Origin of the sequence: Phocaeicola faecalis, assembly GCF_021730445.1 — a bacterium.
In the GTDB taxonomy this organism is placed as follows: Bacteria; Bacteroidota; Bacteroidia; order Bacteroidales; family Bacteroidaceae; genus Phocaeicola; species Phocaeicola faecalis.
The window spans coordinates 1-57,671 of the sequence record NZ_JADNRM010000003.1; the positions used below are offsets into that span (position 1 = coordinate 1).

Sequence of the window (57,671 nt, forward strand, 5' to 3'; positions counted from 1 at the left end):
GGCTTGTCATACGATGGCTGAACCCACTAAAGCCGGCTGTGTTTTTTCACCTTACAAACGGAAAACCGGTCTCTTCCTTCCTCCTTTCATTAGTCGTTGAAACGCCCTGTAGATGGGGGTTCCGGTAGTGAAGGGGCATCCCCTCACCGCCCCTTCAGCCTCCTTTCATTTATAATACTTCTTCCGGCTTTTGAACTTTTTCGATAACGCTTTACGGTAGGGGCGGACCCATGTGTCCGCCCAATGGCTTAAAGTGAACTGTTCTCGGGCAGACACATGGGTCTGCCCCTACAGAAAACGGCAGGCTGAAAAGAGGTGTAAAAAGTACACAAGGGAATTGCTGAAGGCAGATTGTGAAGGGACTCGGAAAGCGCGGCTGAAGGGAGGATGAGGGGATGTGCTGTCATTCTTAACCGACTGATTATCCGTATGTTTCGGCTAAAATGTAAGGATGAACGGAAAAGGAGAAATGACCGACTTGGTGAGGGTGGTTCCATCTTCCCCTACATGAAAAACATACCGAGCTTTTTAAAAAAGGTGCCGAGGTTTTTTTAAAACACCAAGGTCTTTTTGGAAAACACCAAGGTCTTTTTTGCAGCATGGGAGTGTGTCAAAGCGAAACCGGGCTATCCCATCGTCAGTTGTAGGGGCAGGGTTCGCCTGCCCGAAGACACAAAACAAACTGTTTTCGGGCGAGCAACCCTCGCCCCTACGCACGAAACGACAGCATTATCCACATTTTGACCCCCTGTTTGTAAAGTGTGTAGTGTGTACGTACGCATCGGTCTACACATACGGTGGCATAAGCCCACATGTATATATGTCATTGTGTCAGGCTCCGTCATATTCTGTGCCGGGATTGGATTAGTTTGTCTTCCCTCTTGACAAACGCTTTTTTATGTTGTATATTTGTAATTCGTCAAACCTAAAAAAGAAGTGCTCATGAATGTATTCGCCACTCTCAAAACAGTCTTCTTCGGAAGCAAATTCCTGTCCAGTCCTATTCCCTCCGACGGAACACCACGCCGTGACCTCGTATCCGCCCTCAACGGACTGATGCCGCTTTGTCGGACCATGCCCGGTGTGCACCTGGCAGTGGATATCTGTGAAGGCCGGGTGGCTCTGGTGCTGGACTGGACTCCGCGCACCGACGGGAATGCGCTGGCGGGCAGTTACCACTACATCGTTTCCGGTGAGGATGGGGTGAAAGAAGTCACCAAGTCACAGGTTCTTCTTGCTGAAAACGGCGAGGGAAATTTGTTGGAAAGCAGAAACGTCTTTTCCGGATGTCCGGAAGTTTTAACAGAAGAACCGGAGGAGGAGTCTGTACAATCGGGAAGCGTTCGAAAGGTTATGAATTCCGTACACTCAAAAGACATTAAAAAGGAAGTCGAACCAACATCTTTGGAAGATATCCGAAAGGAACTCGGAGTGAAGTCCTCGAAAGATATTGAAAATAAAGTCGGAGTGATATCTTTGGAAGACATCCGAAAGGAGGCCGAACTGAAATCCTTGAAAGACACTGAAAAGGAGGCCGCGCCAATATCTCCGGAAAAAACTGTTAGGAAGGCGAAATCACGCTCCTTGATGCAGGAAGTGACCGCTTTCCTTACCTCCCGCTACCACTTCCGGTTCAACGTGCTGACCGAGGAAACCGAGGTGGCGGGCGTGGAAAACGGCATTCCCGATGACCACTTGCGCTACGCCAAAGTGGACGAACGCTGGATGAACTCGCTCAGTCTGGAAGCCATCGAAGCGGGCATAGACTGCTGGGACAGGGATATCCAACGCTTTGTGCGCTCGCGCCGCATCAGCGAATACCATCCCTTTACCGCCTACTTTGAGCGGCTTCCCGAATGGGACGGCACCGACCGGGTATCGGCACTCGCCCGCAGGGTGTCTGACGCCCCGGTATGGGTGAACGGTTTCCACCGCTGGATGCTGGGACTCTCCGCCCAATGGATGCAGTTCCGGCCGGATACCAACCGAGCCAACAGCGTGGCACCCCTGCTGGTGAGCAGTCGTCAGGGACTGGGGAAAAGTACGTTCTGCCGCCTGTTGATGCCCGATGCGCTGAAAGCTTACTATACAGAGAGTTACGACCTCAGCTCACCGGCATCCGCCGAAGCCAGGTTAGCTGCCTACGGCCTGATTAATCTGGATGAATTCGACAAGTTGGGTGCGTCCAAAATGCCCCTGCTGAAGAATCTGATGCAGGCTTCCGCGCTGAATATTCGCAAGGCCTACAAACGCAGTGCTTCGGCACTTCCCCGCATCGCCTCGTTCATCGGCACCAGCAACCGGGAAGACCTGCTGGTGGACCGTACCGGTTCACGCCGTTTTCTCTGTGTCAGTCTGGAGCACGCCATAGACTGCACCACTCCCATAGAGCATGAGCAACTGTACGCCCAACTCAAGGCGGAGCTTCTGTCCGGCGAACGCGGCTGGTTCAACAAGGAAGAGGAACAGGCCATACAGCAACACAACGCCCTGTTCTACAAGCATGTACCCGAAGAGGAGGTGTTCCGCCTCTGCTTCCGCTTTGCCACGGAAGAGGACGAACCGCAGGAGGTGCTGACCCTTTCCGCCACCCAGTTGTTCGAGCGGATGAAGTCCGCCCATCCCTCAGCCATGAGGGGCATGACGGCCTACAGCCTGAGCCGCATCCTGCCCCAGTTGGGCGAGCGGGTACATACTGCCAAGGGGAATGTGTATCGGGTGGTGGAATGCTAGGCATTAATACTTGGGTACAGACAGTTCCTGGATGGTCTGTATCATCTTAAATTTGGCATTGGACCTTTGGAAGAATTCCCTGATTTTTCCCGGGTATTCCATATTTCCCGGGGTGACATCCGAATATCCAAAATCTTTTTGTTCAGAGACAAGCGGATACGATGCCGAAACAGTCAAACAGAGTAAGGGCAATCAGGAAATGGGATTGGCGGAGTATCTGCTCAAAAAGTTTTTGCCCTTCGGATGATGACTTGTCGATATAAGGATAGACAATGATATCCGTATCCTCCGGCATTTGTGCAGGGGTGCTTCCGATAATGGTCAATGTGCATGGAATGGCTTTCTCTTTTACAGAATGGAAGACTTCAATAGCTTTATTCCCGCCTTTCATTTCCCAATTTTTACCTATAAAGAGCAGGTTACAGACAGATGTACAGTCATGCCCGGCATACTCGGGAATATTGTCTATGTTGGCTCCGAACTCTATAACGCTGATTTTTTCGGGGGCTGCATGGTAGTGGTTGACGGCACTGTTTTGGGCCCATTCGGAAGCATATACAATATGTGTTGCCTTTTGGATGGCTCTTTCTTCCAGCCCTTCGGCTAAATCGAGTTTTTGTGAGTCTGTGATTCCCAGGTATCGGTTGAAGAGCCTGCAAGTGGTGTCACCTATATATATAACAGGAATATCCGTTGTCAGATAGGCTAAAAAGAAATAGTCCCGGCAGATAATCAGGTCATAGCATTCATAATGGAACAAGTCGGTCAGCATCTTTCCGGATACTTACAGGAGGCATGGAAGGAGTGTCTTTCATAATATGGTTGTCATCGTTTGATTATCGGTTCTTTAAATGGGCGGCTGTTATGTCCTTGTCGCACCATGCCAGCAGATTTTCTATTTTGGCATTCATTATATTCAGTGTGTGCAATAAGACCAGAATGAAATAGACTTCATAATAATCCTTGCCGGTAGTATTATCCTGTAAGGCTTCAGCTATCCAGTCAGTGAGACAGACGGTTTATTCTTTCAGGCCCAGCACGACCGGTTCTTCAGAATCCTTCCTGTAGCAAAGCCGATGGTATAAAAACAGGCCAGCCCTGATATCCCCTGTCCATGTGCAGCAATATCCAGCTCCGTATGAACTCCACGGATAGTTGGGAAACGGAAACGATGAGTTGGGCTGTCAGAATCAGCGTAATAAAGCCCGGGGTCCCGTCCCGAATCCCGACATCCACCAATGATTGCGCAAGGAAAGGGAATATCAGCTGCAAGAGGCTCACAGCCAACATTCCCAGGAGTAAGTGAGCGATTTGTCTTTTATAGGGAAACAGGTACTTGAAAAAGAAAGTCAGGCTATAAGGTAAAAGCGCATTTCATTAAGAACTGTATTTTCGGGAAGTCGTTTAAGGTACTTAGGATTGATAAAAGCAAGGTTGATTATTACATCCAACTCTCCCAACTGTTTTGACAATTCAGGAGCATAGGCATACTGTATAACCAAACGGTGAAAGAACTTCATTCCAATTTTGCGGAAAAGAAAGCAGTTGCTTTACAAACTGGAACAATGTACTATCGAACTGATGAAAACGAATCAGCAGATTATTGCACTTACCAAACAGTTTGAAGCATCTTATAAGGAGGAGGGAATAATATCAGTAGAAAAATAGATGTACTTGCCAAAGGAAAAACATCCCGAAACTGCCATGTGTACAGCTTCGGGATGAATTTCATACTTACTTATCCGTTCCGTGTTCTTTTTCAAACTTTCGGAGCGTACCCACCTCGAACCGTTCCTTTATGAACTCACGCACACCCGAAGCCCGGTAATAGGCTTTTCCGCTAATCATCATAAATGATTGCATCTTTTCACTTCGCAATCTCTGTAATGTTCGGGTACTAACTTTGAATAACAGACACAAATCCTGATTATCCAAAAGTTTATCGCCTGGCATCACTTCGGGGTTGGTCTGCAAACTCTTTACGTCTTTGCCTACTTCTTCCAGTTTATCGAGAAGTTTTTGCATCCAGTCTTTGAACTCGTAATTATCTACATACATATTGCTTCATTTTTCAGGTTATACATTAAGATTGTCAATCGATTGATGAAGCAAAGTTCAGAAAAGGACGAACAACAAATTACAGGGTAGCATACGCTACCCTGTATAAATTGATGCTAAACACCTGATTATCTATACCCTTTATTTCGTGTTCTTTTCGGATAAGGTTTGCCAGTTCATCAAGGAACTCGCTTAACTTGGCAGGCTTTCGCTTGATGACATCCATGTATTTTTGGAAATAATCTCCCAATTTTATATTAAAGCGCCATTCAAAGGCTTTGCCTAAGTCCGTCAGATGAACAGGTTTTCCATTCTGATATGTTACACGTTTGGAAAGAAACAGGCTGCTGACTATTTCCATGACATTGATAAGGCTTGTTTTGTCAGCTAAATGGAGAGAGGAAAGGAACAGTTTATTTGTATGTTGCTGAAACTGTTCAGGATATTTTATGCGCAATTTGACGATACGCATTTCATTGTTCAATAATCCCATTGCTTCATCAATTAAAGCAAAAAGAGTATTTTTTCCTTGCTTAAATCGTACACGATACGATTTAAAACGGTGTAAACCAAAGGATAAATAACGTAGTAAAACGCTATAATATTCTTCGTTAATACTGAAATCGGCTAAATGTGCAGCCAATTCTTCAATAGCTTCTGTGAACTCTAAGACAGAAACTTTACGCTGTGAGTATTCCGACATTAACCGGAAAAATCTCTGTTGTAGCAAACTGTTCATCTTTTGTCGGATTACCGATAAAGGATTGTTCTAATTCCTTTTTAAAGGCATTACTAATATGTACAGATATTTCGCCGTCAGCATTTTAGACGATTTGACAGAATAATTCTTCGTCCATTCTCTTTGTTTTTGTGCATAGATAGGACGAAAAATAAGAAAAATGACAAAAAACATAATAATCTTTCATCTTGTTGCATATATCATATTATTTGTATTCATTGCTTTGGAAAACTTTATGTTCTTTTTATTGTCTACCGTTAAAAATACAATTTGTATCTCAAATTCGGGACAAGAGTTACACTATGTTTCTTTTCTACTTGATTAGTTAATATGTTATATTGATAATAAGAATTTTTAAAGCCATTCAGGTTTAGGAATTGCAGAGAAAATTCATGCGATACTTTTTTCTTATTTATTCTATAATTGATTGTTAAATCTGAAATAAAAGATGGGGCTAATTGGAGAGAATAAGCTTTCGTTTCATCTTCTTTGATAAGATGTGTATTCTCGGATTTTATATAATCAATGGGAGTATAACGTTCTCCACCTTGATATGTAATCTTTGCATTAATTCCTATTATTTTATTTCCCTTTTTACCCAATATCCATTCCTTCCCTGCCAATGCTTTTATAATAAAGCGACGATCCATACGTGAACTTCTCCAAATTCTGTCTCCACCCATATACTTTGATTTGAACAAAGAACCGTTTATCATCCAATACCAGCCGCTTTTCAAGTAGTGCTCCAATGTTATGTCGATGCCATAGTTTTTGCCCTTTCCTACGCCTACTAATTGTCTGTCCAAAATAAACGCATTAAAATTTATAATGGAAAAAGAAGAGTTTTCTTCCACAGGAATATCATATAAATATTGGAAATAGGGTTCAATCCGCAAATTCAAGTTATTTGTAATCATCCAATCGTAAGTCAGATTAAGTTGGTGTGTTTTCGCCAAACCTAATGGGGTGTTGTCTATATTCCTCTGATTAGGAATATGGGTATAATAGTATTCGATTCTTTCTCTTCTGCTTGAAAGCCCATATCCGAATGACAGATATTGTTTAGGGTGAAAGTTCCATTTAAGACTTAACCGTGGCTCAATTGTCCATGCTTTATTCAAATCGAAATATTGAGTTCCGACACCCACATTCAGTTTCAATTGCTTGCTTAACTGAAAAAGCGAATTTGAATATATATATAATACGTTATTTTGTCCGCTTCCATAAGCATAACGTTCCATTGGATGAAATAATCCGGCATCAGGGCTTGTGTTAAAGTTCAAGTGATAAAATATTCCGGTGTAACTAATACCTGTACGGTTCGTATGCCAAGCATTGAAACGCTTGTTTATGAACGTGTTGATTTGCAGGTCCGTTTCATGTTTCGTTGCGAAAGCAATTGGCATTCTATTCAACTCGTTATCATAAATATGGTTGTTTGCTTTTGTGCCCGAATAAGTTAAGCCCATATTGGTCTTCAAATAGGCGCTACTGCTCAAAGGTAAAATATGTATCATGCCAAATACGCCTTTTTGAAAATCAGCCTTTTGTTCTTGCCGTTCCGAAATTGTTTCCCATTTTTCCGCATTATCTTCCGGCTTTTGAGTTATTTTGTCCAAAAGTCCGATGCCCCAGAATGTGAAAGTTCCCATATTGAAGGTTGGCAAATTTATTTTGAAAGCCAAATCCTGATAATCAAGCCCTTCATCAGAACCACTGATTTTATCGGCTAAACCCGAATATGAATAGCGATAGTTAATAAATAAGAACTGCCTTTCTTTTTATTAATAGGTCCTTCTGATGAAACGTCCAGCCCCCATACACCAAACTGGAATGTGTGTTCAAATTGGTTTGGATTTCCATTGCGCATTTTCATATCAAAAATGCCAGATAGAGAATTCGTAAATTCAGCGGGGTAAGCACTATAGTAAAAGTCCGAGTTACCAATGATTTGCGTGCTGAGTCCTGTCAACATTCCCCCTCCAAGTCCTGTCATATCTGCATAGTGCGTGAGGTTAGGAGTTTCAATCCCCTCCATCCTCCATTGGGCAAATTGGGGTGAATTCCCCCTTATTTCCATTGCATTTGAGTTTACGCTGCTTGATGCGATACCGGTAAACGCAGCAGCCAAACGAGTAGGGTCATCAAAATTTCCGGCAAATCGTGAGGTTTCTTCCACGTTTAGCATCCTTCCTCCGGACAATGCCATCATATTCTGCATGTTATTACGAGGGATGGATGCTACGACTGTTATTTCATTGAGCCTTTCAGGGCTTTCATCCAAATAGAAATCAAAGTTCCTTTCCCGTAAAGATGTAACGAGCAAATAATCGGATAATGAAGGAGAGAAACCTATCATACTCGTTTTCATTCGATAACGTCCGACTTTCAAGTCCGGAAATCTAAAGAAGCCACAACTGTCGGTTGATACGCCACATATCTGATTATCATTGGCATCCAACAGTATAACATTCGCATAGCATAAGGGCTTCAATGTTACTTTATCTTTTACCGTTCCTCTGATTCCACCACCGGATTCAACTGCTTCTTTTTTTATAATTATCAAACCATTGTTTATAACAAATGACAAGCCATACTTTTTCAATACGTTTTCCAGTATTGTATTCAGAGGTTTTCTCTCATATTTTATTTTGATTTTTCTATTATTTTGTGCATCTGATTGCTTGTACGCCATCCTATATCCGGTTTTTTCTTTAACTGCTTCCAAAAAATCAGTAATAGTAAAATCGCCCTCTACCGAGTATCTGACATTCAAATTCTGTGCAAATAAAGGGCTTTTCAATAAGAGCATCAAAAAGCAAATAAAGATGAATGGATTAGTTTTCATTGTGTGATTGTTTTGTGCGAATTATGAATGATTGATTATTTTTCTCCCATGATAAATCTTCATCTAAAGTGCATAAAGCATCAAGAATATCCTTAATGGATGCTTTAGAATTAAATTCTATCGTGTACTTTTCAGATGTATTTCCTTGCAATGCTATCTGAATATTAAACCGCCGTTCAAGCATATTCATTATATCATGAATTGAAGCATTGTGAAAGGATAAATCTGCTTGTTCTTTATTCCGGTTAAATAATAATTCCGTTTGTTTTGACAATTTGTCATATATAATCTTTTCTTTTGGCTTTAAGATGAAGACCTGCGAATTCTGTTGAATAGAAACTTGGATAGAGCCGTTTTCCAGATAAGCCGAAGCCTGTATGTCTTCCTGATAATTCTTGATATTGAATTTTGTTCCTAAGACTTTTGCAGTCAAATTTTTGCAGTCAACGATGAAAGGCTTCTCTTGAATAGGTTTCACATTAAAATAGGCTTCACCTTGCAGGCTGACATAACGAATTGTATCATCAAAATCTTTTTTATAACTGATTTGAGAACTTGGGTTTAAATAAACGGTAGAACCGTCCGGCAAGATGATATTCTTGTATTCTCTATTTGCTGTTGCAATTACTTGCACCGTTTGGTTGAATATTTCATTTCTCCATAGCCCAACACTCCCTATTAACACACATAAAAGAACTGATGCCGCCACATACCAATATGAATATTTTTTTTTAATGACTTTGATATTCTTGAAATTTAGCTGATTCGCTATTTTGTTCCAAGAATTTTCCATATTGTAACTCTGTGAGTTGACTTTTATCTCATTCCATAAATCTGACAGAGCCGCATTTTTCAATTCTGTTTTCTCATCATTGCATAACCAACATTGGATTTTCAATTCCAAATCTTTAGGATATGTACGAATGAAGTATCGTTCGATGATTTCCTGAATGTAGTTCATAATTCTTATCTTTTTTATATGTACAATCAATAAGCATTATACTCCCATCCACGAAACCGATATTTAACCTATGATAACATATATAGCATAAAGATAAGATACATTGAAATAGCCCTTCTTATATCCTTTAGGGCTGTACTGATTTGGTTTTCAACCGTTTTTTGACTTATCCTCAAGATGTGGGCTATTTCTTCATTGTTTAATCCTTGTTCTCTGCTCAACCGATAAATCCGTTGTCGTTGTGCAGGCATTTCAGAAACGACCATTTCTATTAACAGACTTATTTCTTTGGCGAACAGATTGTTTTCCCCTGTATTGCCGATGCTTATATTTAATTGTTCTGCCTCTATCGGAGAATGTGGAAAAATTGCTTCTTTTTTCAAGTAGTTTATTGCTGTATTACGAGATGATACAAAAATATAATTACTTAAATTTGAGGTGGCATCTAATTTGCTTCTGTTAACCCATATATTGACAAATACATCTTGTGCCAAATCTTTAGCTGCATTATGGTTTTTTATTATTCCCATAATGAAAAATACGACTTTTGAATAGTACATTTGATAAAGTTGCTTAAATGCATATTCATTGTCTTGCTGAACTTGAGAAATTAAATCCTCTACTGCTATTGCCATCATTAATTTCTTTGATTACGATTCAAAGATAGAAATAAGCAGTAAACACACAATGGCTCATTTTACTTTTATAGGAATATATAAGCTTACTTGTATTTTATAAATTTCACATTACTCTGCGAATAAATTGCTCTTTTATTTTATTTCTCTATATAAACACCTATCGTTGCACCAACTCAAACAACCACCGCAACACTAAGCAATCTAAAGAATTGCACACGTGGGGTTATTAGTAGGAGAGAGAACTAAGAGCTTGCTAAGATATTGAATACGTGAAGAATAGAAGAAAGGTTCATCTTCCTTTCAGTCTTGTTACTTTTCGATGTGCTTCAGCACTACCCCTATTCTTTTCCAAGGTTTCTCCCAGTTTTTCTTTTTATAAACGTCTTTTATTTCATGGATGAGAGGAGAAAGGAAGATACGACACCAAGCAATTTGTGTAAGAATTACTAAGAGTGATTAATAATGACACACTAATCTGCTGGTAAGAGTTTTATTGAAATAGCTACTTCGGGGTTCCATCGCATTAGAGAAAACAATGAAACCTGAAATAGCTACAGAAAATATCAAAAGGCTGATTGCACAGTTATGCACCCTACAGGCCTAACTGCGACTAACCTGCAATCCCTTGTCGGACAATGTCATATCGACAAAACGAGCACAACTGTTTGGCGGATTCTGGGTCAATATTGTTCTTATTTTGACAGCAGCTTCGGGGTCTTTAGCCACCATATAAAGATAGCCTCCCCCGCCTGCTCCGGGCAACTTATAACCCAAGCAATAATCATCAATCCGACGAATGATAGCCTCAACCGATGTAGGATTAGTCCCCGAATCAAGAGCCTGATTCTGCTTCCAGCTTTTACCTACCAAACGACCCATTTCATCAAAATTACCACGTTGGACAGCTTCATATAAATCAAGTGCATGGCTTTTCATGCTCCCCAACAGTGCAAGATGTTCTGTAGAATTGAGGAACATACTACGGACAATCTCAGCCAAAATTCCTTTGGCAGTGCGAGTGATACCGGTATAATACAACAAATGACACTTCTGATACTCACTGCCAGTAAACAAATAATCGGGCAACCAACGAACTAACGGACTTTGCTCTATACCGGCATGGGTCTGAAGAAGCTTAACCCCACGAAGCACGCCTCCATACTGGTCTTGCCATCCCCCACCGGTAGTGAGCAATTGCTCCAAAATCAGAGTACGATTGCATATTTCATTCTTATCCCACTTCAAGCCACAGAAATCAGAAACCGCACCAAGCACCGTGGAAGCCAGAATAGAACTTGTGCCCAAGCCTGAACCTGCAGGAATAGCCGACAACAAGGTGATTTCAATACCTGAACCAAATGCCTTGAGCTGCTCTTCCAACGTAGCATAAACGTCGACAGAGAATCCCGGCTGGAAACCGGCCAACACCAAGGCCGCCTTAGGAATAGAGAAAGGAGAACCAACCTGCATAAAATCATGCAGTTCTTCATAAGTAACAACAGTCTCCATTGCCCCCAAGTCAATAGAGCGTAAAATAATCTTATATTCTTTACAAGGCTTTACATAGACTTGCAAAGGAGGTTGGCCATTCAGTTCAATAGCGATATTCACCACATTTCCACCTTCATTCAGACAATAAGGAGGAGTATCTGTCCATCCGCCCGCCAAATCAATACGAACCGGACTTCTTCCCCACACAATCTGGTCAGAATAAACCGACAAATAAGGTTGCTGTTTTTTCGCCAATGCAGCAGCTGTCAAACCTTCGCGCATCAGCCCAAACGCCTTACTTTCATCATCTTCATAGGCTTCACCACTAAGTTGTCTGACTTTAGCCCGAAACATGTAATCACTTACCCGGGTCATCAATGGCGCAGACAGTGGCAATGAATCCGGCAACTCCAAATGATGAGTGGCAAATTCATAAGCGGCATCTTCCAAATTCAACTGATAAAAAACACTACGCTCATAATTACGTGCCAACACAGGCCAGTTCATAACCCGAAATGCATCACGCTGAGCAGCCAAACGACGCAGATTAGCATAAGCGGAAATCTCATCGGCCGACAACCGGCGAGAACGTTTCCATATCTCCTTACCTTCCTGAAGTTCGGGTTCGGAAATCATCCAACGCATTACCAGTCCCAAATCTTCCACTGTAGAGCAAACAGGGAATAAACGGGCGGCCTGCAAATCTTGGATACCTTCTATCTCTTCAACTGCTATTCCACGGCAAGAAAGCCATTCACACACCGGAGCGCCCTGATAAACAGTATTTTTATCCGTCAGTGCCCCCTTAAAAGCATCATTAAATCCATAGGGACGGGCTACATATTCAGTTTCTCCCAAAGGTACCACATCAACACATACCCCCGATGGTACATTGAGTTTCCAGTTATTATCCGGAACTCCTGTTATAATCGTCTGTTGATGAAGGTTCCACTCCTTGCCTACACAACTGTTTTCTATCCAGATTTCAGAATTATCCGCAGTAAGATGATAAGCCACATCAGCATTCTGTACAAACATAGCCGGATGGGGCTTCACTTTGCGATGCATGATTTCACGTTGGTCGTTCACCAAATTCTGCACAGCCAAAGTGGAGGAGATTAATTCCCTGCTTGTTCCATAATGATAAAACTCACCTCCGGGCAACGGCAAGATAGCCACACTCAACCCATTCAACTCTTTATCTACAATACGCGGATGTTCGCCCAGTGTCAATCCAAATTCGGAATACATATCATAATATGAGAGCTCACCTTCTTTTTTAGAACGTTTTACCAACAAACCAACAGCCCGATCACTCAGTAACCAAATACCGATATCCATCAGGAACAAATGAGTTTGCATCAATTTACCTAATTTTTCGACCGAAGGTTTCTGAAGCATAAAGTCCAGTTTGTCGGGATTGCTGCGCGAAGAAACAAACACCCCATGATTCTTTGCCAAATTGGGATCTACCCAAAGCCCATAGCACACCACATCAGCATCAGGAATATCCTGAAGCGGCTGATCTGCACGGATATACACATCTCCGCTAGCTATCAATGTACGCAGAGAAGCCGGAGCCTTCTCCATTATTTGTTCATATAAGGGAAGTTGGAGTGACAGCAGATTTTGTTCCAAGCGCTGTCCCCTTGCCCATCTAAAGACAGGAACAGGTGTTAATATTTTACCCGACGGAGCATATCCGGGCAAACGCCGGCTCTGTCCGCCGGCGTGCAACAGTATTCTTTTTTCCTCCCCCAGCCATTCCATGAAGTCCTTATCAGGAGCAACATGCTGTTTACATGCTTCAAGCAGCCAGGCCGTTCCTCCTCCCGAGCCCAGTTTACTACCAATAGGATCAGAAGTACAAAACCATTCACCACGGTCGGCCTTTTCTATATCATGAAAACATTCCACCAAATTAGGGGGAAGCGATAAAAGTTTTTTCATAATGCATCTTTGTATTTATAATACGCAAAGATGCTTATTTTCCCCTAACGAGCCAAACGGAACAAGAAAAATTTAGTCGTTAAAAGCAAATACACGTTCATCCAAAGGCATCACTTCTTTCGGCCCGGGTTGTGCCACAGGAACTCCGAAAGGCATCTGTGCTATCAATTTCCAATGTAGCGGCAGACTCCATGCAGCACGCACTTCATCATCAATCAGCGGATTATAATGTTGCAGAGAAGCACCCATTCCGGCATCCTCCAACATCGTCCAAATGGCAAATTGATGCATCGCGTCAGTCTGCTCTGCCCAAACCGGGAAATTATCTTTATAAGTGGAGAACTGTTCCTGTAAAGCATGGACAATAGACATATCCTCGAAGTACAGAATCGTTCCGTATCCACAAGCAAAACTACCATCTATTTTCTGTTCCGTTTTAACAAAAGCCTCCGCAGGAATCTGCTTGCGCAACGTGTTTTTAACGATATTCCACAACTTTTGGTGAGCTTCACCTGTTAATAAAACAACGCGTGTGGTTTGCGAATTGAATGCTGAAGGAACATGTTCGACAGCAAAACGAATCAAATCCAACAATTCTTTTTCAGACAACGTGGATTTATTGTCTATCTGATAAAAAGTGCGGCGGTTCTTTATGGCCTCCTTAAAAGTTTTTGTCATATTCAGCAATTTATTTATGAGTTATTTACCTATATAAACAAGCAGACAGCAAAAGAAGTTCACTTTCTTTGCTTTTTTCAATACAATCAACTATTTTTGTTAGCTAATTATTAACATTATAAAGAACACATTCAATGAAAGATTTTCTTAAATTTACATTGGCTAGTTTAATAGGCGTCATTTTAGCCGGTGTGGTACTCACTGTGCTGGGCCTTATCACCGTAGTAGGCATGGTAGCTTCATCAGACTCTGAAACGATAGTGAAAGACAATTCTGTATTCGTCCTCGATTTGAAAGGCAACTTGTCCGAGCGTGTACAAGAAAACCCGTTCCAACAAATATTGGGAGAAGAAAATGCTTCTTATGGGCTGAACGACATTTTATCTTCCATCAAAAAAGCCAAAGAAAATGACAAGATTAAGGGTATCTATATCCAACCGTCTTATTTGGCCACTTCCTTTGCGTCATTGGAAGAAATACGCAATGCGCTTCAAGATTTCAAAGAAAGCGGTAAGTTTATTGTAGCCTACGCAGACCAATACACACAAGGCATGTATTATCTGGCAAGTGTGGCAGACAAAGTAGTAGTAAATCCTCACGGAAACATTTCATGGCACGGACTGGCATCACAACCTGTCTTCTTCAAAGATTTGCTGGACAAACTGGGCATTGATGTACAAGTCTTCAAAGTAGGCACTTACAAATCGGCAGTAGAACCGTTTATCGCTACCGAAATGAGCCCTGCCAACCGTGAACAAGTCACTGTATTCTTAAACTCTATATGGAACCAGCTACTGGATGGCGTTTCGGTGTCACGCAACATCTCCAAAGATTCCCTTAATGCTTATGCAGACCAATGCATGGATCTCTGTCAGGCAGAAGAGTATATCAAATGCGGACTAGCCGACTCACTGCTGTACAAGGATGGAATGCTCGCTTATCTGAAACAACTGACCGGACGGAAAGAAGACCAAAGTCTGAACAGTCTTTTCCTCGAAGATATGATAAACGTAAAAAAGAATGTCCCCAAAGATAAAAGTGGAAATGTAGTTGCCGTATATTATGCATCAGGAGAAATTTTAGATGCTGCTTCCTCCAACTCTACCGAAGAGGTCATTGACGGGCAAAAGATGACACGAGACTTGCGCAGACTGCGCGATGACGACAATGTAAAGGCAGTTGTCCTGCGCGTAAACTCTCCGGGCGGAAGTGCTTATGCTTCAGAACAAATATGGCGCGAAGTAGTACGCCTGAAAGAAAAGAAACCGGTTATCGTCTCTATGGGTGACTATGCTGCATCAGGCGGTTATTACATCTCTTGCGCCGCAGATTCTATCTTTGCCGACCCGACAACCCTAACTGGTTCTATCGGTATTTTTGGTATGATTCCTTCGGGAGAGAAGTTATTCAAAGACAAACTGGGACTGGATTTCGATGTAGTGAAAACCAATAAAATGGCCGATATGGGAGCAAGTTTCGGACCACTCGTAACACGCCCATTCAACAATGCCGAACAGGAAGCGCTTCAAAACTATATCAACAATGGATATAAACTATTCGTAAACCGTTGCGCCGAAGGAAGAAAAATGTCGGCAGCAGATATCGAAAAAATAGCCGAAGGACGAGTATGGACAGGTGAAATGGCTATCGGCTTAGGATTGGTAGATAAATTGGGTGGCATCAACGATGCTCTGGCAGCTGCCGCAAAACAGGCAGACGTAGAAAACTACACCGTTATCAGCTATCCAGAAAAAGAAAGTTTCTTTATGAACCTGCTGAACAGCCAACGTAAACACTATGTCAACAGTCAGATGAAAGAATATATGGGCGGTTTCTACAGCTATTTCGAAATTTTACAAAATCTGAAAGAAATCAATCCTGTACAGGCACGTATGCCATTCGAACTGAACATCAAATAACTTTTAATGGAGAATAACTTTATCAAAATACATAAGTGGCTATACCCGGTTTCGTGGCTTTACGGAACCAGCGTATGGATGCGCAACAAGCTATTCGACTGGGGAATATACAAAGAAAGAAGCTTTGATATTCCGGTTATCTCGGTGGGCAATATTACCGTCGGAGGTACCGGGAAAACACCTCATACCGAATATCTGATAAAGTTATTGCAACCAAACTATAAGGTAGCGGTACTAAGCCGGGGCTATAAACGAAAATCAAAAGGTTTCGTATTGGCCAAGCCGGATACTCCGGTAAATATGATAGGTGACGAACCATTCCAGATGAAGCAGAAATTTCCAGATATCTATATGGCAGTAGACCATGACCGCTGCCACGGCATCGAGGAATTATGCAACGGATACACCGCACCCGGAACGGAAGTTGTCATATTGGATGACGCTTTTCAGCACCGCTATGTGAAACCGGGAATGAACATTCTTCTGGTGGACTATCACCGGCCCATCTGCGAAGACGCTTTGTTGCCGGCAGGACGAATGCGCGAACCCGAAAAAGGCAAAAACCGTGCCCATATCGTGATAATCACAAAATGTCCAAAGGATATAACTCCTATGGACGTGCGAGTGCTGCGTAAACAGATGGGATTATATCCCTATCAACAGCTTTACTTCACAACTCTGAATTATGGAAAATTGTATCCTATCACCCGACAAGGGAAGGAGTATCCCATAACCAATATCCATAAAGACGCACATATATTGCTCGTTACCGGAATTGCATCCCCGGCTAAGTTAATCCATGACTTGGCCCCTTATAACGAACATATCAACCCATTGACATTTAGTGACCACCATGACTTCACCCCTCAAGACATGGAAATCATAAAAGGCCGCTTTGAACAACTGCCGGAAGGCAAACGAATGATTATCACCACAGAAAAGGATGCGGTGAGACTGTCATCCCATCCATTGTTGGACGAAACCATCAAACCATTTATCTATGTACTCCCGATAGAAGTGAGCTTTTTACATGACCAACAAGAATTATTCAACTTAAATATAACCGAATATGTTAGAAAAAATCCAAGAGACCGCAGCTTTTCTGAAAGAGAAGATGCATACTAACCCCGAAACAGCAATTATACTGGGCACAGGTTTAGGAAGTTTGGTACACGAAATTACCGATAAATATGAAATAAGTTACAAAGATATTCCTAATTTTCCCATATCGACAGTAGAAGGTCACAGTGGAAAACTCATCTTTGGCAAATTAGGCAACAAGGACATCATGGCCATGCAGGGACGGTTCCATTTTTACGAAGGATATTCAATGAAAGAAGTTACTTTCCCGGTACGTGTAATGCGCGAATTAGGCATCAAGACACTGTTTGTGTCTAATGCTGCCGGCGGAACTAATCCCAATTTTGAAATCGGTGACTTAATGATTATCAGAGACCATATCAACTTCTTCCCCGAACATCCGTTGCACGGAAAAAATATCGAATACGGCCCCCGTTTCCCAGACATGAGCGAAGCCTACTCTAAAGAACTTATCAACAAGGCATTAAAAATAGCCGAAGAAAAGGGCATCAAAGTACAGCAAGGCGTATATATCGGTACACAAGGACCGACTTTTGAAACTCCGGCAGAATATAAGATGTTCCACATCCTGGGAGCCGACGCCGTAGGTATGTCTACCGTCCCCGAAGTAATTGTTGCGAACCATTGCGGCATTAAAGTGTTTGGAGTATCAGTCATCACAGACCTCGGCGTGGAAGGCAAGATAGTGGAAGTTTCTCACGAAGAAGTTCAGAAAGCGGCAGATGAAGCGCAGCCACGGATGACAACCATTATGCGCGAACTTATTAATAGAGCTTAACAAGAATATGCAGGAAACAAATAGAACAGAAATTGCAGCTTTAGGCGAGTTTGGCCTCATCAAACACCTGACTCAGAATATCGAGTTGAAGAACCCCGAGACCAAATACGGTGTAGGTGACGATGCAGCCGTGCTTGAATTTAAAGAAAAGGAAGTATTGGTTACCACCGATCTTTTGATGGAAGGAGTACATTTCGACCTGATTTATACACCACTAAAACATCTTGGATACAAATCAGCCATTGTAAACTTCTCCGATATTTATGCCATGAATGGAACTCCCAAACAAATCACCATATCCTTGGCTGTATCCAAACGCTTCTGTATAGAAGATTTAGAGCAGTTTTATGATGGCTTGAAACTGGCTTGCCAGCTACACAATGTAGATATTGTAGGTGGAGACACCACATCTTCAGTCACAGGCCTGGCAATCAGCATCACTTGTATCGGCGAAGCCGACAAAGATAAAGTGGTTTACCGTAATGGAGCGCACGACACAGATTTGATTTGTGTCAGCGGTGACTTGGGGGCCGCCTATATGGGATTACAATTGCTGGAACGTGAAAAAGCTGTATTCCAAGACCAAAAAGAAGCAACCCCCGACTTCTCTGGCAAGGAATACATATTGGAACGCCAACTTAAACCGGAAGCGCGTAAAGATATCATTGAAGAACTTGCCCAAGCAGGAGTACAACCGACTGCCATGATGGATATTTCGGATGGACTTTCTTCCGAGCTGTTACATATTTGCTCACAAAGTAACACTGGCTGTCGTGTTTACGAGGAACGTATCCCTATTGATTATCAGACGGCTGTGATGGCAGAAGAGCTCAATATGAATGTCACCACTTGTGCATTAAATGGTGGCGAAGACTACGAACTCCTGTTCACAGTTCCCTTGACAGACCATGAAAAGGTTTCGGCTATGAAAGGCGTAAAAGTAATTGGTCACATCACTAAACCAGAGCTGGGCTGCGCCCTTGTCACTCGTGACGGACAAGAGTTTGAACTAAAAGCACAGGGTTGGAATCCATTGAAAGAAAAATAATTTCCATTTTAAAATGCTGATAATAAACATATTAATTATTATCAGCATTTTTTCTCTCTATAATATTTGCAAGATTAGAAAACTTTATCTACCTTTGCAACCGCAAACAAGAAACAATGGTGCCATAGCTCAGTTGGTAGAGCAAAGGACTGAAAATCCTTGTGTCCCCGGTTCGATTCCTGGTGGCACCACTTTGAAGAAAAGGCGAACGATGTAAATCCCTGAATTTCAAAGAAGTTCAGGGATTTTTCTTTTCCAAGAACAGGCAAAATCAGTGGGATTGGAGCAACTATGGCTCAGCGGATATTTCTATACGCCCTTATTCAAGGGACTGTTTTTAAAAGAGGGCAGTCATTATTCTTGGAGATTTAACATATCAATCAAGCACCTGTCGCCGAACGTTGTCTCCTCCGGCTTTCAAACGCTGCATACGTTTTTGAACTCCCTAAGTCATTTCATTAGCCAGACTAAGCGTTTTCGTCCTTTCGATTATGCCTGTCTGTCCGTCGGATTACTACAGACTCCGGCAATGGACTGTATAGTCCGTTGCAGTAGACCGTACAGTCTGCTACAGTGGACTGTACAGTCTGCTGCCGGAGACTGTAATAATCTTCCGTTCAAAAGGTCTTGGCTGAGCCTAAGAAACGGCTTATTCTTACCTTTATTTGTGATATGATTGTCGAATTTCCAAGAAAACAATGTGCCCCCTTGTTTGGGTGGCAGTTTCATCAAGGCATCCACTCCACAACACCTGTCACCGGATGTTGTCTCCTCCAGTTTTCAAACTCTGCATACGTCCGCACTCCGTCCCGGAGGACAGCCTGATAATATTCCACTCCCATGCAAAATTCCGTATCCGGCGTCTCATATTTCAAACGCAGAATCGCTTCCTTCGTTTCCTCAGTCAGAACCGCTTTAATGCGCTCCGCCATCTTCTCAAAATAGCCGTCGTAACGGGAATTCTTTAATATATGAATCATATCCATTTTCCAAGAACCGTTCTCCGAGTCTTCATACCAGGCATGCCACTCGATACATGCCTCCTCCGTATCCAAAAGATTATTATAAGTTATCCGTTTGACAGACTTGTTTTCCGCCAACTTTGCCATTGCCATGAAACTGATTGCCGGAGTCAAAGGAGAGGAATAAATATGAAAATCCACATCCCGGTTCTTCACCAACAATCCCATATTCAATGAGCCCACCAAATTAATCTCCGCCCCGACCGACTTCCAAATATTCATAACGTCGGTCTTTCGTATCACTTCCCATGCCTGCTGCCGATTCTTTTCGGCTAATTCTAATATATGCTCCATAACTATTTTGTTGTTTCTAATTTACTCTTGTTTCCATGTGGTCGGCCGGTTGAACCTACATATCTTTTAAGATATACATAGGACTGCACACCAAGCAAAATGACAAATACATATTCAGCCGTCAGATATACAGCCAACGGCATAGTAAAACAGCAACTCAGTACATACAAATATCCCAGGTATACAATAATCGTCACCACCTGAAAAATAAAGGCAAGTCTTGTATTTCCCGTTCCCGTCACCATACTGATATAGACATATCCCGGCAATCCGAAAACATAATTCACCAGCATGACGAAGAAAGGAATGTAAGTCACTTCCACCAGTATAGCACTATCGGTATAGAAACCGATTATCGGCCGGGCAAAAAGCATTGCCAGCACCACTAAGGGTAAGCCGACTCCATAACCCAGTTTCAGTACTTTATTTGAAACTGAAAATATCAGCTTTCCCTCCCCTGCTCCTATCAGATTACTCACCAGCGAACCTGTGGTTGCAGCAAACGAGCTGACCAAAACAAAGAAAACTGTCGACACGCTACGTGTTATATTCGAGGCTGCCAAAGAGGTTTCTCCCAAACGCTCAATGGCAACAAAAAATAAAAACCACGGAACCATACTGATAAAAGAATGCATCATGCTCCAAACAGACAACTGTAAAAGCTTCTTCAACAGCCGGCCATTATATTTAATCTTCAGGCCATATTTATTCTTGTCCATATAATATAAGGTATAGAAAAGCATCATTATAAACGAAGCCGCTTCAGATAAAGAAGATGCCAAAGCAGCCCCCGATATTCCCCATTCAAGGCTAAAGATGAAAAGATAATTGCACGGAATGTTAATAAGAACTGCTATTAGTGCTGCCCAAGACAAGACTTTGGTTCTTATTATGCCTACATAAAAAGCACGGAAAGCCAAAAAAGGAAATGAAAATAAGAGTCCCCAGCTCCGCCAATATATATAATCGACAGCTGAATGATAGATATCGGCAGATTGAATGAAGTATTTCAGTATGTGAGGGGAGGCCCACTGTGACAAGCCACATAAGCACATGGATAATATTACAAGGAAAAAAAGTCCCTGTATAAAAGTTCTTCCTGTATCTTCATAGTGAAGTTCCCCATTTCTACGGGCAACCATAACTTGCAATCCCAGACTGAAGCCGAAGCCCAACATATAGATTGCCAGATAATAGATACTGGCTAAAGCAGATGCTCCCAATTCTATTTCACCTACATGTCCCAAAAAGACAGCATCGGTTATATTAATAAGTTGCTCCATCAAAATGCTCATCATTACCGGAAGGTTGATGAGCCAAATTTGTTTATATGTATAATTCATTGTTCAACTGAAAATAGATGCTATTCCGTGCCCTTTGCAGACAAGCAGTGGGCCTCATAGCATTCTCATAAATAAAATGATAATAAAACTCTGTGGCGAACTATGTTCATAGTCCGTCAAATAGCCTAATTGGAAGTACTATTCATGGAGCGTAGCTATATACAGAGTTGGTGTTTCATAAGTTGAACAATTCTTTCTAATCTGTTTCGGGTACAAAGATAGAAAACAAATCAATATGTGGTGCATATTACTCCAAAAACCTATCTTTATCTTCTCACAGCAAACAATTCAGCTTCCATCGTCCAATGCTTGCCATCTTTGCGCACTAAGCGTTGCCAATGAAAGGAAGTCCGTGTTATTTCAGAGAATACCCAACGCAAATTCTTGTTGTTTACTGCCGTTTGAACAATTCTATCTTTTTCCCATCTTGCCTCCAGTTGAGTGGCTCCGCCCAGTTCCGCATATAGGATATCCCAAGCCAATGTATCCGGATTATACATCCTCACCGTTGTTCCGTAAGCGGCATCCGGCTGATAATTAGTCACACGCTCCTTACGTGAAGGACAGATAAAAACATCCTGAATAGCCGTACCCTCCAATATCCACTGAAAAATCCACTCCCCCTCGACGTGTCTTTCTTCTGCAGTTCCATGGCTATCAATCCATTCGAAATCCCATTCTCCTACGAAATGCCCGAAAAGATTACACCCGGCAGGCACAATATTACTTTTGGTTTTGCTGACCAAAGCCTTGATAAATTCTTTCATACTCTCTTCTATATATGAAAACAAATATAGAATAATTCCTCATCATTACCCATTAAAAAGTAAACTTTTCCCTTGTAATGCACAAATAATTTATATATTTGCTAGCATTACTAATTATGTATCATTTAAGTCACAAAACATGAAGAAACTATCTTTCATTATTACATTTGTATTTCTGTCCATCCTGTTTGTACAGGCTCAGCAGGCTAAATACGTTTTTTATTTCATCGGCGATGGAATGGGTGTTAACCAAGTATTGGGGACAGAAATGTATCGCTCCGAGCTAAAAGGAGAGATTGGCATTACCCCACTGCTTTTCACACAATTTCCATTTGCTACTGTTGCTACTACATTTTCCGCCACCAATGGCGTAACCGACTCGGCAGCTGCGGGAACGGCACTTGCCACCGGCAGCAAGACCAAGAACGGAGCATTGGGAATGAAAAAAGATTTGGAAACTAAAATAAACAGTGTGGCTTCATGGGCCAAGGACAAAGGCTGCCGGGTGGGTATCAGCACAAGTGTCAGTGTAGACCATGCTACTCCGGCTGCTTTCTATGCACACCAAGCACAAAGAAGCAGTTATTATAATGTAGGCCTTGATTTGATTGCGGCTAATTATGACTTCTATGCCGGTTCGGATTTCCTTGACCCCACTAACAAAAAAGGAGGAGACAGCAATTCGGAAAGCCTCTACACGCTGGCAGACAAAGCAGGATACAGCGTAGCACGCGGTTATAAAGACTATCAGAAGAAAGCCAAGAAATCAGACAAAATGATTCTGTTGCAACCGACTTCCGCCACCGATGCAAGTTCTATTCCTTATGCCATTGACCGCAAGAAAGGTGACATGACCTTAGCCGAAATAACCCGCGCCGGTATCAATTTCCTTTCTAAAGACCTTTCCAAAGGTTTCTTCCTGATGGTTGAGGGTGGTAAAATTGACTGGGCTTGCCATAGCAATGATGCGGCAACTGTATTCAATGAAGTGGTTGATTTGGATGATGCCATCAAAGTAGCTTACGAATTCTATGAACAACATCCCGACGAAACACTGATTGTAGTGACGGCCGACCATGAAACCGGTGGCATCGTATTGGGTAAAGGCCCTTACACACTCAATCTTCAGGCTTTGAAATCACAAAAAGTCAGCGAGAGCGGCTATACCCAAATCATCAATGGCTTAAGAAAAAAATACAAGAACCAAGTATCTTGGGAAGTAATCAAACAATCGCTGAAAGATAATTTCGGCTTTTGGGACAGCATCCAATTGAATGAAAAACAGGAAGCGCAATTAAAGAAAGTATATGATAAATCATTCGGCGAGCAAAATGTAGATTTACAGAAGAGTGAATATCAGCAAGACGAGCCTTTGGCTTCCGAAGCTAAAAAGATTTTGGATGACATTGCCTTTGTAGGCTGGACCAGCGGCGGACACTCCGGCGGATATGTTCCTGTATTTGCCATCGGCGCAGGTGCAGAGTTATTTCAAGGTCGGATAGACAATACTGAAATCCCGGTGAAAATAGCAGAGGCGGCAGGCTATCCTAATTAATCGAAAGTAAGATAGTGTGATAATCGCTCCAAGTCTTTCTCGGCAAACTCTTCATAAAGGGATAGCTGAGAAAGGCTTTTTAATTTATCCTTCTTTCTCCGGAACTCAACAATAACCCGTGCCTGATAATAATTAATGTAAGGATGTGCACGCAGTCTGTCCAAGCTCGCTTTATTGGCATTTATTCGATGAATAGGGCAATTTTCAACTTTAAACCAACGTTGTATATCAGAAGTTACCCATTTGAGTTCCTGTAATTGTGCAACATCATAGAATCCTCCCAACCGGTTCCGGTAGGCAACGATAGCCCGTGCAATTCCAATCCCTATCCCCGGAATTTTCTTCAGTTCCGTAGTATCTGCCCGGTTCAAATCAACCAAAGTTCCTTCGGGATATTTATAAAAAGCCAAAGTGTCGCGCTTCTCTACTTTTGCATAACGCAAAGTATCAGGCTTCTTCTGAAATGATTCGGATATATAAATATAGGGTTCTAAAGTATGAAACTGCTCTTCCGTTATTCCATAGATACGTGAGAAAGCTTCCGCAGTAGCAAACTTTCCGCCTGCCTGCCTATACCTTATTATATTATGAGCTATAAAAGAAGGCAACCCAAGTTGCAAAAACTCGATGGAATCGGCCAAATTTGGTTCAAAAGGTGCCAATACCACCTTTCTTTTTACAACCTCTTTCTTTTTAAATGAGGCATTTCTTTGCTGCTCTATTATCTTGATACTGGCCAAAAACCGTTCCATTTCTTCAAATGATTCCTGATTGGTATCTTTATCAGACTCTTCTATCAGATAAGGAGAAACCAGCCAGATTCCAATTATCGTAACAATCATCCCAAGCAGGAAAACTATCCCCCTGCGTTCTTTCTTAGAGAAATAAAAGAAGTCTTTCCACATATTGCACTAAATCAGGCCCAATTCATTGATGAAAATCAATGCAATGCCAATGGGTGCAATGAATCTCAGAATAAATATATAGACATTAAAGAAACCGGCTTTCAGAGTACCTTCATTGGTCAATTCGTTATAAGAAACTGACCGTTTCAAATACCAACCGACAAATATGCATACCAACATTCCACCCAACGGAAGCATAATTTTTGCAGTGACAAAGTCCAGCAAATCAAAGAAACCTTTGTCAAACAGCGTATACTTCTGCATCACACCCAACGACAGGGATGAAAGCACTCCTATCAGTATACATCCGAAGGTAACCATTTTAGCCGCACGCCCGCGAGTCAGAGCGAACTCCTCATGTAAAAAGGCTGTAACCACCTCATGCAAAGAAATAGTGGACGTCAGTGCTGCCAAAGCCAGCAACACATAGAACAATACAGAAAAGACGTACGCCAAGATAGGTATTCCGGCAAATGCCTGCTGGAAGACGTTAGGCAGAGTAATAAATATCAAAGAAGGTCCGGCATCGGGCTGAATGCCAACCGAAAATGCCGCAGGGAAAATAATGACACCTGCCAATACTGCAACAAATGTATCGATAACTCCTACGCTCAGTGCGGTGTTTCCTAACTTTGTCTCTTTTCCAAAATAAGAGGCATAAGTGGAAAGGCATCCCATTCCCAAACTCAAGGAGAAAAAAGCTTGCCCCATGGCTCCCAAAAACACATCACCGGTCACTTTACTAAAATCCGGTTTAAACAAGAACTCTAATCCCTTTTCCGCATTTGGTAAAGACAACGAACACACTGCAAGCACTATAATGAGAATAAAAAGTACTGGCATCAGAATCTTAGAGGACTTCTCAATGCCATCTTTCACCCCTTTTACAATAACAAAATGGGTAAGCAGGAGAAATACCACCAGCCAAATCAACGGACGAACCGGATTCTGAGAGAAGGACTCAAAAGCCAGAATAAAATCATCCGGCCTTTTATTGGCAAATTCATTCGCTCCTGCTTCCAAAATATATTCTAATGTCCATCCCGCCACAACAGAATAATATCCCAAGATTAGAAATCCCGCCAATACTCCTAAATAACCTAACCATTTCCAATGGGTATCCGGCGCTAAAACAGAATATGCTTTACCTGTACTCGCCTTTGAATGACGCCCTACTGTAAACTCGGCCATCATAATCGGCATACCCAATACAAGGACACATGCCAAATATATTAAAATGAACGCTGCACCACCGTGGTTACCCGTCTCATAAGGAAAACGCCATATATTGCCCAAGCCCACTGCCGAACCGGCAGCTGCCAGTATCGCTCCTATCTTACTCCCGAAATTTGCTCTTTCGCTTTTTTGCATAAAAAACTATCAATTTATTATAATTCGAAACCTATTGGGGTGCAAAAGTATAAAATTAATCGTACTTTTGCGACGAATAACTAATATTTTAAAGTATGCTATATTATTTTAGAAGATATCCGTTATCCTTGGTGATTATGGCAGTTATCTTTTACTTATCCTTTTTCACTCCACCAAAGACTGATTTGGAGGAGATTCCCAACATTGACAAATTAGTTCATGTCTGTATGTACGGAGGGCTTTGCTGCATTTTGTGGTTCGAATATTTAAGAACCCACAAAATGATAAACTGGACTCATATGATATGGGGAGGCATCATTGCACCGATAGCCATGAGTGGATGCATAGAACTGATGCAAGCTTACCTCACGACCAACAGAAGCGGAGATTGGCTTGATTTTCTAGCTAATAGCACAGGAGTACTGTTAGCCGTCTTGTTTGGATATTATGTGATTCGCCCGTTTTTGTGGCGCAAATTCTAAAAAGAAACGCCGGCGATTCTTCACGAACAGCCGGCGCAATGATAAAAGTCAAAGTTATATAATAAAGATAGAGAGTCAACTTAACGGAAATCCTTCAATTCATTCTGCAATCTTTGGCGTGTGAAGAAAATGCGACTCTTTACGGTTCCCAATGGTAACCCAAGTTTCTCTGCAATTTCTCTATATTTAAAGCCTGATACATACATAGCGAAAGGTATACGATAATCCTTTGGCAAAGCATTGACTATACGGTGGATTTCCTTCAAATCATAAGCACCTTCGGTAGAATCGAATCCACTTTCTTGCGAAAGGTTCAAGTGGAACAGATTATCTGTCTGGTCGACAAATGTCTGATCGCGCACGGTCTTACGATAATTATTAATAAATATATTGCGCATGATGGTATACATCCATCCTTTAAAGTTTGTATCGGGAGTAAATTTCTCCTCATTATCTAATGCCTTCAATGATGTTTCCTGCAACAGGTCATTTGCTTCTTCTCTGTCAGCTGTCAGTTTAAATGCAAAACGGAATAATTCCGATTGAACATTCAATAAATGCTGTGTAAAGTCGACTGTCTTCATAACGTTTTATTTTTAAGTTGTTATTTTCTGTTTTTAATTTCTGCTGCAATATTAACGACTTCTTGTAAAAGGGATGACAGAAAAACTAACAACAAAAGGGGCAAAAACTGCCAAGTAACAGTTTTTACCCCCTAATATAACAGTTAACAGGTGGTTGGAGATTAACTTTTATGCACCTCCTTGACCGCCGCCAGTCGTACCGGAGCCGCTTCCACCACCCTTCAAGTCATCATTATTAATACTACGAGCCGCCTTTTTCACCTGAGCTTTCAATTCACCAAATCTCCAACTGATATTGATTCCGTAATAACGGTTAGGAGATTTACTCTTGCTCCATGAAGTAAAAGTAGAAGTCGTAGTAGAATTATCATACGTATTATATTTGCTAAAGATATTAGACGCATTCATAGAAACCGTCAGGCGTTTCTCTTTCAAGAAAGAACGACTCAGACTAAATCCATAATAGGTAAAAGAGGAGCCCTTGCCTTGCAATGAAATATAGGGAGTACCTCCACCACCATACACGCTAAAACGAATATCCCACGGCAATGTCTGTTGTGCATTACCAAAGAAGTTACCTTGATAACCGTGATTACGGGCTGTGAATTCTTCATTATCGCTCTTATAATCGGAGTAAGAACCACTGGCATTGATAGAAATTCTTGTCTTCGAACCCGGATTCCAGTTCATCCACAACGAAAGGCGTGTGCGGTTGGTATGACCGATATTGCCATAAGTATTATTCTGTACGCCGTTCTCCATAAATGAATAGCGCTCAATACCATTATTTACAAACGAATAATTCAAACTTAAGTTCATATTAAACTTCTGCGAGAAAGAACTGTAAGTCATTCCCACAGAATGAGATTTCTCACTGTCCAAATCAGGATTACCATAGCTGACGCTTGTCGGGTTACTTGTATCTCTAAACGGATTCAAATACCAGATACTCGGACGGCTGATTCGCATATTATAATTGGCACGAATGGTTTTGGTAGGTGCAAGCTGATAAGTAAAGCTTGCCGAAGGAACCAAATCATCGAAATTACTGTCGAAATTCCTGTCAGGCATATACTTATATTCTACATCCATAATAGTATGTTCGAAACGTACGCCTGCCTTACCGCCAAACTTACCCAATTTCAACTGATAATCAGCATATGCAGCCAAGATATCCTGATCTTGATTAAACTTACTGGTCAAATCATTATCCGGCTGATAGATATTGTTGTCATCAGCTTTGAAATACTTACTGTCACTCTGATTTCTACGCAAAATGTACTTAACACCGGCATCTATCTGATGCTGCTTGGTAATCGGATTGGTATAGTCAAGCTGGAAAGTGTGTTCATCGGTACGGGCATCATTGTCATAATGCTGGTCTCTCAAATAGTCCATGCTGTAAGGATAGTCCTTCACGTCTTCATATTCCGTATAAGCTTCGCTATTATCGGGAGAACCGTTATAACGGTATGAGAAAGTCAGATATTCGCCTTTTTTCTTAAAAGAACGCTGATAGTCGAAATTGAAGCCCAGGCTAGCCCATTCCGACTCATTGCGGCTCAACGTATTATAACTGTAGGCATGTTCCCTTTGGGCATTCAGCATATTTGTACTTCCTCTACCATTGTTTTTAAACTTACCTCCAAACATATTCATAGAGAAAGTAATAAGATTCAGAGTATCAATCTCATAACTACCTTCCATACTGCCATATTGGAAATTACCTTTGTGCTTGGAAGAACTTTCCGAACTCAAATACTTATAGTCATCCGAAGTGAAGTCTTCACGACCACTCGCACTATAAGAACGCGGACTGGTATTATGATTATAAGCATAATTTCCGGTAACGGTGAATTTACCTATCTGAACCGTTCCATATCCGCTGGCATTATAACCGCGATTGCTGACACCACCATTCAGCGTAACCGTATAACCTTCCATTCCGCCACCGGTAGTAATGATATTCAAGATACCACCGACACCTTCCGCATCATATTTTGCGCCCGGGTCAGTAATTACTTCGATAGACTTGACAGAGTTAGCCGGCAAACTCTTCAATACTTCAGTGGGATTATTACTCATCATACTATTCGGCTTACCGTTTACATGCACTTTAAAGTTGCTGCTTCCGTTCACCTGAATTTTATCTTCTCCGTCTACAGTCACCAGAGGTACTTTGCGGAGCATTTCGAGGGTAGAATTCGTTTTTGAATCCGGGTCATCTTCAATGCTATAAGTAACCTTATCGATTTCGGCTTTCACAAGTGGTTTCTGAGCGACCACTTCCACCCCTTTCAGCATTTCGGTTGCTTCCGCCATCTGAACCTGACCTAAGTCGGCTACTTTTTTTGTATCAGACACTGTGAATTCTTTCTGTACCGTCCGCTTGCCGACAGAAGAAAAACTAATCAGGTAAGTACCCGGAGAAACGAGACGTTCACTAAACTTTCCATTCGTGTCTGTCACAGCCAATTTTACCGGTTTGGCCGGATTGCTCTTCAATGAAATACGAATGGTTGAATAAGGTTCTCCTTCATTTGATAAAGAATCTACTAAAACTCCTTTTACTGAGAACTGCCCTTGAGGACTTTTTTGAGCGTTTGCATTAAATGTCACACTGACCAAGAGCATGATAAAGATGCATAGAATATTGTCTTTCATATATTAAAAAAGTGTTTGTTTGGTGCAAATATAGGCAAACTATAATATGTAGTTACTTTTATTGCGTTAAATAAACTATAATATTTTCCATCTACAAAATGGGTCTTTCATAAGAAATGAGTTATAATAACGGACATCCCCAGTCACTTCTTTCCCGATGAAATGAGGCTTTTCATACGATTCGTTCTCATATTCCAATTCTACTTCTGCAACAACAAGCCCCTCATTATCACCATAAAATTCATCTACCTCAAATGTATGCTTTCCGCTTTTTACCAGATAACGAGTCTTGTCTATCACTCCCGGTTCACACAGTTTCATCAATTCCTCTGCTTCTTGCAGGGATATTTCTTTCTCCCATTCATATCGGCTGGTACCAGAGGCATTAGAAGCCCCCTTTATAGTAAGATATCCCTTATCGCCCCGGATACGAACACGCACCGTACGTCCGCGGGCACTACAAATGTATCCTTGCATAATGCGGCTTTGAGAGTACGCTTCCTGCTTATAACTATCATCAATAACTAAAAATTTTCGTTCTATTTCCTGTGCCATCTTATTTTCAGATTAACATAATAAAAAAGTCCTGCACGGATTTTTCCGGCAGGACTTCACTTATTTCTTGCGGCCTTATCCATAAACAGCATAGCCCACCATAGTAATCAGAGCCAATACTATCAAACCAATAAATATGCCTTTTACTACTTTGTTTGCTTTCTCCTCTTCACGCTTGCTATGATTAGCTTTCTTATTCTTTCCCATAAGTATTTTATTTTAAGGTTAAACTTTCTCTTTTGAAGTCTTCAAAAGTACAAAGTTTCCGGGAGAAAACAAATAATTTACTTACTTTTTACACATTCTCCGATCCCGAGAACTCCATGAGGTACGCTTTAATAAAGTCGTCAATTTTTCCATCCATCACACCATTTACATCCGATGTCTGATAATTGGTACGGTGGTCTTTCACACGACGGTCATCAAACACATAGCTTCTAATCTGTGACCCCCACTCTATCTTCTTCTTTCCGGCTTCTACCTTGGCCTGCTCTTCCATGCGATGCTGCAGCTCCTTATCATAAAGAATAGAGCGCAACTGACGCATTGCATTCTCCTTATTCTTCGGCTGGTCACGAGTCTCGGTATTTTCAATCAAGATTTCTTCTTCTTCGCCCGTATAAGGATCTTTATACTGATAACGCAAACGTACACCGGATTCTACCTTATTTACGTTCTGTCCGCCGGCTCCACCACTTCGGAAGGTATCCCAACTCATACGTGCCGGTTCAATATTTACCTCAATACTGTCATCCACCAACGGAGTCACAAATACAGAAGCGAAAGATGTCATACGTTTACCCTGAGCATTATAAGGAGAAACACGCACCAAACGATGCACACCATTCTCACCCTTTAGATAACCATAAGCAAAACTGCCTTCAATGTTCATAGTCACAGCCTTGATACCGGCCTCATCCCCTTCCTGAAGATTGGCAATACTTAATTTATAACCATTTGTCTCGGCCCAACGCATATACATACGCATCAACATGGATGCCCAGTCCTGACTTTCGGTGCCTCCGGCTCCCGAATTGATTTTCAGGACACAATCCATCTGATCGGCTTCCTGACGAAGCATATTTTTCAACTCCAAAGATTCTACAGCAGTGATTGCTTTAGAATAAGCGGCATCCACTTCTTCCTCGGTCACCAAGTCATCTTTAAAGAAATCAAAAGACAATTCCAATTCGTCCGACAAAGTCTTTACCTCACGATATCCGTCAATCCATTTCTGAATCTCTTTTACTTTCTTCATTTGTGCCTCAGCTTTCTTGGCATCATCCCAAAATCCGGGCGCTTGTGTACGCAGCTGTTCTTCTTCCACCTGAACCAGTTTATTCTCAATGTCCAAGTATCTTTCGAGGGCAGCGGTACGTTCTTTTACGTCTTTCAGTTGCTCTATTGTTATCATTTTGAGGATTTTTTCTTTTAAGTTGCAAAGATATAACAATTTAGGCACCGATTACACGGATTTCACTGTTTTTAATGAAAGAACAATGCATTCCGTACAATCCGTGCCTAAAATACAGGTGAATCAAATTCTTTATTCTTCGTACATCTTCTCTATTTCGGCAGCATAATTCTTATTCAACACATTACGCTTAATCTTCAACGTATTAGTCAGTTCGCCGCGTTCCATACTAAAAGGATGAGGCAACAAGGTGAAACGTTTAATTTGTTCATAATGTGCAAATTGCTGTTGAAGCGTATCAATCCGTTCCTTAAACAAATCGATAATCTGTCGATTCTGCAGCAGTTCTTCCATAGAAGCATACTTGATGCCTTTCTTTTCGGCATAATCCTTCACCAGTTTATATTCCGGGATGATTAAAGCCGAAACAAACTTGCGTTCATCTGCTATAATAGAAATCTGATCGATATAACGGTCTACCACCAACTTAGCTTCGATGGCTTGAGGAGCGATATATTTTCCGTTTGAGGTCTTAAACAAATCCTTGATACGTTCGGTCAGGAACAAATGTCCGTCTTTGATATAACCGGCATCACCGGTATGGAACCATCCGTCTTCGGTAAAGGCAGCTTTTGTTGCCGCTTCTTTCTTATAATACCCATGCGTAATGCCGACACCGCGGAGCAATATCTCATTATTTTCGCCGATTTTCACTTCCACATGCGGCATAATACGTCCTACGGAACCTACCACATGATCAAAGTCATTTTCACAAGACACGGTTGCAGTTGACTCGGTCAATCCATATCCCGCTACCATATTAATACCTACCGACAATATAAATTCCTGAACAGCAGGTGGAATGGCTGCCCCAGCAGTCGGAAAGAAACGACCATTCTCAATACCGATAGTTTTCTTCAACAAGCTATAAATGGTCTTCTCATAAAATTTATATTTCATGTGAAGCAAGGCCGGAGGTGTAAGTCCCTTACATACATATTCTATATTATGCTCACGGCCCACTTTCAATGCATCCAGCATTAGTTTCTTCTTCAGCCCGGTTGTCTCATTGATTTTCTCCTGAACCCCAGAATACACTTTCTCCCAAAAACGAGGAACACTGCACATGGCCGTCGGGCGAATCTCCTTGATGGTCTTCTGAATATCCACCGGACGCAAATTGACAGCCAACTGGCATCCCATTGAAATACACCAATAACTCCAGGCACGCTCAAACACATGAGTAAAAGGTAGGAAATTCATCACCACTTCTTGATCACTCAATTGCGGGAAACGTTCATTGTGTGCTTTGATAGCTCCTTCATAACAAGAATGATGCAACATCACTCCCTTACTGTCGCCAGTCGTTCCACTGGTATAAAGGATATTGGCAATATCCCCATTGCCCGATTCGGCAATACGTTTGTCCACTTCCGCCTGATGCTGATGAGCTTTGCCCAACTTCAGGAATTCGTCAAAGTAAATCGAGGAAGTGTCACGTTCGTCGCGTTTCACATCCTTATCAAAAATAATAATCTGCTTCAACTGTGTGCCAAGCGACATCACCCGAAAAGCCACATCATACTGTAACTGTTCGCCTACAAAAAGATAATGTATATCCGCATCACCCAGCATATAAAGCACTTGGGCTTCCGAACTTGTGGCATAAAAAGGAATAGTTACTGCACGAACGCCAAAGGCACCAAAATCCACATAAAGACATTCGGGCTTATTTTGAGAAAAGACACCAATATTTTCTTGTACCCCCACACCTAACTCAAGAAGTGCGTTGGAAGTCGTTGTCACCGTTTCGGCAAACTGCTTCCATGAAACTGGAATCCAAGTTTCAGTGTCATAATCACGATATTTCAGGGCTACACGGTCGCCATATTTCTCAGCCTGACGTTGAATCAGGACAGATAATTGGGAATTGCTCATTATAAATTATTTTAAATACGTGGCAAAGTTATCGTTTAATTTGGAATTATCCATCATAAATAGGTATTAATTTTACCAACCAGTCAAAGAGTTACAAGAATCCCATCTTTAAAATTAGTTGCATACATAACTTAATTATCGTCACTTCCAAGCATACTTTACCGGGCAAAAATCGTATCTTTGCCCCACAATAATTATAAAATCTATATGATTGACGTAGCATATTACACTTCAGAGGCAACCACATTGCTGAATTCACTGATAGGTATCCCCTCTCTAAGCAGAGAAGAGGAAGCTGCCGCCGATTTTCTTCAAAACTATATCGAAGAGACCGGTATCATGACAGGCCGTTCGGGAAACAACATTTGGTGCATCAGCCCCATGTTTGACTTGAACAAACCTACCATTTTGCTCAATTCACACATCGATACGGTAAAACCGGTGAACGGCTGGCGCAAACATCCTTTCACTCCAAAAGCAGAAAACGGAAAGATTTACGGGCTGGGTAGCAACGATGCAGGTGCCAGTGTAGTATCTTTGTTTCAAGTCTACCGCCATTTGTCTACTACCGAACAGGCTTACAACCTTATCTTTCTGGCTTCATGCGAGGAAGAAGTGTCGGGTAAGAACGGCATCGAAAGTGTGTTGTCCCAACTTCCACCCATCACACTGGGCATTGTAGGAGAACCGACAGAGATGCAACCCGCCATAGCCGAGAAAGGCTTGATGGTGCTCGATGTAACGGCTCATGGAAAAGCAGGACACGCGGCACGCAATGAGGGTGACAATGCTATATATAAGGTATTGGAAGACATCCAATGGCTCCGCGACTATCGTTTCCCGAAAGAATCCTCTTTATTGGGACCAGTAAAGATGAGCGTTACCCAGATTAACGCCGGAACCCAACATAATGTTATTCCCGATATCTGCACATTTGTGGTAGATATCCGCAGCAATGAGTGCTATTCCAATGAGGAATTATTCCACGAAATCAGCACTCACATCAAGAGTGAAGCCAAAGCGCGTTCGTTCCGTCTGAATTCATCTCACATTGATGCAGGACACCCGTTTGTCAGACGCGCTGTTCAGTTGGGACGTGTTCCTTTCGGTTCTCCCACTTTGTCTGATCAGGCTTTGATGAAATTCCCATCGGTAAAAATAGGACCGGGCAAGTCGTCACGTTCTCACACGGCCGATGAATATATTATGGTATCTGAAATAGAAGAAGCCATCGGACTGTATATCGAATTGTTGGACGGACTGGTGATACAATAGCACAAGAATGCCTTCGTGCACATTTCAAAAAAAAACCGAAAGCCTCAACAGTCTTCTCCTTTTGTCATTCTGTTCAATGTGAAGAATCCGGATGCACGCATCTTTATGCCAACAGACTCTTCGCTACAGAATGACAGAAAAAGCCTGCACAAATGCCCGAGAAAAACGACACAAAATTCTTTGTTGTACTTCAAAAGTAGCATAGGTTTCACTGCAAGCCTTTAAGTCGGTCTCCAGTATTCTATCTGTATCACTCAGCTTCTTAATAATTTCCCTTTCATCTTCTATCTGTTTACGCATATCCAAACAGGGAATAAATGAGCCCTCGTCTATCAGCCTAATCTTTCTCCTGATTTTAGATGAAGCAAAAGACCTTGGAGGTTTTAGAGACCAAGGTTTTTTGGAAAGAGGATGAAAGCCCCTATTCATGGGAACTTTGTATGAAAACGACAACAGAAGAAAGCTACCTTCCCAACCAAAGTTCGGGGTTCAACTTCGCCGTCTCTTTACGCAGCTGGAAATGAAGCACCGCATTGCCTGAGCTATCGGTATGAATCGTTCCAAGGATAGTTCTCGTACTTACTTTACTTCCTTTAGATACAGCCACGGAAGACAGATTACAATAAACCGATATATAATTGCCATGCCGCACCAAAATATTATTCAATCCGTTGTACTGGAATATGGCAGAGACTTCTCCATCAAAGATTGCACGTGCTTTTGCTCCCGGCTTACCTTTAATATCAATTCCTTTATTATCCAACTTCACATTACGGAGTCCGTCTACGGCATATTGTCCGTAATGACTCACGATGACATACGGCCCAGTAACCGGTATCGGCAATATTCCGCGATTGCGTTCAAAATTGCCCGACAACTGGCGGTCCTCATTATTCAAATTAAATTTCTCCACCGGTGCAGCCTTTCTTTCGGGAGCTTTGGCACCCGATTTTGAAGTAGAGGCAGTTCCTTCACCACTCTTTTTATTCGCTTCGGCAACTTTTGCCGCGACAGCCTTCTGTGCAGCAGCTTCAGCGGCAGCCTTACGGCGAGCCTCTTCTTCAGCACGTTTACGGGCCTTTTCTATTTCAATCTCTATCAATCGGTCTATCTGTGCATTCAATTGTTGTGCAGAGCGTTTCTTCTTGGATATTTCATTCTGTATTCCTTTCTGCTTCTTCTTAAGGTTAGCCAAAAGTGTCTGACGGTCTTTTTCCTGAATTTCAAGCTTAGCTTTCTCTGCCTCCCCTTGCTTTAAAAGGTTTTCTTTTGCTTTGCGGGTTTGTTCCAGTTCTTTTTTCTTTGATATCACCTGGCGCTGTTTACGTTCTATTTCAAGTCCTTGAAGACGCTGATAGTCAGCATACTCCTGTACATAACGCATACGACGGTACGTTTGACTCAGGTTTTCGGCCGAAAAGATAAACATCAATTTCTCTTGCACAGACTTGTTGCGGTACATATATTGCACAGACGCCTCGTATTTCTTCTTTTTCTCCTTCAAGTCGCGCTGCAAAGCAGTCAACTGGCGTTGCAAAGTTGTAATTTCCTTTGCCAATGTATTTACATCCGCTTCGATGGTATGGATATATCTTCTACGTTCTTCTATCTGTCCGGTGAGCAGAGCCAGATTCTCCAATTGGCTTTTCACATCTTTCTTGGTAGACTGCAGTAAAGTCTCTGACTCGGCAATCTGCTGATGTAATTCTTTCCGTTTGTTTTCCAGCTCCCTAATCTTCCGGGTACTCTGCGCCGACAGTGCACTCAGAAAACAACAGGCGATGCATAGTAAGAAGATACGTTTCATTTTTTAATGAGCTGTTTGAGCAAATCCTGCAATTCAACTTTATCATATTTCTTGGGCACGTCGGTATGAGTGTCCCAGTCACTGTTGGTGGACAGGCGGGAAAGGTCGAAAGTGGCCGTGACAGGCTTCTTTCCTCCTTCAAAAGAGACAAGCATGCGACTCGGGAACTGCTTTTTCTCCAACGAACGGAACTCATCATACTTCCAACGCAATCCATAAGAAGTGCCGGCCAGTCTGATATGACTTTCTTTCAACAGCCCTTCATTGGCTGTGGTACGAAAACGATAAGCAAACTTCTTTCCATTTTTCACTTCCAGCAGCACGGCATTCTCATTTTCGGGATGAACAGTGAACGCCGAAATATCGCGAGCCGACAATGTTTTCTTGCCGGGAAGGAAGATTTCGTTCAGAAACAATGCCTGCAGGGAGTGAAAGTCCAAGTCCGCCTTTGCCAATCCTTTAAGTTCTGCAAACGAAACCTGCACATAACGCTTGTTCATGCGGTCCATCACCAATATCCCATCGGGAGAGATTTCGGCACGTACCACTTCGAAACCGATGAACGGAGCCGTGAGAGACAGCTGTATCACTTCATCGCGTTTCATGCGGATAGTGCCGTTTACCTTGGTAGGTCCCTTTCCGTTCAAGTCGACAGCCATTGACATCTTTGCCGTCAAAGCATCCCATGCCGGCGCACGGTTGAGAACCTCAATCATATACTCCGTTTCCGAAAGATTACCGATAGACACACTCTTTTTCATGCTCTTGGTAGAAGAACAGGAAGAAACGAGTGTCAACAATACGGCTCCGAACAAATAAATATAGATACGCTTCATCATTCTGCAAAATATTTCTTTTGTGCAATCTTCTTCTTCAATAGTTTCAATTCTTTCTCATCGCGCGGCTCACTGCCCTCTCGGGGCGGTTCGTTGGCAAGTTTCTCGGCTTGTCGCCAATACTCCAACGCCTTTTCCTTTTCGCCGCTCATATAATAGATGTCTCCGCAATGTTCCACCACTACCGAGCTCTTGTCTCCATCGTTTTGCATGGCCTGGTCAATGTAAATGCGAGCCTCGGCATACTTTCCTTTCTCAAAAAGTATCCAAGCGTATGTATCGAGATAAGTTCCGTTTGTCGGCTCAGCCTTGACAGTACGGTAACTCATTTCTTCCGCTTTATCCAAATGCTTGCGCTCTACCGACAGATAATAAGCGTAATTGTTGAGGGCGCCGATATTATCTTCCTTATATACCAAAGCGGAATCATAAGCAGCATAAGCCTCGACATTCATTTTCTTGATATGATATAAATCTCCCATGATGGCATAGAAGTCTGATACGATATTCTTATCACTCTTCTCATTTACCTGATTCACCCCTTTCTTAAAGACTTCAAGCGCCTCGTCGGGCTGGTCTTTCTGGTGATAAGCCAGTCCCAGATAATAATAAAACTCCAATGTTTCGGGAGTATACTCCAATGCCGGAGTACAGAGTGCTATCACTTCATCCATATCTTGCTCGCGAATGGCAAAACTCAAGAGCTGCAAGCGGGCAGGAATATTTTCGGGATCTGCCTCAAGCACTTTATGAAGAACGGGAACAGATTCCTTATCCATCTTCTTAGTCAGGAAATATTGAGCTGCCAACATAGCAATATCCGCATTTTCCTGCTTTCTTTCGAGTATGGAATTAAACAAACCGGCTATCTTGGTGCTGTCCTTGTCAGTCTGTTCCGAACGGAGGATGAGCTGGCGCATGATATTCATCTTGGTATTGCTTTCCACCCTGTCATTCAACAGAATAGAGTCCAACTGAGCTTGATACAAACTATCTTGTCCCTTCTTCTCGTAATAAGTAGCCATAGACAGCATGGCAGGAGCATAGCCCGGTTCTTCTTTCAGTACTTTTTGAAAAATAGAATGTGCCTCTTCCTCCTTTCCGTTATTCATATAGACATCCCCCAAGATAGTGAGGTAACGCATATCATAAGGATATTCTTTCGCCAGGTTCTCTATTTCGGTAAACGCCTGTTCGTCATTATCCATCGCCAGATACATACGGAATTTCTCCATACTGATGGCCTCGGATTTTCCGTCGCGTTCCTCCAAACGGTTCAATGTATTGATTACTTGCTGATAATCTTTGGTGCGGGTATAAAGGTCCACCAACGACATCAATGGTTCCAGTCGTTTGGGAAAATGGCTGACCATATCTTCGTATACATAAATTGCTTTTGCCGCCTCCCCCTTATTCTGATAATACGCAGCGAGTGTCTGATTATACCAATAGTTATTGGGATCGGATGCCACCGCATCCTTCAACGCCTTTTCGCCTTTATCGGGCTGATTGAGGAACATATAGAATTTGGCAATCTCGTATAGAGTTGCCGCTCCCTGAGGATAGATATCCAGGCAATGGCTATACATTTCAAAAGCAGCGTCAAGGTCTCCTTTTTCCTTCATGCGGAGTGCTTCCAAGAAAAAATAATCGTATTTACGGCGTTGCTCAGGTGTCAACGGATCCCTCTGCTCTTCCGCCAGCAATTTCTTTTTGGAAGAAGCAGTCTCTTTCCGCATGGTTCCGCACGACATGAGCAGAGCCACAAGGCAAAGCCATAATAATAACGGCAGATATCTTTTAGTTGTTTGTTTATTATTCATTACTTTATTCTAGTTTTTACCGGTATGTCCAAAGCCTCCGGCACCACGTTCTGTTTCATCCAAGACTTCCACTTCCTGCCATTCGGCCTGTTCATGACGGGCAATGACCATCTGTGCAATCCGCTCTCCGTCTTCTATCGTAAAATCTTCCGCCGAAAGGTTTATCAGGATAATACAAATCTCTCCCCGATAATCGGCATCGATAGTGCCGGGAGAATTTAATACGCCAATACCTTTCTTGATAGCCAAGCCACTGCGTGGACGGATTTGCGCCTCAAACCCTTTGGGAAGGGCAATATACAATCCTGTCGGAACAAGACAACGCTGCAAAGGTTTTAACACAATCGGTTCGTCCAAATTAGCGCGGATATCCATTCCCGCCGATTGCCCGGTAGCATATTGGGGAAGCTGATGCTTTGATTTATTGATTACCTGTACTTTCATTTTCAAAATTAACTTATCTAATAAGATGCAAATCTACACAATTCAATGGATTTATCTAAGCGTTTACAGTTTTTTAAACGGAGATTTTATACTTTTGCAAACATATAAACCCCGAATTATGAACTGGAAACAATTAATATCAAATAAACGCTTTGGGCTGGAAGAGCTGCACGAAGCACGGAAAGACGACCGCTCCGAGTTTCAACGTGACTACGACCGACTGATTTTCTCCGCTCCTTTCCGTCGTTTGCAAAACAAGACGCAGGTATTTCCATTACCCGGAAGCATATTCGTACACAACCGACTGACACACAGTCTGGAAGTGTCGTGCGTAGGACGCTCTTTGGGGAATGATGTAGCCAGCCGGTTATTGAAGAAACATCCCGAACTGGCAGATTCACATCTATCAGAAATAGGTTCCATTGTATCGGCCGCTTGTCTGGCACACGACTTAGGCAATCCGCCTTTCGGACATTCGGGAGAAAAAGCTATCTCGACCTATTTTTCAGAAGGGAAAGGAATAGCATTAAAAGAAGAGCTTTCATCGATGGAATGGGATGACCTAATACATTTTGAAGGAAACGCGAACGCTTTCCGGTTATTAACCCATCAATTTGAAGGAAGGCGGAAAGGCGGCTTTGTGATGACCTATTCAACCCTTGCTTCCATCGTAAAATATCCTTTTTCTTCGCGTTTGGCAGGAAAGAAATCAAAGTTCGGTTTCTTCCTGAGCGAAGAGGCCGACTTTCAGAAAATAGCAACCGAATTGGGCATCATCCAAGTAAGCAAAGAAGGAGAACCATTGAAATACGCCCGCCATCCGCTGGTTTATCTGGTAGAAGCTGCAGATGACATCTGCTATCAAATGATGGATATAGAAGACGCTCACAAACTAAAGCTACTGACTCATGCCGAGACGAAGGAATTATATAGTTTGTTCTTTGATGACAAAAGGAAGCAGCGAATAGAAGAGGTTTGCCAAATCGTAACAGACGTTAATGAACAGATTGCATATCTTCGTTCTTCAGTTATCGGAGCATTGATAAAAGAATGCACCCGAGTCTTCATCGAGCATGAAGAAGACATCCTCGCGGGAGAGTTTGAGGGGGCACTCATCAAGCATATCGATTCTCCTTTAAAGGAGGCATACCAGCATTGTTCGGAGATTGCTTTTCATAAAATCTATCGTTCCAGCGACGTACTGGATATAGAACTTGCCGGTTTCAGGGTAATCAGCACGCTAATCGATTTGATGATTAATGCAGTCCGTACGCCCGAAAAGGCTTATTCACAACTGCTAATCAACCGTATGTCAAGCCAATACAATGTGAATGCCCCAACTCTGTACGAAAAGATACAGGCTGTACTCGATTATATATCCGGAATGACCGACGTGTACGCGCTCGACCTTTATCGCAAAATAAAAGGCAACAGTCTGCCTGCTGTATAAGCTCCTATTGTATTTGCTTAACCACGGTGGTGGTTAAGCCTGCTCACGAGCGTGGTTAGACTTAGTCACGACTGTGGTTAAAGTTAACCACGGCCGTGGTTAATGAATATTTTACGCTCATCAATAAAAGAAGGAAAGAATGAGAGCGTGAAGGCATAAGCAGGTACAACTTACTATATCATCATGCTGTTTCTAAGTGATTTTAATGTATCGGAGAAGAATGACATCGGCTATCCCTAAAAAACATTCGGGCAAGTTTATACCTGCCCGAATATTTCAACCGCCTTCCGGCAATTGCTTGTCCAGCCTCACGGCCTCTTTCTATGTATATACAATTATTTAGCTAAAATAGGATGTGCTCCGGAAGTTATCTTCAATGACTCAGGATGCTGCTTCACAAAAGACTCAATATGGCGCACACGTTTGTCTTCCAATATTTCATTGACAGCAATCAAGATACCTGTCTCTTCCACATCACCAAATCCATAATTGATAGCTGTACCAAACATGCGCATTGTCGGAGACAAACTCATATATGCATTTACCAATGGAGGAATGTTATACCCCAACTTACGCACCTCAGTATTAAGCACCTTATAATCTTCCTTGAAAGATTCATAACAGAACAAGTTCTTCAGCAGTTCCGGGTCTGTTTCAATTTCCAACGATTTCATCGGAGTAATAAGTTTATCCTTATCGCCAAAATGCTTGTTGAGGAAGTAAAGAATCATATCACGTCCCTGACGGTGATAACTGGGATACATTGTCATCTTACCAAAGAAGTATTTCACATTCGGCTTGATAACCGTCAAAGCTCCCAAGCCATCCCATAAATTATCGAGAGCAAACAAGCCCTTTGAGCCGGCACGTGTCGACTGATACTCCAGTGTCACAAACGAACGTCCGAGTTCGACAGTATAAGGCAAGTATTCTTTCAAGAATGTTTCGGAGAAATTAAACATATGAGCTGTTGCCAAGAGCGGCTTGCCATGTTCGTCAAATTGAGCCTCATCGCCTAACAGATAACGATAACCGCCCAATATTTCTTCAGCTTCCGGATTCCATACCACCAACTGCTTATAGGGATTCTCCATAATGTCATATTCATCAATATCCATTGATTTCCCGGTACCTCCTCCCGCAGCACGGAAAGCAATCTCGCGCAAACGCCCGATTTCCTTCATTACATTGGGGGAATCCTGATGGGTTATGACATAAATCTCATTATGACTCTTATTAGTAAATCTAAGGCGCTTATCCTCTGTTAATTCCGCCTTTAGAATTTCTTTGTTAATTGGTGCAATAATCTCTTCCATATATATTTCTCTCTCCTTTGTCTGTTATAGTTTATAGACAACGTCCTTTACAAACTGCGCCCATTGTGCAGGAGTTTTAGACTTATCAAAAGTTTGCCAGGGGATGGGTTTACCAATGGTCAAGGTAAAAGTTTTATGCCGGTTCTTCAGCATTTCATCAGCCAGATAAAGCATAGCAATGTTAAACTTGATACCTACGAATTTACATAAGTTGGCCAGATTATAGAAAAAATCCGAGTTTCGTCCTTCAAAATGCAGAGGTACTACATCGCGTTGCGTCTCCACGCTCTTGGTTACGAACGTCTTTTTCCATTCCAAGTCTCTTATCACACCATTCTGACGACGCGAACATAGCCCGGCGGGAAACATAATGATATGATTATCAGAAGCGAAACCGGCTTCTACCATTTTAGGGAAATCTCTGGATTGGGAACCGGTTTTATTGATAGGAATACACAACGGTGCCAAGCCGTGCAGGTTCATCAACAAATCATTTACCAAGTAACGGACATTACCGTCATAATGCTTCCCAAGAATATATCCTAAAGCGACACCGTCTTGTCCTCCCAACGGATGATTACTCACAAAAGTACACTTACCCTCTTTAGGCAAGTTTTCCAAACCTTTAATTTCCACTTTAGCATCCAGGAACTCCATACACGCTTCCAGAAATTCAACTCCGACTTTATCTTTGGAGTCATGCAGAAAGACGTTCAACTCATCTTGATGCACAATACGCTTCAAGTATGAAGTAACAAAGCGAGGAATGTATTTGGATTTCTTCCCAGCTTTCGTCTTTAAAATCTTATCTATGTCAATTAAAAATATAGAGTCGTCAGCCATTTTACAAACGTCTTTTCATTGCAAAAGTAACTTATCTTTTTTTATATTGGCAATTTATGACAGAAAAATGAGCCCTTCTCTAAAAAAATTAAGAGTTTTTGTGTCTGAGACAATACAAAGCACACTGTTTTTGCGCAGTTTAAAAACGAATGTGCAATTATCCGGTTGCTTTCTCCACTTCCCGCACCAGCCTGATTCCAGCCCTTTTTATAAGAAAATTATTAAAATTAAAGTTCCTGTTTACCAAGTGCATAGCCCCTTCAACAACCTGTTGAAAACTTCTCGAAATATTTTCTTGGTTTTATTGTGGGGAATTGTGGGGAATTGTGTAATTTTACAACCTGAATAATATAATAAGGTGTAAAGATGAGATTTCTTGGCAATTCGGAAGCAAAAACAGATGCAAAAGGAAGGGTTTTCTTTCCGGCTGTATTCAGGAAGCAGTTGCAAACTGCGGCCGAAGAATGCCTGATTCTACGTAAAGACACCTATCAGGATTGCCTGGTTTTATACCCGGAAAGTGTATGGAACGAGCAAATGAACGAATTGCGCAGCAAGCTCAACCGCTGGAACTCCAAACATCAAATGGTATTCCGGCAATTCGTGTCGGACGTAGAAATCATCACACTGGACGGCAACGGACGTTTTCTCATCCCGAAAAGATATTTAAAACTGGCAGGCATTCAGCAAGAAGTCAGATTCATCGGGATGGATGACACAATCGAGATATGGGCAAAGGAAATTGCAGACAAGCCGTTCATGATGCCTGAAGATTTCGGCAAGGAGCTAGAAGAAATAATGGGAAACAACAATAATGAAGGATTAGAATGAGCGAAACAGAACAGACATATCACATACCGGTACTGCTGGACGAGAGTGTAAGCGGAATGAATATCCAGCCCGGAGGCATCTATGTAGATGTAACATTCGGTGGTGGCGGCCATTCCAAAGAGATACTGAATCGTTTGGACCATACAGGACGCTTGCTCAGTTTTGACCAGGACGAAGATGCGGAGAAGAATATCGTAAACGACCGGCGTTTCACATTTGTGCGCAGCAACTTCCGCTATTTACATAATTTCCTTCGTTATTATGGCGTAGAAGGTGTAGATGCCATTTTAGCAGACTTAGGTGTTTCTTCTCACCATTTTGATGATTCGGAACGCGGTTTCTCCTTCCGTTTTGAGGGGAAGCTGGATATGCGTATGAACAAACGTGCCGGCATGACAGCAGCCGATGTGGTAAACACCTACGACGAAGAACGCCTTGCCGACATTTTCTATCTTTATGGAGAATTGAAGAACAGCCGCAAGCTGGCATCCGTCCTCGTAAAAGCGCGTGCAGTCAAACAGATTGTCACCATCGGAGATTTTTTGGAAATCATTAAACCTTTATTCGGCCGTGAGCGCGAAAAGAAAGAACTGGCTAAAGTATTTCAAGCTCTACGCATTGAGGTCAATCAAGAGATGGAAGCCCTGAAGGAAATGCTTTATGCTGCTACCGAAGCTCTGAAGCCGGGCGGACGTTTAGTCGTTATTACCTATCATTCTCTGGAAGACCGAATGGTAAAGAACATCATGAAGACAGGCAATGTAGAGGGGAAGACGGAACAAGATTTCTTTGGAAATGTGCAAACACCATTCAAGCTGATAAACAGCAAAGTAATCGTTGCCGATAGCGAAGAAGTGGAACGCAACCCCCGCTCACGCAGTGCCAAATTGAGAATCGCAGAAAAAAGATAAACGAGATGGAAGAAGAACAAAAGCAAAATACACAACAGGCCAAGGAAGAGCATGCCGCTCCTTCTCCTAAACACATGTCTATTCGCAGCATATTAGGAGGAGATATTCTAGCTAACGATTTCTTTAAGAGACAAACCCGTTTGCTTATCCTTATTATGATATTAACGGTGTTGTACATCGACAACCGCTACAGCAGCCAACAGGAGCTGATTGAAATAGATAAGTTAAAGAAAGATTTAGTAGATATTAAATATGACGCCCTTACCCGTTCATCCGAATTAATGGAAAAGAGCCGTCAGTCACGTATCGAAGAGTATATTTCGACGGAAGAGAGCCATTTACAAACGGCTACCAACCGTCCTTACCTGATAAAAAAAGACTAAAATTATGATGCCGAATCAAAAAAGCATAATGACCCGCTATTCCTTCATCATTCTGGTGATGGTATTGATAGGTATTGCAATTATTTGCAAAGCCGGCGTCATCATGTTTGCCGAACGGCAATATTGGAAAGATGTAGCCGACCGTTTTGTGAAAGAGAACGTAACCGTCCGTCCAACCCGCGGAAATATCATATCTTCTGATGGACAGTTAATGGCAAGCAGTCTTCCGGAATACAAAATCTATATGGACTTCAAAGCCGGCGGTCACCTGAAGGACTCCTTACTTATGCTCTATATGGACTCCATCTGTGATGGCCTGCATCAGATTTTTCCGGATAAGAGCAAGGCGGAATTCAAATCTCACATATTAAAAGGTAGGAAGAAAGGAAGCCGCAATTATCTGCTTTATCCCAAACGGGTGTCTTACATACAATATAAGGAGGCTAAACGTCTGCCGGTCTTCAACTTAAACAAATACAAGGGCGGCTTTCACGAACAGGCATTCAACCAGCGCAAAAAACCATTCGGTTCATTAGCCATGCGTACATTAGGCGATATGTATCCCGACATTGAACAAGGTGCCAAGAATGGTTTGGAGCTTTCTTACGATTCTATATTGAAGGGACGCGAAGGTATTACCCACCGTCAAAAGGTGATGAACAAATACCTGAACATAGTAGACATACCACCTGTCGACGGATGTGATATCATTACGACAATCGATGTCGGTATGCAAGATATCGCAGAAAAAGCATTGGTCGATAAATTGAAAGAAATTAATGCAACCGTAGGTGTTGCCATTTTAATGGAAGTACAGACCGGAGAAATCAAGGCGATTGTGAATATGACCAAATGTGCGGATGGAGTATACAGAGAAATCCGCAATAATGCGGTCTCGGATATGATGGAACCCGGGTCTACTTTTAAAACGGCCTCTATCATGGTAGCTCTTGAAGATGGGAAAATAACCCCCGACCAAACTATTGATACCGGAAACGGCGTTTATAACATGCATGGTGCCCGCATGAAAGACCATAACTGGCATCGGGGAGGATATGGCGTAATCACCACTACGCAAACGTTAATGTACTCTTCCAACATCGGTGTGTCACGGTTAATAGACCAAAACTATCACGACCATCCTGAGAAGTATGTACAAGGTTTATATAAATTAGGTATAGCGTCTCCACTCCATTTGGATATTCCGGGAGCAGGCGACCCATTTATCCGCATGCCTAACAAGAATAACTGGTCACGGACGGCATTGGCATGGATGTCTATCGGATATGAGACACAGATTCCTCCCATCAGTACGGTAACGTTTTATAACGCTATAGCAAACAACGGTGTATTGGTCAAACCTAAATTTGTCAAGGCAATCGTGAAAGACGGACAAGTAGTAGAAGAAATTCCGACCGAGGTTCTTAACCCGGCTATCGCTTCTCCCAAAACAATTCAAGAGATACAAGTTATTCTTGAAAAGGTAGTTAGCGAGGGATTAGGCCGGCAAGCAGGTTCCAAACAGTTCCATGTATCCGGGAAAACAGGTACCGCTCAAGTATCTCAAGGAAGATCGGGATACACTAACGGAATGCGCCAGTATTTGGTCAGCTTCTGCGGTTATTTCCCTTCCGAAGCTCCCCGATACAGTTGTATCGTGGCCATTCAAAAGAATGGTTATCCGGCATCGGGAGGCGGTATGGCCGGTCCTGTATTCCGCAATATAGCCGAACGCGTGTTTGCCAAACATCTTGCCCAGGACTTACAAGGTGCGAAAGATTCAACTTCCATCTTAGTTCCTGACGTGAAACACGGAGACATAGGAGCAGCAAACTATGTATTAAATCAGATTGATGTAAGAACCACCGGTCTATCAAACAGCTATTCAATTGACAAGCCGGTCTGGGGAAACGTCACGACGAATCCAGAGAATGTAATGTTCAGTAAAAAAGAAATAAATAATAAACTGGTACCGAGCGTAATCGGCATGGGCGCTAAAGATGCTGTTTATCTATTGGAGAGTGTCGGCTTGAAAGCCCGTCTAAACGGAATGGGTAAAGTCAAGTCGCAGAGTATTCCGGCCGGCAATACTATACGCAAGGGACAAACCATACAATTACGATTAAATTAATATAGAAGAAAAAAAATGAAACTGGAAGAGATTATAAAAGGTATAACCGTAAGCGAAATCAGTGGCAATACCGCCAAAGATATTTCAGGAATCAATATGGACTCACGTCTTATTGAACCGGGACATGCGTTTGTAGCTGTAAAAGGTACGCAGACAGACGGACATGCTTATATCACAAAAGCAATAGAAAAAGGTGCTGTTGCAGTGGTATGCGAGACTCTTCCCGAAACATTGAACGAAAACATCACTTATATTAAGGTAAGCGATACAGAAGATATTGTCGGGAAACTGGCCACTGCCTTTTATGGTGACCCGACATCACAACTGGAATTGGTAGGTGTGACCGGAACAAATGGTAAAACCACCATTGCCACCTTATTATATAATATGTTCCGTAAATTCGGTTATAAGGTTGGCTTAATATCCACAGTTTGTAATTATATTGATGATGAGGCGATTCCTACAGACCATACCACTCCCGATCCCATTACATTAAACCAATTATTAGGCCGTATGGCAGACGAAGGTTGCAAGTATGTCTTCATGGAAGTCAGTTCACATTCTGTTGCCCAAAAGCGGATTGGAGGTTTAAAGTTTGCCGGGGCTATTTTCACCAATTTGACGCGCGATCATCTGGATTATCACAAAACGGTCGAGAATTATCTAAAAGCCAAGAAAGCATTCTTTGACGGCTTGTCGAAAAGCGCTTTTGCCCTAACCAATCTAGACGATAAAAACGGCTTGGTTATGACACAGAACACCAAAGCGAAAGTCAGCACCTATTCTCTTCGCAGCCTCAGTGACTTTAAGGGCAAAGTGCTTGAAGATGGATTTGAAGGAATGTTGCTGGACATTAATAATGTAGAGGTCAACGTACAATTCATCGGACGTTTCAACGCCTCCAATTTATTAGCCGTTTATGGTGCCGCCTGTCTGCTAGGAAAGAAACCTGAAGATGTTCTTCTTGCTTTAAGTACACTACACCCCGTCGCCGGGCGTTTTGATTCCTTGCGTTCTCCCAAAGGCTATACAGCCATCGTTGATTATGCACATACTCCCGATGCACTGGAAAATGTGTTGAATGCCATCCACGAAGTATTGAACGGAAAAGGGAAAGTGATTACAGTGGTAGGCGCAGGCGGTAACCGTGATAAGGGAAAGCGTCCTTTAATGGCCCAAGAAGCAGCAAAGCAAAGTGACAGGGTCATCATTACTTCAGATAATCCCCGTTTTGAAGAACCGCAGGATATCATTAATGATATGCTTGCAGGACTGGACAAAGACGATATGCGTAAAGTTATCAGCATAGCAGACCGAAAAGAAGCCATTCGCACGGCATGTATGCTTGCCCAAGCGAAAGACGTCGTGCTGGTTGCCGGAAAAGGGCATGAAAACTATCAGGAAATAAAAGGTGTAAAGCACCATTTTGATGATAAGGAGGTATTGAAAGATATATTTGCTAATGAATAAACCCACAAGAGATGCTATATTATTTATTTAAATTTTTAGAGCAGTGTGATTTTCCCGGAGCCAGAATGTTCGGCTATGTATCATTCCGTTCATTAATGGCTGTCATACTTTCGTTGTTGATATCCGCTATCTTCGGAGAATATTTCATCAACTTGCTGAAACGGAAACAGATTACAGAAACCCAGCGCGACGCCTCTATCGACCCTTTTAACGTAAAGAAGGTAGGCGTTCCTACGATGGGGGGGATTATTATTATTGTGGCTATCCTCATTCCATGTCTTTTATTGGGAAAACTGGATAACATTTATATGATATTGATGCTGATTACTACTGTTTGGCTAGGCACATTAGGATTCTTGGATGACTATATCAAAGTTTTCCGGAAAGATAAAGAAGGCTTGCATGGCAAATTTAAAATTATCGGCCAGGTTGGGTTAGGATTAATCGTAGGGTTAACTCTCTACCTAAGCCCCAATGTGGTTATCCGTGAGAATGTAGAAATACAGAAAGAAGGAGAAATAGTAGAAGTGATTCATAAGACCCATGATGAGAAATCCACCAAAACAACCATACCGTTCTTTAAGAACAACAACTTGGATTATGCTGATTTTGTAGGCTTTCTAGGCGAGCATGCTCAAACTGCCGGATGGATATTATTCGTTTTAGTAACCATTTTTGTTGTAACTGCCGTCTCGAATGGTGCCAACCTAAATGACGGCATGGATGGAATGGCAGCCGGTAACTCTGCTATCATAGGTTTGACGCTCGGCATTCTGGCCTATGTATCCAGCCACATCGAATATGCCGGATACCTTAATATAATGTATATTCCCGGTAGTGAAGAACTGGTTATATTTATATGTGCATTTATTGGTGCACTCATTGGTTTCCTTTGGTATAATGCATTCCCGGCACAAGTATTCATGGGCGATACGGGAAGTTTGACCATCGGTGGTATCATAGCGGTATTTGCAATCATTATTCACAAAGAATTGCTTATACCTATCCTCTGCGGAATCTTCTTGATAGAAAACTTATCGGTTATTCTTCAAGTGAGATATTTCAAGAGTGGAAAAAAGAAAGGACATGTGCAACGTATTTTCAAGCGTACACCTATCCATGACCATTTCCGCACTACATTAGCACAACTAGACCCTAATTGCAGCTATGTCTTTACAAAACCCGGCAGTGTATTTCATGAATCTAAAATCACAGTACGTTTCTGGATTGTCACTATCGTGCTGGCTGCAATTACGATTATTACATTAAAGATAAGATAAACGAAGATTGATTATGGCTAAGAGAATTGTCATATTAGGAGCCGGAGAAAGCGGTGCGGGAGCAGCAGTTCTGGCAAAGAAACAAGGTTTTGAGACATTTGTTTCAGACATGTCTATGATTAAGGACAAATACAAAGATATGCTAAACGAACGAGGCATTGCATGGGAAGAAGGAAAGCATACCGAAGAGCTGATACTAAACGCTGATGAAGTGATAAAAAGCCCCGGTATCCCTAATGATGCCCCAATGATTTTGAAATTGAAAGCACAAGGAACACCTGTTATCTCTGAGATAGAGTTTGCAGGACGTTATACGAACGCTAAAATGATTTGTATTACAGGCAGTAATGGCAAGACCACCACTACTTCCCTTATTTATCATATCTTCAAAAAAGCAGGACTGAATGTCGGTCTGGCTGGAAATATAGGGCAAAGTCTTGCTTTTCAAGTGGCTGAATGCAATTATGATTATTATGTAATTGAGCTGAGCAGCTTCCAATTGGATAATATGTATAAATTTCATGCCAACATTGCGGTGCTGATGAATATCACCCCGGACCATCTGGACCGTTATGACCATGAAATGCAAAATTATGTGGATGCAAAATTCCGCATCATACAAAATCAGACAGACGAAGATGCCTTTATCTTCTGGAATGACGATCCGATTATTCAGCGTGAACTCCATAAATATGGAATTCACGGACATTACTATCCTTTTGCCGAGCAAAAAGAAGACGGAGCAGCTGCCTATGTTGAGAAAGACAAGGTATGCTTCACCAGACCGATTGCCTTCAACATGGAACAAGAAGAGTTGGCCCTGACCGGCACTCATAATTTATTCAACTCCATGGCTGCCGGTATTTCCGCTAACTTGGCCGGCATCCGCAAAGAATGTATCCGCGAAGCCTTGGGAGACTTCAAAGGAGTGGAACACCGACTGGAAACAGTATGCCGCGTAAAAGGAGTGGACTATATCAATGACTCAAAAGCCACCAATGTAAACTCTTGCTGGTATGCATTGCAAAGCATGAAGACAAAAACAGTTCTGATTTTAGGCGGAAAAGATAAAGGCAATGATTACAATGAAATCGCCGATTTGGTAAAAGAGAAATGTGTAGGGCTCATTTATATGGGGTTACACAATGAAAAGCTGCATGAGTTCTTCGACTCATTCGGACTCCCCACAGCTGATGTTCAGAGTATGAAAGATGCTGTGGATGCAGCCTATCGCATGGCAAAGAAAGGTGAAACTGTATTGTTGAGCCCTTGTTGTGCCAGCTTCGACCTCTTCAAGAGTTACGAAGACCGTGGGGAGCAGTTTAAAGAATGCGTAAGGGCATTGTAAAAGAGGCAACCTGATTAATTTAGCCAACGTATAAACTGAAAATAAAATAGCATGGACCTGATAAAAGACTTATTCAAGGGCGACAAAGTAATCTGGATTATCTTCCTGTTTCTTTGTTTGATTTCCATTGTAGAGGTATTCAGCGCCGCCAGTACGCTTACTTACAAAAGTGGAGACCATTGGGGTCCCATCACTCAGCATAGTGTTATCCTAATGGTGGGTGCTTGCATTGTGGTATTGGTGCATAACATTCCCTGCAAGTGGTTTAGAGTTCTTCCCTTCTTCTTATTGCCTATATCTGCAGTTTTATTGGTATTCGTAATGGGAATGGGTATTATTACAGGTGACCGCGTGAACGGAGCAGCCCGATGGATGACTTTTTTCGGCATCCAGTTCCAACCGTCCGAGCTTGCTAAAATGGCTGTTATCATCGTCACAGCTTTCATTCTTTCCAAGTTTCAAGAAGAAGACAGTGCCAATCCGAAGGCATTCAAATATATTATGTGGATTACCGGTATCGTATTCATATTAATTGCTCCCGAGAACGGTTCAACAGCCATGTTACTTTTTGGAGTTGTTTTTCTGATGATGATTATCGGACGCGTACCATGGAAACAACTCCTCAAGCTGACTTCCATTGTAGGAGTCATTGCCGTCATATTTGTGGGAATGATTATGGTAACACCCGCAAAGCAATACCGTGACGTACCGATGATGCACCGTGTAGAGACATGGCAGAACCGTATTAAAGGATTCTTCGAAGATAAAGAAGCTGTTCCGGCTGCTAAATATGATATTGACAAGGATGCTCAAATCGCCCATGCCAATATCGCCATTGCCTCCAGCAATATCATTGGAAAAATGCCGGGCAACAGTGTCCAGCGAGATTTTCTTTCGCAGGCGTTCTCCGATTTTATTTTTGCTATTGTTATTGAAGAACTTGGGTTGTTGGGAGGCGGCTTTGTTGTCATTCTCTACATTTGGTTACTGATGCGTGCCGGGAAGATAGCCCGAAAGAGTGAAAAAGCTTTTCCTGCATTCCTTGTCATGGGCATTGCCATTTTGCTAGTCTCCCAGGCTATGTTGAATATGATGGTGGCAGTAGGTCTTTTCCCTGTCACGGGACAGCCATTGCCTCTTATCAGCAAAGGAGGTACATCCACTTTAATCAACTGCGCCTACATCGGCATGATTCTCAGTGTCAGCCGATATGTAGTAGAGAAAGAAGAACAAAAGAAACAGGAAGAAGAGACTGCTGCCGAAGTGAGGCTACAAGCAGCTACCCAGATTTTGCTGGAACATGCACGAGGTCTGGTAACAACCGAAGCAGCCGGTAAACTTGAGAACGAAGATATACTTTCGGAGGTGTCAGAACCAATTTCGGCAGACGAAACAGTAGCAACAGAAACTTCCGAAGACAATAAATCAGTCTAAGACTGAACATATTAGGAGTTTATTCATAACTTTGCATCAAAATAGAGCAAGAAATGGAAGAGAATTTAAGAATTATCATCAGCGGAGGAGGAACCGGCGGACATATTTTCCCTGCCGTATCCATTGCCAATGCCATAAAAGAACAACATCCCGAAGCGGAAATCCTGTTCGTAGGCGCCGAAGGCAGAATGGAGATGCATCGTGTTCCAGCTGCCGGTTATCCAATCAAAGGTTTACCCGTTGCCGGATTCGACCGCAAGAACTTGCTAAAAAATATATCCGTCCTTTACAAACTGGCAAAGAGCCAGTGGAAAGCGCGCAAAATTATTAAAGAGTTCCGTCCCCATGCAGCAGTCGGAGTCGGTGGATATGCCAGTGGCCCAACACTGAAGGTAGCCGGAATAATGGGAATCCCCACCCTGTTGCAAGAACAGAATTCTTATGCCGGAGTTACGAATAAGCTGTTGGCAAAAAAAGCCTGTAAGATATGTGTAGCCTATGACGGTATGGAGCGTTTCTTTGAAAAAGACAAAATCATACTGACCGGTAATCCTGTACGCCAAGGGTTGCTCAATCATGCTATCACTCGCGAAGAAGCCATTCGTTCTTTCGGACTTTCCTCGGAAAAAAAGGTCATTCTCATTCTAGGGGGAAGCCTCGGTGCACGTACCATCAACCATTGTGTGATGGAAGGACTTGAAAAGATACGCACATCGGGCGTGCAATTCATCTGGCAAACCGGTAAGATTTACATTGATGAAGCCCGCGCTGCCGTAGCTAAAGCGGGAGAACTGCCCATGCTTCATGTTACCGATTTCATTAGTGACATGGCATCGGCATACAGTGCTGCGGACTTGGTAATCAGCCGTGCCGGAGCCGGTTCCATCTCTGAATTCTGTCTATTGCAGAAACCGGTCATTCTGGTACCCTCTCCCAACGTAGCGGAAGACCATCAAACCAAAAACGCATTGGCATTAGTCAATAAAAACGCGGCGCTCTATATAAAAGATGCCGCTGCCAAAGAAGCTTTGTTGGATAAAGCGATTGAAACCGTCCAACATCCTGAATTGCTAAAGAGTTTAAGTACAAATATTGCAAAACTGGCCTTTACGGACTCTGCAAATGTCATTGCACGCGAAGTCTATGAATTGGCTGATGATTATAGAAAGAGAAATGAATGTTAATACGCTAAAATCAGTTTACTTTATCGGCGCCGGGGGCATCGGTATGAGTGCATTGGTACGTTACTTCTTGTCAAAAGGCAAGAATGTAGGTGGCTATGACCGTACTCCAAGTGAACTGACGGAAAAGTTGATAGAAGAAGGAGCAGCTATTCACTACGAAGATAGCACAGACCAAATACCCGCCTCATTCCGTGATGCGTCAAGCACTTTGGTTGTATATACTCCCGCTATCCCCGAAACACATAAAGAGTTTACCTATTTCCGTGAAAACGGATTCGAGATACAGAAACGCTCGCAAGTGCTCGGCATGTTGACCCATGCCGGAAAAGGTCTTTGTGTAGCCGGCACACATGGCAAGACGACCACTTCGACCATGACAGCCCACTTGCTGCATCAATCCCATGTCGGTTGCAACGCATTCCTGGGAGGTATTTCAAAAAATTACGGAACTAATCTACTGTTGTCCGATACCAGTGAATATATAGTTATCGAAGCCGATGAGTTTGACCGTTCTTTTCATTGGCTTTCACCTTATATATCAGTAGTCACTGCTACTGATGCCGACCATTTGGACATTTACGGCACCAAAGAAGCCTATTTGGAGAGTTTCCGGCACTATACTTCCTTGATTCGTCCGGGTGGGGCGCTGATTATGCGCAAAGGCATCGAACTGCAACCGGATTTGCAGGAAGGTGTAAAACTATATACCTATTCTAAAGAAGAAGGTGATTTCCATGCAGAGAATATCCGTATCGGAAACGGTGAAATATTCTTTGACTACATTTCGCCACTGGGTAATATTGACGATATCCAATTGGGAGTACCCATCGCCATTAACATTGAAAACGGAGTGGCAGCTATGGCATTGGCCCAGATGAGCGGTGTCACCAATGAAGAAATAAAAGAAGGAATGAGAACCTTCCATGGAGTAGACCGTCGTTTTGACTTTAAAATAAAGAATGACAAAGTGGTATTCCTGAGTGACTATGCCCACCATCCGTCTGAAATCCGTCAAAGCATTCTCTCCATGCGCGCCTTGTATCAGGACAAGAAGTTGACTGCAGTATTTCAGCCGCATCTCTATACCCGTACACGTGATTTCTACCAAGACTTTGCAGACAGCCTGTCATTGCTGGATGAAGTAATTTTGGTAGATATCTATCCGGCACGAGAGAAACCAATCCCCGGAGTGACCAGCAAATTGATTTATGACAATCTGCGCCCCGGCATCGAGAAATCTATGTGCCGAAAAGAAGAGATTCCAGAGGTACTGGGAAATAAAAATATAGAAGTATTAATCACTTTAGGTGCGGGAGACATTGAAAACTATGTTTCCCAAATCTGCGAAATACTGAACAAACAATGATTAAACGAATTTTCATACTCCTGTTCTTGTTACTGATAACAGCTTACCTTGTAGTAGCGGTTACAGTCTTCAATACCAAGCCTGCAGACCAGACTTGCAAGGGTATGGAATTGATTATCAATGACAGTATCGACCATGGCTTCATCACTAAAAAAGAAGTACTCCGCCTACTCAACAGCAAGAAGTTGTCTCCCGTGGGAAAGAAGATGGGAACAATCAACACCCGGCTTTTAGAAGATGAACTCAGCAAGCACCCATTGATTGAGAACGTGGAATGTTACCGTACTCCCGGTTGTAAAATCGGTATCGAAGTTACCCAGCGCCTGCCCTTATTAAGGGTAATGGCTGCCAACGGAGATAATTATTACATTGACAGCAAAGGAAAAGTGATGCCGATACCCAACAGTTCGGCCCATGTAGCTGTTGTTACTGGTAGTGTAAGCCGTGACTTTGCCACGAAAGAATTATATAAGTTAGGCATCTTTCTACAGAATCATCCTCTATGGGAAGCCCAGATTGAACAGATAAACGTCACTCCTGCCAAAGAACTGGAACTGGTTCCGCGTGTTGGAGAGCATATCATCTTCCTTGGGAAACCCGGCGATTATGAGGAAAAGTTTGAAAGACTGAAGATTTTTTATAAAAAAGGTCTGAACCAGGTGGGCTGGAACAAATACAGCCGCATCAGTTTGGAGTTTAGCAATCAGATTATTTGTACCAAAAAAGAGAAGTAAGATATGGCAGCAACAGATTTTATTGTAGCAATAGAGCTGGGGTCTTCAAAGATCACAGGCATTGCAGGAAAGAAGCATCCGGACGGAAGTATACAAGTACTGGCCCTTGCCAGCGAACCTTCGTCTGATTTCATCAGGAAAGGAGTTATTTATAATCTGGACAAGACCGCACAAAGCCTTACTTCGATTATCAAGAAACTGGAATCGACATTAAAGGCTTCTATCGGAAAGGTATATGTAGGCGTTGGCGGACAGTCGCTCCGCACTATCCGCAACACGGAAGTACGCCATTTGGAAGAAGAGACTAAAATATCACAAGAGTTAGTTGACTCGCTGATGGACAGCAACCGCGAAGTGCCCATCATCGACCAAGATATATTGGAGGTAGCCCCACAAGAATACAAGGTAGGCATTAACTTATTGGCTGATCCTGTCGGCGTTCCCAGTGACCATATTGAAGGCCGCTTCCTCAACATCATTGCCCGCAGCAGTGTAAAACAGAATATCGACAAGTGTTTCCGTCAAGCGGGAATAGAGATTGCAGATTATGTCATCTCACCGTTGGCACTTGCCAATGCGGTGCTGACGAACAGCGAAAGACGCTCCGGGTGTATGCTCATCGACTTTGGTGCAGATACAACTACTGTTTCGGTTTATAAAAACAATATCCTCCGCCATCTGGCAGTTATCCCTTTAGGCGGCAGCAATATTACCAAAGATATTTGCAGCCAGCAAATAGAAGAAGAGGATGCCGAAGAGTTGAAAGTCAAATACGGCAATGCCTATATTGATCCGTCACAAGACGAAGAAGAAACACCCAACTATGCCATTGACGGAAAGTGCAGTATCGAAGCTCATTTGCTGGAAGATATTGTTGAAGCACGTGTCAACGAAATATTGGCTAATGTATGGAATCAGATTGTACTCTCCGGCTACGATGACAAGTTGTTGGCAGGTGCCATTGTCACC

The 57,671-nt window shown here is 42.4% G+C and carries 46 protein-coding genes, 1 tRNA gene and 3 pseudogenes (1 of these 50 running past the window's edge); 23 read left to right on the top strand and 27 right to left on the bottom strand.

Going from position 1 to position 57,671, the window contains the following annotated elements; all coding sequences use genetic code 11:
• Positions 1 to 942: 942 nt before the first annotated feature.
• Positions 943 to 2,733, top strand: coding sequence for a VapE domain-containing protein (locus tag IR173_RS05340; protein ID WP_237038643.1), 1,791 nt, complete (start codon positions 943 to 945; stop codon positions 2,731 to 2,733).
• Between the two features lie 142 nt (positions 2,734 to 2,875).
• Here the strand turns inward: IR173_RS05340 and IR173_RS05345 are convergent, their stop codons facing one another.
• Positions 2,876 to 3,505 carry a glycosyltransferase family protein gene (locus tag IR173_RS05345; protein WP_237038644.1) on the bottom strand — a complete coding sequence of 210 codons (630 nt, stop codon included), beginning with the start codon at positions 3,503 to 3,505 and terminating at the stop codon, positions 2,876 to 2,878.
• 338 nt (positions 3,506 to 3,843) lie between these two features.
• A pseudogene (locus tag IR173_RS05350) lies at positions 3,844 to 4,089 on the bottom strand (peptidase domain-containing ABC transporter); the annotation flags it as partial.
• Between IR173_RS05350 and IR173_RS05355 the strand changes: the two are divergent.
• Positions 4,080 to 4,401 (top strand): annotated as a pseudogene (locus IR173_RS05355) (plasmid mobilization protein); the annotation flags it as partial. The pseudogenes IR173_RS05350 and IR173_RS05355 sit on opposite strands and share 10 nt — an antisense overlap.
• Positions 4,402 to 4,467: 66 nt before the next feature.
• On the opposite strand, the gene IR173_RS05360 reads toward IR173_RS05355, so the two are convergent.
• The 8 genes and pseudogenes from IR173_RS05360 to IR173_RS05400 form a co-directional block, all read right to left on the bottom strand.
• Positions 4,468 to 4,791: a helix-turn-helix domain-containing protein gene (locus IR173_RS05360; RefSeq protein WP_237038645.1), complete on the bottom strand. Its 324-nt coding sequence runs from the start codon at positions 4,789 to 4,791 to the stop codon at positions 4,468 to 4,470.
• Positions 4,792 to 4,870: 79 nt separating this feature from the next.
• A pseudogene (locus IR173_RS05365) lies at positions 4,871 to 5,337 on the bottom strand (RteC domain-containing protein).
• A gap of 450 nt (positions 5,338 to 5,787) precedes the next feature.
• Entirely contained in the window at positions 5,788 to 7,182 is a 1,395-nt protein-coding gene (locus IR173_RS05375; protein ID WP_237038646.1) for a TonB-dependent receptor, read from the bottom strand.
• 77 nt (positions 7,183 to 7,259) lie between these two features.
• Positions 7,260 to 8,378, bottom strand: coding sequence for an STN and carboxypeptidase regulatory-like domain-containing protein (locus IR173_RS05380; protein WP_237038647.1), 1,119 nt, complete (start codon positions 8,376 to 8,378; stop codon positions 7,260 to 7,262).
• Complete coding sequence (locus IR173_RS05385) at positions 8,368 to 9,339, bottom strand: FecR family protein (protein WP_237038648.1); 972 nt, start codon at positions 9,337 to 9,339, stop codon at positions 8,368 to 8,370. The genes IR173_RS05380 and IR173_RS05385 overlap by 11 nt, the downstream gene beginning before the upstream one ends.
• 68 nt (positions 9,340 to 9,407) lie before the next feature.
• Positions 9,408 to 9,977 carry an RNA polymerase sigma-70 factor gene (locus IR173_RS05390; RefSeq protein ID WP_237038649.1) on the bottom strand — a complete coding sequence of 190 codons (570 nt, stop codon included), beginning with the start codon at positions 9,975 to 9,977 and terminating at the stop codon, positions 9,408 to 9,410.
• A 600-nt stretch (positions 9,978 to 10,577) separates the two neighbouring features.
• On the bottom strand, positions 10,578 to 13,418 hold the full coding sequence (locus IR173_RS05395; RefSeq protein ID WP_237038650.1) for a bifunctional fucokinase/fucose-1-phosphate guanylyltransferase: 2,841 nt from the start codon (positions 13,416 to 13,418) through the stop codon (positions 10,578 to 10,580).
• Positions 13,419 to 13,490: 72 nt separating this feature from the next.
• Positions 13,491 to 14,096, bottom strand: coding sequence for a nitroreductase family protein (locus IR173_RS05400; RefSeq protein WP_237038651.1), 606 nt, complete (start codon positions 14,094 to 14,096; stop codon positions 13,491 to 13,493).
• A gap of 134 nt (positions 14,097 to 14,230) precedes the next feature.
• Between IR173_RS05400 and sppA the strand changes: the two genes are divergently transcribed.
• From sppA to IR173_RS05425, 5 genes are all read left to right on the top strand, one after another.
• Complete coding sequence (sppA, locus tag IR173_RS05405; RefSeq protein ID WP_237038652.1) at positions 14,231 to 16,015, top strand: signal peptide peptidase SppA; 1,785 nt, start codon at positions 14,231 to 14,233, stop codon at positions 16,013 to 16,015.
• Positions 16,016 to 16,021: 6 nt separating this feature from the next.
• Positions 16,022 to 17,140, top strand: coding sequence for a tetraacyldisaccharide 4'-kinase (gene lpxK, locus IR173_RS05410; RefSeq protein WP_237038653.1), 1,119 nt, complete (start codon positions 16,022 to 16,024; stop codon positions 17,138 to 17,140).
• Positions 17,085 to 17,894, top strand: a complete 810-nt coding sequence (locus IR173_RS05415; RefSeq protein ID WP_237038654.1) for a purine-nucleoside phosphorylase — start codon at positions 17,085 to 17,087, stop codon at positions 17,892 to 17,894. The genes lpxK and IR173_RS05415 overlap by 56 nt, the downstream gene beginning before the upstream one ends.
• A gap of 7 nt (positions 17,895 to 17,901) precedes the next feature.
• A complete protein-coding gene (thiL, locus tag IR173_RS05420) occupies positions 17,902 to 18,942 on the top strand; it encodes a thiamine-phosphate kinase (protein WP_237038655.1) in 1,041 nt (346 codons plus the stop codon).
• Between the two features lie 118 nt (positions 18,943 to 19,060).
• Positions 19,061 to 19,133, top strand: a tRNA-Phe gene (locus tag IR173_RS05425).
• A 537-nt stretch (positions 19,134 to 19,670) separates the two neighbouring features.
• On the opposite strand, the gene IR173_RS05430 is transcribed toward IR173_RS05425, so the two are convergent.
• The 3 genes from IR173_RS05430 to IR173_RS05440 all read right to left on the bottom strand — a co-directional run bounded on the left by IR173_RS05430 (position 19,671) and on the right by IR173_RS05440 (position 22,368).
• The gene (locus IR173_RS05430) at positions 19,671 to 20,258 is read right to left on the bottom strand and encodes a phosphoglycerate mutase family protein (RefSeq protein ID WP_237038656.1); all 588 of its coding nucleotides are present in this window, start codon (positions 20,256 to 20,258) and stop codon (positions 19,671 to 19,673) included.
• Between the two features lie 2 nt (positions 20,259 to 20,260).
• The gene (locus IR173_RS05435) at positions 20,261 to 21,601 is read right to left on the bottom strand and encodes an MATE family efflux transporter (RefSeq protein WP_237038657.1); all 1,341 of its coding nucleotides are present in this window, start codon (positions 21,599 to 21,601) and stop codon (positions 20,261 to 20,263) included.
• A gap of 266 nt (positions 21,602 to 21,867) precedes the next feature.
• Entirely contained in the window at positions 21,868 to 22,368 is a 501-nt protein-coding gene (locus IR173_RS05440; RefSeq protein WP_237038658.1) for a hypothetical protein, read from the bottom strand.
• Between the two features lie 139 nt (positions 22,369 to 22,507).
• On the opposite strand from IR173_RS05440, the gene IR173_RS05445 reads away from it, so the two are divergent.
• Positions 22,508 to 23,923 (top strand): alkaline phosphatase, encoded by a 1,416-nt coding sequence (locus IR173_RS05445; protein ID WP_237038659.1) that lies wholly within the window; start codon positions 22,508 to 22,510, stop codon positions 23,921 to 23,923.
• On the opposite strand, the gene IR173_RS05450 is transcribed toward IR173_RS05445, so the two are convergent.
• Together IR173_RS05450 and IR173_RS05455 are read right to left on the bottom strand one after the other, a co-directional pair.
• Complete coding sequence (locus IR173_RS05450) at positions 23,920 to 24,828, bottom strand: ComEA family DNA-binding protein (protein WP_237038660.1); 909 nt, start codon at positions 24,826 to 24,828, stop codon at positions 23,920 to 23,922. The two genes, IR173_RS05445 and IR173_RS05450, sit on opposite strands and share 4 nt — an antisense overlap.
• 6 nt (positions 24,829 to 24,834) lie before the next feature.
• Positions 24,835 to 26,199: a sodium-dependent transporter gene (locus tag IR173_RS05455; protein WP_237038661.1), complete on the bottom strand. Its 1,365-nt coding sequence runs from the start codon at positions 26,197 to 26,199 to the stop codon at positions 24,835 to 24,837.
• A 95-nt stretch (positions 26,200 to 26,294) separates the two neighbouring features.
• Between IR173_RS05455 and IR173_RS05460 the strand changes: the two genes are divergently transcribed.
• Entirely contained in the window at positions 26,295 to 26,681 is a 387-nt protein-coding gene (locus IR173_RS05460) for a VanZ family protein (protein WP_237038662.1), read from the top strand.
• 80 nt (positions 26,682 to 26,761) lie between these two features.
• Here IR173_RS05460 and IR173_RS05465 read toward each other — a convergent pair whose 3' ends face one another.
• The 6 genes from IR173_RS05465 to IR173_RS05485 all read right to left on the bottom strand — a co-directional run bounded on the left by IR173_RS05465 (position 26,762) and on the right by IR173_RS05485 (position 33,836).
• Entirely contained in the window at positions 26,762 to 27,265 is a 504-nt protein-coding gene (locus tag IR173_RS05465) for an RNA polymerase sigma factor (protein WP_237038663.1), read from the bottom strand.
• A 168-nt stretch (positions 27,266 to 27,433) separates the two neighbouring features.
• Positions 27,434 to 29,929, bottom strand: a complete 2,496-nt coding sequence (locus tag IR173_RS05470; protein WP_237038664.1) for a TonB-dependent receptor domain-containing protein — start codon at positions 29,927 to 29,929, stop codon at positions 27,434 to 27,436.
• 75 nt (positions 29,930 to 30,004) lie between these two features.
• Complete coding sequence (locus IR173_RS05475) at positions 30,005 to 30,484, bottom strand: CYTH domain-containing protein (RefSeq protein ID WP_237038665.1); 480 nt, start codon at positions 30,482 to 30,484, stop codon at positions 30,005 to 30,007.
• A 75-nt stretch (positions 30,485 to 30,559) separates the two neighbouring features.
• Positions 30,560 to 30,691: a hypothetical protein gene (locus IR173_RS18055; protein WP_262914275.1), complete on the bottom strand. Its 132-nt coding sequence runs from the start codon at positions 30,689 to 30,691 to the stop codon at positions 30,560 to 30,562.
• Between the two features lie 88 nt (positions 30,692 to 30,779).
• Positions 30,780 to 31,898 carry a peptide chain release factor 2 gene (gene prfB / locus IR173_RS05480; RefSeq protein ID WP_237038666.1) on the bottom strand — a complete coding sequence of 373 codons (1,119 nt, stop codon included), beginning with the start codon at positions 31,896 to 31,898 and terminating at the stop codon, positions 30,780 to 30,782.
• Between the two features lie 132 nt (positions 31,899 to 32,030).
• Positions 32,031 to 33,836, bottom strand: coding sequence for an AMP-dependent synthetase/ligase (locus tag IR173_RS05485; protein WP_237038667.1), 1,806 nt, complete (start codon positions 33,834 to 33,836; stop codon positions 32,031 to 32,033).
• A 207-nt stretch (positions 33,837 to 34,043) separates the two neighbouring features.
• Between IR173_RS05485 and IR173_RS05490 the strand changes: the two genes are divergently transcribed.
• Entirely contained in the window at positions 34,044 to 35,111 is a 1,068-nt protein-coding gene (locus IR173_RS05490; RefSeq protein WP_237038668.1) for a M20 family metallo-hydrolase, read from the top strand.
• A gap of 463 nt (positions 35,112 to 35,574) precedes the next feature.
• Here IR173_RS05490 and IR173_RS05495 read toward each other — a convergent pair whose 3' ends face one another.
• From IR173_RS05495 to dut, 4 genes are read right to left on the bottom strand one after another with little or no spacing between them, the layout of a single operon-like run.
• On the bottom strand, positions 35,575 to 36,918 hold the full coding sequence (locus IR173_RS05495) for a murein hydrolase activator EnvC family protein (RefSeq protein ID WP_237038669.1): 1,344 nt from the start codon (positions 36,916 to 36,918) through the stop codon (positions 35,575 to 35,577).
• The gene (locus IR173_RS05500; protein WP_237038670.1) at positions 36,915 to 37,757 is read right to left on the bottom strand and encodes a DUF4292 domain-containing protein; all 843 of its coding nucleotides are present in this window, start codon (positions 37,755 to 37,757) and stop codon (positions 36,915 to 36,917) included. The genes IR173_RS05495 and IR173_RS05500 overlap by 4 nt, the downstream gene beginning before the upstream one ends.
• On the bottom strand, positions 37,754 to 39,577 hold the full coding sequence (locus IR173_RS05505) for a tetratricopeptide repeat protein (RefSeq protein ID WP_237038671.1): 1,824 nt from the start codon (positions 39,575 to 39,577) through the stop codon (positions 37,754 to 37,756). The genes IR173_RS05500 and IR173_RS05505 overlap by 4 nt, the downstream gene beginning before the upstream one ends.
• Before the next feature lie 9 nt (positions 39,578 to 39,586).
• Complete coding sequence (gene dut / locus IR173_RS05510) at positions 39,587 to 40,021, bottom strand: dUTP diphosphatase (protein ID WP_237038672.1); 435 nt, start codon at positions 40,019 to 40,021, stop codon at positions 39,587 to 39,589.
• 118 nt (positions 40,022 to 40,139) lie between these two features.
• On the opposite strand from dut, the gene IR173_RS05515 reads away from it, so the two are divergent.
• Positions 40,140 to 41,471 (top strand): deoxyguanosinetriphosphate triphosphohydrolase, encoded by a 1,332-nt coding sequence (locus IR173_RS05515; protein WP_237038673.1) that lies wholly within the window; start codon positions 40,140 to 40,142, stop codon positions 41,469 to 41,471.
• Between the two features lie 335 nt (positions 41,472 to 41,806).
• Here the strand turns inward: IR173_RS05515 and IR173_RS05520 are convergent, their stop codons facing one another.
• On the bottom strand, positions 41,807 to 42,787 hold the full coding sequence (locus IR173_RS05520) for a GNAT family N-acetyltransferase (protein WP_237038674.1): 981 nt from the start codon (positions 42,785 to 42,787) through the stop codon (positions 41,807 to 41,809).
• A 24-nt stretch (positions 42,788 to 42,811) separates the two neighbouring features.
• Positions 42,812 to 43,630, bottom strand: a complete 819-nt coding sequence (locus tag IR173_RS05525; protein ID WP_237038675.1) for a 1-acyl-sn-glycerol-3-phosphate acyltransferase — start codon at positions 43,628 to 43,630, stop codon at positions 42,812 to 42,814.
• A gap of 366 nt (positions 43,631 to 43,996) precedes the next feature.
• On the opposite strand from IR173_RS05525, the gene mraZ reads away from it, so the two are divergent.
• The 12 genes in view from mraZ to ftsA are tightly spaced (at most 53 nt apart) and all read left to right on the top strand, a layout consistent with a single transcriptional unit that may run on beyond the window.
• Positions 43,997 to 44,461, top strand: coding sequence for a division/cell wall cluster transcriptional repressor MraZ (gene mraZ, locus IR173_RS05530; protein WP_237038676.1), 465 nt, complete (start codon positions 43,997 to 43,999; stop codon positions 44,459 to 44,461).
• A complete protein-coding gene (gene rsmH, locus IR173_RS05535) occupies positions 44,458 to 45,372 on the top strand; it encodes a 16S rRNA (cytosine(1402)-N(4))-methyltransferase RsmH (RefSeq protein WP_237038677.1) in 915 nt (304 codons plus the stop codon). Before mraZ ends, rsmH begins: the two co-directional genes overlap by 4 nt.
• A gap of 5 nt (positions 45,373 to 45,377) precedes the next feature.
• Positions 45,378 to 45,755 (top strand): FtsL-like putative cell division protein, encoded by a 378-nt coding sequence (locus IR173_RS05540; protein ID WP_237038678.1) that lies wholly within the window; start codon positions 45,378 to 45,380, stop codon positions 45,753 to 45,755.
• A gap of 4 nt (positions 45,756 to 45,759) precedes the next feature.
• Positions 45,760 to 47,886, top strand: coding sequence for a penicillin-binding protein (locus IR173_RS05545; protein WP_237038679.1), 2,127 nt, complete (start codon positions 45,760 to 45,762; stop codon positions 47,884 to 47,886).
• 15 nt (positions 47,887 to 47,901) lie between these two features.
• Positions 47,902 to 49,356, top strand: a complete 1,455-nt coding sequence (locus IR173_RS05550) for a UDP-N-acetylmuramoyl-L-alanyl-D-glutamate--2,6-diaminopimelate ligase (protein ID WP_237038680.1) — start codon at positions 47,902 to 47,904, stop codon at positions 49,354 to 49,356.
• Between the two features lie 11 nt (positions 49,357 to 49,367).
• Positions 49,368 to 50,636 carry a phospho-N-acetylmuramoyl-pentapeptide-transferase gene (mraY, locus tag IR173_RS05555; RefSeq protein ID WP_237038681.1) on the top strand — a complete coding sequence of 423 codons (1,269 nt, stop codon included), beginning with the start codon at positions 49,368 to 49,370 and terminating at the stop codon, positions 50,634 to 50,636.
• 13 nt (positions 50,637 to 50,649) lie between these two features.
• On the top strand, positions 50,650 to 51,984 hold the full coding sequence (gene murD, locus IR173_RS05560; protein WP_237038682.1) for a UDP-N-acetylmuramoyl-L-alanine--D-glutamate ligase: 1,335 nt from the start codon (positions 50,650 to 50,652) through the stop codon (positions 51,982 to 51,984).
• A 51-nt stretch (positions 51,985 to 52,035) separates the two neighbouring features.
• Positions 52,036 to 53,418: an FtsW/RodA/SpoVE family cell cycle protein gene (locus tag IR173_RS05565; protein WP_237038683.1), complete on the top strand. Its 1,383-nt coding sequence runs from the start codon at positions 52,036 to 52,038 to the stop codon at positions 53,416 to 53,418.
• Positions 53,419 to 53,471: 53 nt separating this feature from the next.
• Positions 53,472 to 54,602: an undecaprenyldiphospho-muramoylpentapeptide beta-N-acetylglucosaminyltransferase gene (gene murG, locus IR173_RS05570; protein ID WP_237038684.1), complete on the top strand. Its 1,131-nt coding sequence runs from the start codon at positions 53,472 to 53,474 to the stop codon at positions 54,600 to 54,602.
• Positions 54,592 to 55,968, top strand: coding sequence for a UDP-N-acetylmuramate--L-alanine ligase (murC, locus tag IR173_RS05575; protein WP_237038834.1), 1,377 nt, complete (start codon positions 54,592 to 54,594; stop codon positions 55,966 to 55,968). Before murG ends, murC begins: the two co-directional genes overlap by 11 nt.
• Positions 55,965 to 56,702, top strand: a complete 738-nt coding sequence (locus tag IR173_RS05580) for a cell division protein FtsQ/DivIB (RefSeq protein ID WP_237038685.1) — start codon at positions 55,965 to 55,967, stop codon at positions 56,700 to 56,702. The genes murC and IR173_RS05580 overlap by 4 nt, the downstream gene beginning before the upstream one ends.
• 3 nt (positions 56,703 to 56,705) lie before the next feature.
• On the top strand, positions 56,706 to 57,671 hold the 5' portion of the coding sequence (gene ftsA / locus IR173_RS05585; protein WP_237038686.1) for a cell division protein FtsA. Its footprint extends 555 nt past the window's final position; only the first 966 of its 1,521 coding nucleotides appear in the window; its start codon is at positions 56,706 to 56,708; the stop codon falls past the right edge of the window.

Coding starts and splice junctions, on each gene's coding strand:
- prfB (WP_237038666.1), bottom strand. CDS start 31,898: ATGATAACAATAGAGCAACTGAAAGACGTAAAAGAACGTACCGCTGCC.
- IR173_RS05340 (WP_237038643.1), top strand. CDS start 943: ATGAATGTATTCGCCACTCTCAAAACAGTCTTCTTCGGAAGCAAATTC.
- murG (WP_237038684.1), top strand. CDS start 53,472: ATGGAAGAGAATTTAAGAATTATCATCAGCGGAGGAGGAACCGGCGGA.
- IR173_RS05440 (WP_237038658.1), bottom strand. CDS start 22,368: ATGAAAGAATTTATCAAGGCTTTGGTCAGCAAAACCAAAAGTAATATT.
- IR173_RS05435 (WP_237038657.1), bottom strand. CDS start 21,601: ATGAATTATACATATAAACAAATTTGGCTCATCAACCTTCCGGTAATG.
- mraY (WP_237038681.1), top strand. CDS start 49,368: ATGCTATATTATTTATTTAAATTTTTAGAGCAGTGTGATTTTCCCGGA.
- IR173_RS05500 (WP_237038670.1), bottom strand. CDS start 37,757: ATGATGAAGCGTATCTATATTTATTTGTTCGGAGCCGTATTGTTGACA.
- murD (WP_237038682.1), top strand. CDS start 50,650: ATGGCTAAGAGAATTGTCATATTAGGAGCCGGAGAAAGCGGTGCGGGA.
- murC (WP_237038834.1), top strand. CDS start 54,592: ATGAATGTTAATACGCTAAAATCAGTTTACTTTATCGGCGCCGGGGGC.
- IR173_RS05380 (WP_237038647.1), bottom strand. CDS start 8,378: ATGAAAACTAATCCATTCATCTTTATTTGCTTTTTGATGCTCTTATTG.
- IR173_RS05400 (WP_237038651.1), bottom strand. CDS start 14,096: ATGACAAAAACTTTTAAGGAGGCCATAAAGAACCGCCGCACTTTTTAT.
- rsmH (WP_237038677.1), top strand. CDS start 44,458: ATGAGCGAAACAGAACAGACATATCACATACCGGTACTGCTGGACGAG.
- IR173_RS05490 (WP_237038668.1), top strand. CDS start 34,044: ATGATTGACGTAGCATATTACACTTCAGAGGCAACCACATTGCTGAAT.
- IR173_RS05450 (WP_237038660.1), bottom strand. CDS start 24,828: ATGTGGAAAGACTTCTTTTATTTCTCTAAGAAAGAACGCAGGGGGATA.
- IR173_RS05415 (WP_237038654.1), top strand. CDS start 17,085: ATGTTAGAAAAAATCCAAGAGACCGCAGCTTTTCTGAAAGAGAAGATG.
- IR173_RS05465 (WP_237038663.1), bottom strand. CDS start 27,265: ATGAAGACAGTCGACTTTACACAGCATTTATTGAATGTTCAATCGGAA.
- IR173_RS05395 (WP_237038650.1), bottom strand. CDS start 13,418: ATGAAAAAACTTTTATCGCTTCCCCCTAATTTGGTGGAATGTTTTCAT.
- IR173_RS05515 (WP_237038673.1), top strand. CDS start 40,140: ATGAACTGGAAACAATTAATATCAAATAAACGCTTTGGGCTGGAAGAG.
- IR173_RS05565 (WP_237038683.1), top strand. CDS start 52,036: ATGGACCTGATAAAAGACTTATTCAAGGGCGACAAAGTAATCTGGATT.
- IR173_RS05345 (WP_237038644.1), bottom strand. CDS start 3,505: ATGCTGACCGACTTGTTCCATTATGAATGCTATGACCTGATTATCTGC.
- IR173_RS05505 (WP_237038671.1), bottom strand. CDS start 39,577: ATGAATAATAAACAAACAACTAAAAGATATCTGCCGTTATTATTATGG.
- IR173_RS05470 (WP_237038664.1), bottom strand. CDS start 29,929: ATGAAAGACAATATTCTATGCATCTTTATCATGCTCTTGGTCAGTGTG.
- IR173_RS05475 (WP_237038665.1), bottom strand. CDS start 30,484: ATGGCACAGGAAATAGAACGAAAATTTTTAGTTATTGATGATAGTTAT.
- IR173_RS05485 (WP_237038667.1), bottom strand. CDS start 33,836: ATGAGCAATTCCCAATTATCTGTCCTGATTCAACGTCAGGCTGAGAAA.
- lpxK (WP_237038653.1), top strand. CDS start 16,022: ATGGAGAATAACTTTATCAAAATACATAAGTGGCTATACCCGGTTTCG.
- IR173_RS05495 (WP_237038669.1), bottom strand. CDS start 36,918: ATGAAACGTATCTTCTTACTATGCATCGCCTGTTGTTTTCTGAGTGCA.
- IR173_RS18055 (WP_262914275.1), bottom strand. CDS start 30,691: ATGGGAAAGAATAAGAAAGCTAATCATAGCAAGCGTGAAGAGGAGAAA.
- IR173_RS05580 (WP_237038685.1), top strand. CDS start 55,965: ATGATTAAACGAATTTTCATACTCCTGTTCTTGTTACTGATAACAGCT.
- IR173_RS05540 (WP_237038678.1), top strand. CDS start 45,378: ATGGAAGAAGAACAAAAGCAAAATACACAACAGGCCAAGGAAGAGCAT.
- IR173_RS05545 (WP_237038679.1), top strand. CDS start 45,760: ATGATGCCGAATCAAAAAAGCATAATGACCCGCTATTCCTTCATCATT.
- IR173_RS05445 (WP_237038659.1), top strand. CDS start 22,508: ATGAAGAAACTATCTTTCATTATTACATTTGTATTTCTGTCCATCCTG.
- dut (WP_237038672.1), bottom strand. CDS start 40,021: ATGAAAGTACAGGTAATCAATAAATCAAAGCATCAGCTTCCCCAATAT.
- IR173_RS05460 (WP_237038662.1), top strand. CDS start 26,295: ATGCTATATTATTTTAGAAGATATCCGTTATCCTTGGTGATTATGGCA.
- IR173_RS05375 (WP_237038646.1), bottom strand. CDS start 7,182: ATGGGAACTTTCACATTCTGGGGCATCGGACTTTTGGACAAAATAACT.
- IR173_RS05360 (WP_237038645.1), bottom strand. CDS start 4,791: ATGTATGTAGATAATTACGAGTTCAAAGACTGGATGCAAAAACTTCTC.
- IR173_RS05550 (WP_237038680.1), top strand. CDS start 47,902: ATGAAACTGGAAGAGATTATAAAAGGTATAACCGTAAGCGAAATCAGT.
- IR173_RS05455 (WP_237038661.1), bottom strand. CDS start 26,199: ATGCAAAAAAGCGAAAGAGCAAATTTCGGGAGTAAGATAGGAGCGATA.
- IR173_RS05430 (WP_237038656.1), bottom strand. CDS start 20,258: ATGGAGCATATATTAGAATTAGCCGAAAAGAATCGGCAGCAGGCATGG.
- mraZ (WP_237038676.1), top strand. CDS start 43,997: ATGAGATTTCTTGGCAATTCGGAAGCAAAAACAGATGCAAAAGGAAGG.
- sppA (WP_237038652.1), top strand. CDS start 14,231: ATGAAAGATTTTCTTAAATTTACATTGGCTAGTTTAATAGGCGTCATT.
- thiL (WP_237038655.1), top strand. CDS start 17,902: ATGCAGGAAACAAATAGAACAGAAATTGCAGCTTTAGGCGAGTTTGGC.
- IR173_RS05385 (WP_237038648.1), bottom strand. CDS start 9,339: ATGAACTACATTCAGGAAATCATCGAACGATACTTCATTCGTACATAT.
- IR173_RS05525 (WP_237038675.1), bottom strand. CDS start 43,630: ATGGCTGACGACTCTATATTTTTAATTGACATAGATAAGATTTTAAAG.
- IR173_RS05390 (WP_237038649.1), bottom strand. CDS start 9,977: ATGATGGCAATAGCAGTAGAGGATTTAATTTCTCAAGTTCAGCAAGAC.
- IR173_RS05520 (WP_237038674.1), bottom strand. CDS start 42,787: ATGGAAGAGATTATTGCACCAATTAACAAAGAAATTCTAAAGGCGGAA.